Source organism: Anabaena cylindrica UHCC 0172, from assembly GCF_034931625.1.
Classification (GTDB): domain Bacteria; phylum Cyanobacteriota; class Cyanobacteriia; order Cyanobacteriales; family Nostocaceae; genus Anabaena; species Anabaena cylindrica_A.
The window spans coordinates 1-57,039 of record NZ_JAYGGY010000085.1; the positions used below are offsets into that span (position 1 = coordinate 1).

At 39.6% G+C, this 57,039-nt stretch carries 33 protein-coding genes; 19 read left to right on the forward strand and 14 right to left on the reverse strand.

Annotated elements, in window-relative coordinates:
- The first annotated feature begins 189 nt into the window (after nt 1–189).
- The 8 genes from rpsP (at nt 190) to VB713_RS17730 (ending at nt 8,761) form a co-directional block, all read left to right on the forward strand.
- A complete protein-coding gene (rpsP, locus tag VB713_RS17695; protein WP_015214383.1) occupies nt 190–450 on the forward strand; it encodes a 30S ribosomal protein S16 in 261 nt (86 codons plus the stop codon).
- A 7-nt stretch (nt 451–457) separates the two neighbouring features.
- A complete protein-coding gene (locus VB713_RS17700; RefSeq protein WP_323312830.1) occupies nt 458–844 on the forward strand; it encodes a KH domain-containing protein in 387 nt (128 codons plus the stop codon).
- Between the two features lie 320 nt (nt 845–1,164).
- Nucleotides 1,165–2,118 carry a PhoH family protein gene (locus tag VB713_RS17705; protein WP_323312831.1) on the forward strand — a complete coding sequence of 318 codons (954 nt, stop codon included), beginning with the start codon at nt 1,165–1,167 and terminating at the stop codon, nt 2,116–2,118.
- A 39-nt stretch (nt 2,119–2,157) separates the two neighbouring features.
- On the forward strand, nt 2,158–2,565 hold the full coding sequence (locus VB713_RS17710; RefSeq protein WP_323312832.1) for a ChuX/HutX family heme-like substrate-binding protein: 408 nt from the start codon (nt 2,158–2,160) through the stop codon (nt 2,563–2,565).
- A gap of 172 nt (nt 2,566–2,737) precedes the next feature.
- Nucleotides 2,738–3,997 carry an FAD-dependent hydroxylase gene (locus VB713_RS17715; protein ID WP_323312833.1) on the forward strand — a complete coding sequence of 420 codons (1,260 nt, stop codon included), beginning with the start codon at nt 2,738–2,740 and terminating at the stop codon, nt 3,995–3,997.
- A gap of 239 nt (nt 3,998–4,236) precedes the next feature.
- Nucleotides 4,237–4,824: a hypothetical protein gene (locus VB713_RS17720; RefSeq protein ID WP_323312834.1), complete on the forward strand. Its 588-nt coding sequence runs from the start codon at nt 4,237–4,239 to the stop codon at nt 4,822–4,824.
- Between the two features lie 225 nt (nt 4,825–5,049).
- Nucleotides 5,050–7,248, forward strand: coding sequence for a transglycosylase SLT domain-containing protein (locus tag VB713_RS17725; protein ID WP_323312835.1), 2,199 nt, complete (start codon nt 5,050–5,052; stop codon nt 7,246–7,248).
- A 283-nt stretch (nt 7,249–7,531) separates the two neighbouring features.
- Complete coding sequence (locus tag VB713_RS17730) at nt 7,532–8,761, forward strand: damage-control phosphatase ARMT1 family protein (RefSeq protein WP_323312836.1); 1,230 nt, start codon at nt 7,532–7,534, stop codon at nt 8,759–8,761.
- Between the two features lie 13 nt (nt 8,762–8,774).
- Here the strand turns inward: VB713_RS17730 and VB713_RS17735 are convergent, their stop codons facing one another.
- Together VB713_RS17735 and VB713_RS17740 are read right to left on the reverse strand one after the other, a co-directional pair.
- Nucleotides 8,775–9,908, reverse strand: coding sequence for a mechanosensitive ion channel family protein (locus VB713_RS17735; RefSeq protein ID WP_323312837.1), 1,134 nt, complete (start codon nt 9,906–9,908; stop codon nt 8,775–8,777).
- A gap of 147 nt (nt 9,909–10,055) precedes the next feature.
- On the reverse strand, nt 10,056–11,039 hold the full coding sequence (locus tag VB713_RS17740; protein WP_323312838.1) for a mechanosensitive ion channel family protein: 984 nt from the start codon (nt 11,037–11,039) through the stop codon (nt 10,056–10,058).
- A gap of 433 nt (nt 11,040–11,472) precedes the next feature.
- On the opposite strand from VB713_RS17740, the gene VB713_RS17745 reads away from it, so the two are divergent.
- Complete coding sequence (locus tag VB713_RS17745; protein ID WP_323312839.1) at nt 11,473–13,041, forward strand: metallophosphoesterase family protein; 1,569 nt, start codon at nt 11,473–11,475, stop codon at nt 13,039–13,041.
- A gap of 126 nt (nt 13,042–13,167) precedes the next feature.
- Here VB713_RS17745 and VB713_RS17750 read toward each other — a convergent pair whose 3' ends face one another.
- The 4 genes from VB713_RS17750 to VB713_RS17765 all read right to left on the reverse strand — a co-directional run bounded on the left by VB713_RS17750 (nt 13,168) and on the right by VB713_RS17765 (nt 16,827).
- Entirely contained in the window at nt 13,168–13,359 is a 192-nt protein-coding gene (locus VB713_RS17750; RefSeq protein ID WP_323312840.1) for a YqaE/Pmp3 family membrane protein, read from the reverse strand.
- A gap of 99 nt (nt 13,360–13,458) precedes the next feature.
- Nucleotides 13,459–13,836: a phage holin family protein gene (locus VB713_RS17755; RefSeq protein ID WP_323312891.1), complete on the reverse strand. Its 378-nt coding sequence runs from the start codon at nt 13,834–13,836 to the stop codon at nt 13,459–13,461.
- A 124-nt stretch (nt 13,837–13,960) separates the two neighbouring features.
- Nucleotides 13,961–14,287: a 2Fe-2S iron-sulfur cluster-binding protein gene (locus VB713_RS17760; protein ID WP_323312841.1), complete on the reverse strand. Its 327-nt coding sequence runs from the start codon at nt 14,285–14,287 to the stop codon at nt 13,961–13,963.
- Nucleotides 14,288–14,667: 380 nt separating this feature from the next.
- The gene (locus VB713_RS17765; protein WP_323312842.1) at nt 14,668–16,827 is read right to left on the reverse strand and encodes a Tex family protein; all 2,160 of its coding nucleotides are present in this window, start codon (nt 16,825–16,827) and stop codon (nt 14,668–14,670) included.
- 257 nt (nt 16,828–17,084) lie between these two features.
- On the opposite strand from VB713_RS17765, the gene VB713_RS17770 reads away from it, so the two are divergent.
- Nucleotides 17,085–17,291: a hypothetical protein gene (locus tag VB713_RS17770; RefSeq protein WP_323312843.1), complete on the forward strand. Its 207-nt coding sequence runs from the start codon at nt 17,085–17,087 to the stop codon at nt 17,289–17,291.
- A gap of 460 nt (nt 17,292–17,751) precedes the next feature.
- Here VB713_RS17770 and VB713_RS17775 read toward each other — a convergent pair whose 3' ends face one another.
- Both VB713_RS17775 and VB713_RS17780 read right to left on the reverse strand, forming a co-directional pair.
- Complete coding sequence (locus VB713_RS17775; RefSeq protein ID WP_323312844.1) at nt 17,752–20,373, reverse strand: chloride channel protein; 2,622 nt, start codon at nt 20,371–20,373, stop codon at nt 17,752–17,754.
- Nucleotides 20,374–20,443: 70 nt separating this feature from the next.
- Entirely contained in the window at nt 20,444–23,065 is a 2,622-nt protein-coding gene (locus VB713_RS17780) for a chloride channel protein (RefSeq protein ID WP_323312845.1), read from the reverse strand.
- A gap of 445 nt (nt 23,066–23,510) precedes the next feature.
- On the opposite strand from VB713_RS17780, the gene VB713_RS17785 reads away from it, so the two are divergent.
- The 8 genes from VB713_RS17785 to VB713_RS17820 all read left to right on the forward strand — a co-directional run bounded on the left by VB713_RS17785 (nt 23,511) and on the right by VB713_RS17820 (nt 33,870).
- Nucleotides 23,511–24,245, forward strand: coding sequence for a response regulator transcription factor (locus VB713_RS17785; protein WP_323312846.1), 735 nt, complete (start codon nt 23,511–23,513; stop codon nt 24,243–24,245).
- A gap of 818 nt (nt 24,246–25,063) precedes the next feature.
- A complete protein-coding gene (locus tag VB713_RS17790) occupies nt 25,064–26,116 on the forward strand; it encodes a hypothetical protein (RefSeq protein WP_323312847.1) in 1,053 nt (350 codons plus the stop codon).
- Nucleotides 26,117–26,188: 72 nt separating this feature from the next.
- Nucleotides 26,189–27,577 (forward strand): hypothetical protein, encoded by a 1,389-nt coding sequence (locus tag VB713_RS17795; RefSeq protein WP_323312848.1) that lies wholly within the window; start codon nt 26,189–26,191, stop codon nt 27,575–27,577.
- Nucleotides 27,578–27,580: 3 nt separating this feature from the next.
- Entirely contained in the window at nt 27,581–28,243 is a 663-nt protein-coding gene (locus VB713_RS17800; RefSeq protein WP_323312849.1) for a hypothetical protein, read from the forward strand.
- A gap of 43 nt (nt 28,244–28,286) precedes the next feature.
- Nucleotides 28,287–29,645 (forward strand): hypothetical protein, encoded by a 1,359-nt coding sequence (locus VB713_RS17805; protein WP_323312850.1) that lies wholly within the window; start codon nt 28,287–28,289, stop codon nt 29,643–29,645.
- 53 nt (nt 29,646–29,698) lie between these two features.
- Nucleotides 29,699–30,859, forward strand: a complete 1,161-nt coding sequence (locus VB713_RS17810; RefSeq protein ID WP_323312851.1) for a hypothetical protein — start codon at nt 29,699–29,701, stop codon at nt 30,857–30,859.
- A gap of 47 nt (nt 30,860–30,906) precedes the next feature.
- Entirely contained in the window at nt 30,907–31,626 is a 720-nt protein-coding gene (locus VB713_RS17815; protein WP_323312852.1) for a peptidoglycan recognition family protein, read from the forward strand.
- A gap of 243 nt (nt 31,627–31,869) precedes the next feature.
- Complete coding sequence (locus VB713_RS17820) at nt 31,870–33,870, forward strand: phospholipase D-like domain-containing protein (RefSeq protein ID WP_323312853.1); 2,001 nt, start codon at nt 31,870–31,872, stop codon at nt 33,868–33,870.
- Nucleotides 33,871–33,908: 38 nt separating this feature from the next.
- On the opposite strand, the gene VB713_RS17825 is transcribed toward VB713_RS17820, so the two are convergent.
- The 5 genes from VB713_RS17825 to VB713_RS17845 form a co-directional block, all read right to left on the reverse strand.
- Nucleotides 33,909–35,225: a TldD/PmbA family protein gene (locus tag VB713_RS17825; protein WP_323312854.1), complete on the reverse strand. Its 1,317-nt coding sequence runs from the start codon at nt 35,223–35,225 to the stop codon at nt 33,909–33,911.
- Between the two features lie 141 nt (nt 35,226–35,366).
- Nucleotides 35,367–36,230: a Tab2/Atab2 family RNA-binding protein gene (locus tag VB713_RS17830; protein WP_323312855.1), complete on the reverse strand. Its 864-nt coding sequence runs from the start codon at nt 36,228–36,230 to the stop codon at nt 35,367–35,369.
- A 62-nt stretch (nt 36,231–36,292) separates the two neighbouring features.
- Nucleotides 36,293–46,141: a non-ribosomal peptide synthetase gene (locus VB713_RS17835; RefSeq protein WP_323312856.1), complete on the reverse strand. Its 9,849-nt coding sequence runs from the start codon at nt 46,139–46,141 to the stop codon at nt 36,293–36,295.
- Nucleotides 46,142–46,504: 363 nt separating this feature from the next.
- Entirely contained in the window at nt 46,505–52,231 is a 5,727-nt protein-coding gene (locus VB713_RS17840; RefSeq protein ID WP_323312857.1) for an SdrD B-like domain-containing protein, read from the reverse strand.
- 526 nt (nt 52,232–52,757) lie between these two features.
- Nucleotides 52,758–53,639, reverse strand: coding sequence for an alpha/beta hydrolase (locus VB713_RS17845; RefSeq protein ID WP_323312858.1), 882 nt, complete (start codon nt 53,637–53,639; stop codon nt 52,758–52,760).
- A gap of 226 nt (nt 53,640–53,865) precedes the next feature.
- Here VB713_RS17845 and VB713_RS17850 point away from each other — a divergent pair, with 226 nt between their 5' ends.
- Nucleotides 53,866–54,846 (forward strand): 1-acyl-sn-glycerol-3-phosphate acyltransferase, encoded by a 981-nt coding sequence (locus VB713_RS17850; RefSeq protein WP_323312859.1) that lies wholly within the window; start codon nt 53,866–53,868, stop codon nt 54,844–54,846.
- A gap of 63 nt (nt 54,847–54,909) precedes the next feature.
- Here the strand turns inward: VB713_RS17850 and VB713_RS17855 are convergent.
- Nucleotides 54,910–57,039, reverse strand: a 2,130-nt coding sequence (locus VB713_RS17855; protein WP_323312860.1) for a COR domain-containing protein, incomplete at its 5' end; no start/stop codon positions are given.

Sequence of the window (57,039 nt, forward strand, 5' to 3'; positions counted from 1 at the left end):
GACCAATGACCAATGACCAATGACCAATGACCAATGACCAATGACCAATGACCAAACCACCAATAATGCCTAGCAAGTGCTAAAATTGTCATTTCAGCGTCAGAAGTTTTGAATAGAGTCCGTCTAGGCTAGTCACTTCTTCCACAAGCAGTCAGAAAATAACTATAAACAGGAGACAAATTTCTCAACATGATCAAACTGCGCTTAAAGCGATTCGGTAAAAAGCGGGAAGCAAGTTACCGCATTATTGCTATTAATGACCTTTCTCGCCGTGATGGTCGTCCCCTAGAAGAACTAGGTTTTTACAACCCCAGAACAGATGAAGTCCGACTAGACGTTCCTGGTATTGTTAAGCGACTACAACAAGGGGCCCAACCCACCGACACCGTTCGTCGCATCCTCGTAAAAGCTAATGTTTTTGAACAGGTCCGTGCAACAGCCGCATCATAAGTTTGAGATGAAATCACAAATAGCCAGTCCTGACTATATTGGGCTGGTTCAATTCCTATTACAGCCGTTTTTAGAATCTCCAGAGTCTTTAAGCGTCGATTGTGAAATTTCTCCCACCCTCAAAAGGGCTTGGATTCGCATCGCCTTTGAAGCCACAGACAAAGGAAAAGTCTTTGGTCGGGGTGGACGCAATATTCAGGCGATTCGCACGGTAATTGCAGCAGCAGCAGAATTGGCGGGGCAATCAGTACACCTGGATATTTACGGCAGCAACTCCCAAAGTCGGGATGGTATGTCTTTTGATGAAGAACAGGAAGAAAAAATACCGCCACCAAAATCGAGAGAAAGAAGTGGAAATGTTCCCATGCCTGTTGCTAAACCTCGGTTTCGCTAGGTTTAAACTGGGAAATTTACACAGAGTCAGTCAGTGATCAATTCTGGGAAAAATTTAGACAGGTGGCAACAAGATTGTCAAATATTTTCGGGATCTCTCGTTACTATAACGGAGTTGTCAGTAAAGTATGGGCATCTGTTGCCAGCCTACTCTCAGAATTAAAATAATTCATAATTCGTCGTTCGTAATTCATATAGGCATATTTTTAAGTTAAGATACTGTGAATACTTATAAAGATTTAAAAAAATTATTTTGCTGCTTTTTTCAAGAAAATATCGTCATTTGTCAAGAACTGCTCCTCAACTAATTGTAAAAAAACTATGGCAGGTGCTTTAACAATTCAACTGCCTAACATTCCCAGTGCGATCGCTCTAGCGGGATATGGAGAAGCAAATCTCAAATTCCTCTCTCAACAAACAGGAGCCAGTTTAGTTTTACGGGGACAGGAACTACTGATTACTGGGACAGAAAAACAAGTTGAACTCACAGCGCAATTAGTGCGATCGCTCGAAAGTCTGTGGAGTAAAGGCAATAATATCTCAACTGCTGATATTTTAACAGCCCGTCAAGCCCTAGAGAGCGATCGGCAAGGTGAACTCCAAGACCTACAGCGAGACATCCTCTCCAAAACTCGCCGTGGTCAAGAAATTCGCGCCAAAACCTTTCGTCAAAGACAATACATCGAATCCATCCGCAAGCGTGACCTCACCTTTGGCATTGGCCCTGCGGGAACCGGTAAAACCTATCTCGCCGTTGTCGTAGCCGTTCAAGAACTTCTTTCCAATCAATTTGAGCGCATAATTTTAACTCGTCCAGCAGTTGAAGCTGGTGAAAGACTGGGATTTTTACCTGGAGACTTACAACAAAAAGTAGATCCCTATCTCCGTCCTCTTTATGATGCTATTCATGAATTCATTGACCCCGAAAAAGTCCCCAATTTGATAGAACGTGGTGTAATTGAAGTTGCACCACTCGCCTATATGCGAGGACGTACCTTGAGTAATGCCTTTGTAATTGTTGATGAAGCCCAAAATACCACACCCGCGCAGATGAAAATGGTTTTAACCCGCTTGGGTTTTGGTTCACGGATGGTCATTACAGGCGATATCACCCAAACCGATTTGCCAATTCATCAACAATCAGGATTAGCCATAGCTTTACAAATTTTGAAACAGGTTGAAGGCATCGCCTTTTGTGAATTTACTCAAAAAGATGTAGTTCGTCATCCTCTAGTTCAGCGTATTGTTGCCGCTTACGAACAACATGAAAAATAGTCAATTAGTCCAAAGTCCAGTAGCAATAAAAACCAGCTTATGAATACAACCTTGAAAGAATTTATTGAAGCTTGCCAAGACTTAGGAAATGTCAGGCTTATTGTCACCAGCAGCGCCACCGTTTTAGAAGCAAGATGTAAAATAGAAAAACTATTTTATGCCGAATTGCTCAAAGGTAAATATGCAAATATGCACACTGATGACTTTGAATTTCACTTGAATATGGACAAAATTACTCAAGTGAAATTTGAAACAGGTGAAGCGAAAAGAGGCAACTTTACAACTTACGCAATTCGGCTTTTAGATGAAAAACAAGAACCTGCTTTAAGCATATTTTTACAATGGGGTAAACCCGGAGAATATGAAGCAGGTCAAGTAGAAAATTGGCTGGCTTTACGGGAGAAATATGGAGAAGTTTGGCAACCTTTACCCATCGAAACTTTGTAAACCGCATTCCGCACTTTAATTAAAAATATCGTTTTTTTAAAGTAGTCAGGAAGAACTGTTATTTGGCTTTAGCTAAACTAAACTCATTCTTAGGGGAATTTTGCTACTGAACTTGCTCTCTTAGGGGATTTGCGTAAAAATAATAGGTAAAATACTGTCATCTATCTTAACAATGTCACTTACCCAACTTACTCAAACCCTTGCTCCTCCCCACACTCCCGCAGATAATCGGGGATATGATTATGATTTAGTGATTGTTGGTGGTGGGATTGTTGGCTTAACCACCGCTGCTGCTTTAAAAGACTCTGGGTTAAGTGTACTGCTAATTGAGGCTAAGGTAACATCAGCCGCAGTCACTAAAGGTCAAGCTTATGCTGTACATATGCTTTCGGCGCAAATTTTCCAAGGAATTGGCATTTGGAACAAAATTCTGCCTAATATCGCTAGATACAGCCAGGTGCGTTTGTCTGACGCTGACTATCCTGATGTGGTGAAGTTCCAAACTTCTGATTTAGGGACACAAGAATTAGGTTATGTGGCTGAACATTATGCACTTTTACAACCATTACAGGAATTTGTGCAGAGTTGTGCAAATGTAACTTATTTGTGTCCAGCGGAAGTGGTAAATACGCAAAATGAGCAAGATATAGTTACTATTAATCTTAAAGTTGATGGTGAGAATCGGATAATTCGCAGTAAATTATTGGTAGCGGCTGATGGTTCTCGTTCCCCAATTCGTCAAGCGGCGGGAATTAAAACTAAGGGCTGGAAATATTGGCAATCATGTATTGTGGCTTTTGTCAAGCCTGAAAAATGCCATAATTATACAGCTTATGAGAAATTTTGGTCTAGCGGTCCTTTTGCAATTTTACCCTTACCTGGAAACCGATGTCGGATTGTTTGGACTGCACCTCATGAAGAAGCAAAGGCTTTGTGTGCTTTAAATGATGAGGAATTTTTAGCTGAACTCACCAAACGGTATGGTGATCAGATGGGTAAATTGGAATTATTGGGCGATCGCTTTATTTTTCAGGTACAGTTGATGCAGAGCGATCGCTATGTTCTCCCTCGTTTGGCTTTAGTCGGTGACGCAGCACACAACTGTCACCCCGTCGGTGGACAAGGTTTAAATTTAGGTATTCGTGACGCAGCAGCTTTAGCAGAAGTCATCCAAACAGCACACCAAAACGGTGAAGATATTGGAAATATCCAGATTCTCAAAAAATATGAACACTGGAGAAAAAAAGAAAATCTCGCAATTTTAGGTTTCACCGATTTATTAGATCGAGTATTTTCTAATAACTTCTTACCAGTGGTAATCATCCGACGTTTGGGTTTATGGTTAATGCAGCGAGTCCCAATGCTGAAAATATTTGCACTTAAATTAATGATTGGATTAAAAGGGAAAACTCCAGAATTAGCAAAACGGTGAATATTACTAATTCAAATTGACAAATATATCAACTCGGTTTTAATATCACCCGAATTTTTGTCATTCTAAAATAGAGATTAACCAATGATTTATCTGTGGAATCAATCCAAAATCCTGAGACTGTAGTAGTTTTAGTAAAAATGTCATCGAAATGTATATTTTTGTGAAAAGATCCTTCTATTGGTATAGAATTAAACTACAACAGCGTTACCATTCTCTAGGATCAATCATTGAGTCTTATGAAAGCCCGATTCTTACGTTGCTCTCTTGTAGGATTTGTTTTATTTAGCGGATACACAATTACACAAACTGTATCCGCTAATCAGCCTTTAATAATAGCTCAGTCCATATGGAAGATATTTTCTTCCCCAGAAGGTAATTTTAGTATTTTAATGCCTGGTAAACCCACAGAAACTAAACAAAAGATTAATACTAAAAATGGCATAATGGAAGTAAATGTATTTACTGTAGAGCGTCCACAAGACGATGTTAAATATACAGTTGCTTATATTGACTATCCAGATGATTATATCGAACTATTGAAGAAGAATAATCTTGTAGAAGAAGCTATAGATACTGGCAAAAAAACAGCTTTACAGAATTCAAAAGGTACTTTAATCAGTGAAGAAAAAATTAGTTTAGGTAGATATTCAGGCAAAGAAGTTAACTATACTAAACCTGGTGATTTGATTGTTAAACAAAGAATATTTTTAGTTGATAAGAGATTATATCAAGTCAGTGTAGAAACTAGTAAAAAGAAGCAAAAATATTTAGTTAAGAGTATTAGCGGTTTTTGCAATTCGTTTAATTTATTACCAAGGCAATAACTATTTTACTTCATTCAATATAGATATTCCCAGTACCATCTGCTAAATTCAGAACGAGTTAATTCCTGATTTTACAATTCTCCTGATTTCTGACTCCTGACGTTTTTCTTCAAAAAAGCTCAAATTTATAACTCAAAAGTGATAACATTTCGCGCTAGTAGTGTTAAAGTTGCAGAAAATTGATCGGAAAATTTCTCTTTGAGACGCTACGAACAGCGGGTATCCATGCTGAAGAAACTACAAAACAAGCAAATTTATCTGATTGCTGGTGCAGGATTATGTGCCTTTTTAGTCGGGGGTATGGTATCAGCCCCACAAGCTGGAAAAACCCTGAGTCAATGGTTGAAATTAAGTCAGAGTCAGCCTGAGAAACTATTTGAGGTTAATCAAACTAAGTCAGCCGTATTTAGTTTGGTGTCTCAATCTTTACCAGAACGGTTGGTTAAACTAGAGGAAATTGCTCAAACAGGGAGTTCACCAGATAGGGAACGGGCCCGTTATCTTTTGGCAAGTGATTATATTGAAACTGACCAAGGGAAAAAAGCTCTGATTTTACTGACAGGACTGGAAAAAGAATATCCTGCTTTAGCACCGTATATTTTGCTCAGACAAGCCCAGGCACAGGATATGCTGGGGGAGAAAGGCAAGGCTTCGGATCTGCGACAAAAAGTGCTGAAAGATTATCCCCAAGAAGCAGCCGCAGTTAAAGCTATTTATTTAATTGGACTGCCAAAACTTCATGATACAGCGATCGCACAATTTCCTTCCCATCCCCTCACCTGGGAAATCATCCGCAGACGCTTACAAGATAATCCCAATCAGCCCAAGTTACGATTAGTCTTGGCTAAATATGCCTCTGACACACCAGGAATTGTCGGTATTTTAGATCCGCTGCTTAAACAATCTCAACTTACACCCGCAGATTGGGAACTAATTGGTTCAGTCTACTGGGACAATAATCAATTTACCAAGGCGGCTACTGCTTATACTAAAGCACCCAAAACAGCCCGTAACCTCTATCGCACCGCCAGAGGTTTACAGTTAAATAAAGAGCGAGATAAAGCAGTTGCTCTCTATAAACAACAGTTACAACAATTTCCCACGGCTACAGAAACAGGAACCGCTCTACTCAGATTAGCAGAAATAGCCCCAGGGAAAGACGCAATCCCCTATCTTGACCAAATAATTAATAAATTTCCGCAACAAGCACCGACAGCACTGGTACAAAAAGCTAAATTACAGGAAACTCTGAAAGATAACCAGTCAGCGATCGCAACTTGGAAATTACTATTAGGTAAGCACAGCACTTCTAACGAAGCAGCAGAATATCGCTGGAAAATCGCCTTAAGTAAAGCTCAAGCCAAAGATTACGTAGGTGCATGGCAATGGGCGCAACCAATTACTACCGAAAATCCTACCAGTATTTTGGCTCCAAGAGCCGGTTTTTGGGTAGGCAAATGGGCAACTACCCTAGGGAAACAACAGGAAGCTCGCGCTGCTTATGAGTATGTACTCAGTCAATTTCCTCATTCTTATTATGCATGGCGTTCTGCAAGTATTTTGGGTTTGGATGTAGGTAATTTTAACGACCTAAGACTGCTGAAACCACAAATTGTCACCCCTCAGCGTCCTGTGCCGACAGCAGGTTCGGAAACCTTCAAAGAGTTGTATTTACTCGGACAAGATCGTGATGCTTGGTTACAGTGGGAGACAGAATTTCAGAATAAATCTGAACCTAGCGTCGCAGAAGATTTTACTGAAGGGTTGATGCTGTTGTCAAAGGGAGAAAATCTCAATGGTATTGCCAAAATTGCGAAGTTAGAAGACCGGGAAAAACCAGAAGAAAAAGCCGCATATCAGGCTTTAAGTAAGGAAATAATTTACTGGCAAGCCCGTTATCCTTTTCCCTATCTCCAGGAAATTGAAAAATGGTCAACTACCAGGCAACTTAATCCTCTGTTAGTTACAGCTTTAATGCGTCAGGAATCACGGTTTCAGCCGAAAATTAAGTCTGTAGTCGGTGCGACTGGTTTAATGCAGGTAATGCCCAGTACAGCCGCCTGGATAGCACCACAAATCAATATGGATATTAAAAAAATTGATTTGGAAAACCCCAACGATAACATTATGTTGGGTACGTGGTACTTGGATCATACCCATCAGCAATATAGCAATAACTCCATGTTAGCGATCGCAAGTTACAATGCAGGTCCCGGTAATGTGGCTAAATGGCTGCGAACCATACCCAAACAAGATCCAGATGAATTTGTTGAAGAAATTCCCTTTGACGAAACCAAAAATTACGTCCGACAAGTATTTGGTAATTACTGGAACTATCTACGACTTTATAACCCCTCAATTTCTGCTCTAGTAGGTAAACATTCAGCCACACATCCAAAATTACCAAAAGAAGGTGAAAGATGACATTTTAAAAGTTTTTAAGTAAGAATTCAGGATACAGAATATTTAATATAGCAGGGAACAGGGAACAGAAGAGAAAAATATTCTTCTTCCTTCTTCCTTCTTCCTTCATTCTTTCTCCTGACTCCTAACTCCTAACTCCTGAATTCTTTCGTTTTTCATGTATAAATAACCCTCTCCCCGACGCAAGGGTTTTTTTTGTATCTCACTCAACCGAGAACCGCTATAACAATTAATAAAATCAGGTTAGAATAACTAAAAATTAATGCGAGATAAGTAGTTTTTAGTGAATAAACCTCAAATTCCCAATTTACCACTACCAGCATCACTTGTAGGTGCAGATTCTGGCTCTTTTACTGAGTATACAGTTACTCAACGGATGCCGGATATTGCTCGTCGTGTGATTATAGAAAATAAATTCCCCTCAGAAATAAATCAAGGCTTGGAAAAACTAGCAGCAGAACTACCAAGCGGTTATTTACAATCTTTAATAGATGACACTGGTGTAGATTTCAACGATTGGAATAAATATCTAGAACCATATAAAGGTCAGCGTTGGGTAGATATTCCTTGGTTTGTTGCAGAAACTTATTTTTATCGTCTTATTCTCAATATAACTAATTATTTTCAGCCAGGAGAATGGCAAAATGTTGATCCATTTTGGTTACAAAAAACTCAAGGTTTAGAAACATCAATTGATTCTATTATTTCTTTATGTACTCAAACGCAAGAATGGTTGAACGCATCACAGCAAGAAGATAAACCTAGTAAATCTTCTCTGATTGCTTTGTTGTATTTTGCATTGTGGGGAAATCGTGTTGACTTAAGTTTATGGTCAGCTTTTGAAGATGATAGGAGTCGTTTTAATATTCAGACTCAATTAAGTAATATCTTGGTAGATGATACATTTGCTATTACTAAATTATTAACTAAATCAGAGAATAACTGCATTGATTTGGTTGTTGATAATGCTGGATTTGAGTTAATTTGTGATTTATGTTTGGTTGATTTTTTATTAGGGAGTGGTTTTGCAAATCAGGTTTATTTGCATTTAAAACCACATCCAACTTTTGTATCTGATGCGATGATTAAGGATGTGCATTATACTAAGGATTTTCTAGTACAAAGTAGCAATATTAAAGTTCAATCTTTGGGACAGAGATTAACAGAAAATCTGGCTTCAGGTAGATTGGTTTTAACTGAAGATTATTTTTGGACTTCACCATTAGCATTTTGGGAAATACCAAAATCACTCAAAAATGAGTTAGGGAAGTCAAATTTAATGATTGTCAAAGGTGATGCTAATTATCGACGCTTGTTGGGAGATTTAAATTGGGATTTTACGACAAATTTTGCAGATATAGTTTCTTATTTACCTGCACCAATGGTAGCTTTACGTACTCTCAAATCAGAAGTAGCAGCAGGTTTGAAAGCTGAAGTTTTGCAAGAATTAGCAACAGTTGATCCTAATTGGTTGACAAATGGACAATGGGGTGTGATTCAGTTGGTAAACTAAGGTATTGACAAAGTTAAATTGTCATAGGAGACTCGACATACAGTGTCGGTTCTTGCATGGTAAATTCTATACCATAAGTAAGCAATTTTTTAGAGATAGCTTCGTTTGCTAATTCCAGTAACCGCTTGCGGAAGTCGATAGAATTTTCATGTGAACCTAAAATAAAGAAACTGACTCTCGCACGAACTCCTGGTTGATTATCTTGGGGAAATAAGTTGATTTTGGTACTGTTGGGGTCAATTCCAAATAAAGTATTGGTACTTTCTTTAATGACTTTTTCTAATAGTGCTTCTTCAGGTTTTTCCAGTATGCGTGGAAAATCAAGATAAAGCAAAACCATTAACTTTTTACCTCTAGTGATATTCTCAATATCAACTTTTGCCATTACAGAATTAGGAACAATTACTAAGGTACTTTTGGCAGCTGTTCTGAGTTTGGTTGAACGCAAACCAATAGATTCTACACGAGCAAATAATGTACCTTGAGAACTTAAATTGACGCGAATGTATTCCCCAGGAATGAAAGGACGATCTAGATATAAAACTATTGTGCCGAAAATCTGTTCTAGGGTGCTTTGAGCCGCAAATGCAACTGCTATACCCCCAATACCTAAACCAGTAATTAGACCAATTAAATTAACATTCTGACTTTGAGCAAATGCTAAAGCTGCTATAAACCCAATTACGACATTGATAATTGTTTCCGCAACGAGTAGTAATTCATCAACTTTTAAACCTACTTTGCGAATTAAATCAATTCCGTAGACGCGCAATAGCTGACGGAATAAGCGAGATAATAAAGCTGCAAAACTGCAAATTACTGCTAAATCTAGGAAAAATCTAAAAAATTGATAAAATTCGTTATATTGTCTCAATAAATTCCAAGACACTGAAACAAGAACTACTGTTCCTGTAATTTTTAGGAGATTTTCTAGAGGATCAATTAAGCTTTCATAAATCTTGGAGATTGATAGGGGTGAAAATTTATGAATAATTATTGTTACAAGCTTAGGAGTATATTTACCAACTAGCAAAGATAGGAGAAAAAAGAAGCAAAACACTCCTAAATTGATACCCAATGACATCAGTGATTTTCTTACTTCTGTGTCAAATGGAAACCAATTTTGGATATCAACTAAAGTCTGCATTTTTCTAATTTATATTGTAATTGATGTATTACGGACTTATTCAACTGGCATATTAGTTTAGTAAGGTGCTTAAGAAGTTATATATCTGTTGATAATAATGCACCCTACAAGAGATGTTAAATGTGAGACAATCTACATTTTACTGGTTTAAATTGTGATTGGTGCATCAATATTAACTGGTTCATCTGCAACTTCAAAATCAATACCAAATTCTTGAAGTTGCGTGGTAATATTTTGTTTAGCGATATCTAGTAATTGATGCCGCATATCCATAGCTATGTCACCAGCACCGAGAATAAAAAAGCTAATTTGTGCCTGAGTAGTAATAGATTTTCCGTCTTGGAATATATCTTTAAAAGTAACTTCGGTATTACGAGAATCAATACCAAATAAATCTTTGCTACTTTCTAAAATAACTTGACGAATCAAAGCTCTTTCATTTTCATTAATTTTTTGAGAGAATTTCAAATAAATTAAGGAAACAACTTTTCTTCCTCCTGTGAAGTTTTCGATACTTAATTGAATTAGGGAATCATTAGGAACGATAGTTAAAGTTCCTTTGCCGGAATTGCGAATTTTGGTGGAACGTAAACCGATTGATTCTACTTTACCAAATGTACCGTCGGGTAAGCCGATATAGTCATCAACTACAAACGGTCTATCAATATAAATAACTACTCCACCTAATAATTGCTGTAAAGCTTGTTTGGCTGCAAAAGCAAAGGCTAATCCACCGATTCCTAAACTAGTTAATAAACCTAAGAGATTGATTTGATGGGTTTGAGCAAAAACGCAGAATATGATAATACTGATTAATCCCTTGGCTATAATATTAATTACTATTAATAATTCACCATTTAGTCTTTGCTTGGTAGCTAATTCTAGCAAATAAAAATTAAATGTTTGATCAAATAGCCGAGATGCTAACATCCCAAATATAATTGATATTGATATACCCAAGGGAATTTCTATATATTTCAGCCAACTTTGTTGGAAACCGATTAAGAATAATATATCAATTGCCATCAGTAAAGAAACAAATATTATCCATTTTTGATAAGGTATAATAATTTGTGTATAGACTTTCTGCACTTGGGGAGATAGAAATAGGTTAGTGATGATTTCGTTCATATTGTGCTATGAGAAAATGACAATATTTTAGAAGGTTATGTCAATATTTTACAACCATGTAAAATTTGCCAAAGTTGTTTTGGGTAATGTCATCTCAAATGACGCTACATAACATAGTATGCCCTATGACTTTCGGCGACAAGAGTTGCGGCTACAAGATTTTGGAAATATTTACTTATTTTCAGTAGATAAAGCTGAAAAACTGTCTCGTAGTTTCTATATATGTGGAGATTGTACCAAACGGATGGTAGGAAACTGGATATATTTCTTAAGAAAAGTATTTAAATACTTAAATATCATCCCTAAGGCATAGGTGGAATTAGTATTAAACCATTGTTTGTGTTACGCTACTAGGCGACATCACATAGGATGTGCGATGATCAAAAATTGATTAACTCGTTAGAATCAGCTTAGATGTTAGCTAATTTCAGCTATGAAATTGATTTCTGAACCATCGGTTCCTGTCAAAATTCAAAAGATGAAGCAAAGGGTGCGATGGATGCATCCTAGTATTAAAGAACGGGGAATTGACCAAACCTCCATGATTCTAGATGATGGCAGGGAGGAAAGTCCAGATTTTTCGTTTATGGTAATTGGTGATAGTGGCACTAAATCCGATTATGGACAACATCCACAACGCCAAGTTATGGAAATGCTGCTGAGTCATAACGATGATTGTCGTTTTGTTTTACATACTGGTGATGTAGTTTATTTGGTAGGTTCTCGTGAATATTATCCTGCTAATTTTATTGAACCTTACCGCGAATTTATTGTAGGTGGTGAAAATCCGAAAAGTATTGCTTATGACAAAATGGTATTTAAGTTACCCATTTTTCCAGTTTTGGGTAATCATGATTACTATGATGTGCCTTTGTTATATAGATTAGTAACTGGTTCTACCTTACCTCTGCGTCGGATGTTGCGTTACAAAGATATTGAGGTTGGTTGGCATAGTTCAAATCAAGGTGATGCTTATACAAAAGCATTTATTGATTATTTGGCAGGGATGTCTCCAACTGATTTAAAACGTCATTTGGATGAATATTATACGGCAAAAACTGATACAGGACGTTGTTTGCGTTACCAACCGGGAAATTTTACCCGTTTACCTAATCGGTATTATACGTTTCGTTATGGCGGAATTGATTTTTTTGCTCTCGATTCTAATACTTTTAATACACCCGCACCTTTACCGGGAAATGAAGCGGGGGATTTTTTCCGTCGGGAGTTGTTACAACGTCGTCAAGAATTAGAACGAGAAAAGTTGCTAATTTTGGTAGAGTGTGACAAATTAAATTCCGGAAATACGGTAGAAGCTGAACGACTGGCTGATTTGATTGCGAAGGTAGACCAACTTAATGAGGTCAAAATTGATATTGAGAAGCAATTAGAACCTCACACGATTGCTGATGTGGATTTTGAACAACTTGATTGGTTGCGAAGTCGGTTGATTGAATCTTGGCATAGTTCAGATGTGCGGGGAAGGGTAATATTTTTTCATCATCCACCTTATGTTACAGAAGCGACTAAGTGGCATCAAGGACAAACTTTAGCTGTACGTCATCGTTTGCGATCGCTCTTTGAACAAGTGGCGGCAACTTTGGGTAAGATGACTCAAGGTAGACCTGTTGTAGATGTGATTTTTAATGGTCACGCGCACTGTTTGGAACATCTGCGGACTGTGGACACAGGATATGCTGATTCTTACATTAATTATATTGTTTGTGGTGGAAGTGGTCGTCGTCCCCGTCGTCAACGTCAGGAGGGGACTCAGTTGATGGAAACTTTTAATGATGCTGCTGGTGTTTCGACTCGTAAAGTTGCAGATTCGTTGCTTTATGTGGGAAGGAGTGGTCACGGTTCCCAAAGGAAAAAACCCTATTCCTGTGTGCGGGTGGATGTAAAAGCGGGTTTCCCTGCTAAGTTTGTTGTTACACCACTAGTGACGGAACGGATTGAGGGAGAATGGTGCGATCGCTCTTTAGAACCATTTATAATCTAATCATCATGGTCTTTGAAAAACAGGCTGACAATAATTTGTAATTTTAGTACCATTATTCAGCTTTTGGTGCGTTACAGACTTTTGTCATAACGCACTCTACAAATACTGCAACTTAAGTGATTACACTTAGTAATTACCTTCTTCTCTATTCAGTCTTTCATCATGCTTGGTAATTACCCAAAGTGCATGAATACTACCAGGAAGCCAACCGAGAAAAGTAAGCAAAATGTTAATTCCCAAAGTTGGACTAACACCAACTGTCATGAATACACCTACTGGAGGTAGAAATAAACCAAGAAGTAACCGAATTAGTTTCATGAGATTTCTGCTATTTTTTCAACTTTATTGACATTTTTTGTGGAGACAAAATCTAACAATAAACTCCATTGAGAGATTTATCTCCAGACTATTTCTAGATTAAGATTCAGTAATTTTGCTTTGTAATCCCACATTCCTTTCCGCAAAATATTTACTGAGAAATGTATTAGCCAAAGATAGGACTACTGGTGCGAGAATAAAAGCGATTAGTCCTTGAACTCTAAACCCAGGAACTAAAACTGATGCTAACCAAAAGCAAATTCCGTTGACGACTAATGAAAATCCACCTAGAGTTAAAAATGTCAATGGTAAAGATAGAGTGGAGATAATTGGTTTAACTGAACCATTAATCAACCCAATCACTAAACCCGCAATTAAAGCTGCGGGAAAATTAGCAAGATCCACTCCTGGGAAAATGATATCGACAATTAACAAACTTAACGCTGTAGCAAGTGTGGTTATGAATATTCCCCACATTATTTTCACCTCTGTAACTGCTATATAGTGCCATTTTAGATTGAAATTGAGGCTTTTAGCTCTGATGTTAGATAGAATTAGGCTATACCAAAAGGAGTATTTTTAAACGCAGAGGGTTTTTCATTTATTCAGGTTTGTAGTAGAGGGATGATTTATATAAAAGTTGTTCTTGATGGGTTTCTAATATGCAATCAGATAGGGGATATGTTACACAAGTAATGACATAACCCGCTTGGATTTCCTGGGGACGGAGAAATTTTTGCTCACTTTGATTAATTTCACCGCTAATGAGTTTAGCGACACAAGCGGAACATTCTCCTTGTTTACAGCCAGAGGGTATACGAATACCTTTCTCTTCTGCTATGTCAATTATATATTGATCTTCTGGTACTGGAATTGTCCGATCTAACCCTAGTTTTTCGTTGATTAATCTCACTTGATAGATATTCATATCAATTTTGGTGTTGTTAAGTGAAGATATGATTTTTTGCACGCAGAGACGCAGAGAGAGTTTTTTATATCTTTGCGTAAGATTTTATACAAGGGTTCAGGATACAGAATGTTTGATATATACTGCAAACGGGTGAAATTTGGACTTATGTCATACTGAGCGTAACGTAGTGCAGCGTTCGCGTAGCGTGCCGTAGGCTCTAGTATCTCGGAGATTCTTCACTTCGTACCCTACGGGAAGCAAGCTACAGAATGACACTTTTAACCCGTTTTTAGTATAGCAGGTGAAGAGGGAACAGAAGAGAAAAATATTCTTATCTTTCCTTCCTTCTAACTTCTGACTCCTGACTCCTAACTCCTAACTCCTGACTCCTGACGACTCTATTGTTTGACTGCTTTCATTGATAAGCCAATGCGTTTTAGTTTTTCATTGACTTCTAAGATTTGGACTTTGACAACTTGTCCGACTTTAACAATTTTTTGAGGATCATCTACGAATCTATCAGCAAGTTGGGAAATATGCACTAATCCATCTTGATGTACACCGATATCCACAAATGCACCGAAGTTAGCAACGTTGGTAATAATTCCTTCTAATTCCATTCCTACTTGTAAATCTCTTATTTCTTTAATTCCGGCTTTGAATGTGGCATACTTAAATTCTGCACGAGGATCTCTTCCTGGTTTTTCTAATTCGCTGAGGATGTCGCGCAGTGTTGGTTCGCCAATAGTTGCGGTGACGTATTTTTTGATGTTGGTTTTTTTGAGTTTTTCAGCTATTTCTGTCACTTGATTTAATGATACGCCTAAATCTTTAGCTATGGATTCTATAAGTGAGTAACTTTCTGGATGTACTGCGGTACTATCTAAGGGATTTTCACCACTGCGAATTCTTAAAAAACCGGCTGCTTGTTCATAGGCTTTTGGTCCTAGTTTGGCTACTTTTAACAGTTGCCGGCGATTTTTAAAGGCTCCATTTTGGTTGCGATAGGCGATAATATTGTTAGCGACTGCGGGTGTAATTCCAGAAACAAATGTAAGCAGTTCTTTGGAAGCGGTATTTAAGTCAACTCCAACATAGTTAACGCAGCTTTCGACGGTTTCATCTAATTTCTTTTTTAGCAATTTTTGGTCAACATCGTGTTGATATTGTCCGACACCAATTGATTTGGGATCGATTTTGACTAATTCTGCTAAAGGATCTTGTAATCTTCGTCCTATACTAATTGCACCGCGTACAGTAATATCTAAATCTGGAAATTCTTCTAATGCAACTTTGCTGGCAGAATATATAGATGCACCCGATTCATTTACCATGACTTTTACGGGTTTTCGTTCGCAGATTTCTAAGACTTCAGAAACAAATTCATCGGTTTCACGGGAAGCTGTGCCGTTACCAATAGCAATTAATTCAATTTTGTATTTTTCAATTAAGGTTTTGATGGTTTGCGCGGCTTTTTTTCGTTGTTCAGCCGCTTGGTGTGGAAACACTGCTTGATATTCTAAAAATTTGCCAGTTTGTTCGAGTACGGCAACTTTACACCCGGTTCTAAAACCAGGATCTATTGCTAGGGTTGGTTTCATTCCTGCTGGTGCAGATAGTAGCAATTCTCGTAAATTTGCTTCAAAGGTTTTGATGGATTCAATATCAGAATAGGTTTTCTTTTCAGAAATTACTTCCCCAATTAGAGAGGTTTTCATCAATCGGTTAAATGCATCTTTTAACATTGTTTGATAAAAATCTCTGACTGCGCGAACTTTGGCTTTAATTTCTTGTGATTCTAAATAAGACAGTACGAAATCTTCGTCAAAAGCAATTTCAAAGTTTAATATTTTTTCGGCTTCTCCCCGACACAAGGCCAGCATATTATGGGGGGCAATATTTTTTACTTTGATTTGATAGTTACGGTACATTTCAAATTTGGTTGTACCTTCGGGATGATCGTTTTTAATACGAGAGATAAATACCCCGGTTTCTAAGAGATAATCACGCACATATGATCGTAATTCGGCTTTTTCGGCAACTTCTTCGGCGAGAATATCAGCAGCACCTTTCAATGCTTCTGCTGCGGTTTTTACTCCCAGGGTTTCAGAAATATATTTCGCAGCTTCTGCTTCTAATGCGGCTGCTACACAATTTTTTACATTTAGAGATTTTATAAATGCAGCAAGGGTTTCGAGTCCTTTCTCTCTGGCGATGGTGGCGCGAGTGCGGCGTTTTGGTTTATATGGTAGGTATAAATCCTCAAGTTCTGTTTTCTGTAAACAGTTGGTGATTTTAGCTTTGAGTTCATCGCTGAGTTTATCTTGTTGTGCGATCGCATTTAAAATCACTTTCTTCCTTTCTGCCAGTTCTGTTAAGTATGTATACCTATCAGACAAATCTCGCAATTGTACTTCATTCATCTCATTCGTGCGTTCTTTGCGGTAACGCGCAATAAAAGGAATTGTCGCACCTTCGGCTAAAAGTTCCAGTGCATTTTGTACCTGATTGGGGTTAAGTTCTAGTTCAGTTGCTAGTAGTTGCGGAATGTTCAACATTTGGGTGTTTAAGAGGAAATATTACTTTTAAAGAGGGAACAGGAAATAGGAAAAACTGTTAAAAATTCTCTATTTTCTTTTTTTTTGCAATCTACCGGATAATTATATGATTTGATCAAAATTTAGATCTAAGTTTTTGTAAACTATTGTAAATAGCATATACTTAGGTGTATAATCAGAATTTATTCTCAAGAACTTTAAGTTGAATCTATAGAGATCAACTATTCTGTCTGTTGTCATTTCAGGATTTTAGTAAAATGCCTTTGTTTTTTCTAATTCCAATTTGTACTGGTTTAGTAACTGGCTATTTTTTAAACCAAAAAGATGAAATTGCTTACATAGCCGGTGTGTTTACATCTGTGAGTTTGATTTTGAGTCTTATTCTAGCACCTTGGCAAATTCAGTTAGGTTTGTTAATGATTGTCCTTGTCGGCAGTAAAAAACTTTTACAAAAAATTTATTAATAACAACCCTAATAAAAGTAAGGGCGTATCGCAATACGTCCATGAGGACTTGTAGTCTGTATATTTTGACGGATAAAGAAGAAACGAACAGCGTTCACGATGTGTCCCGTAGGGATAGAAAGAATGTAAATATAGCAATTACCATTCAAGTGAGGTACAAGCTGTAATAATTAAACGCAGATGGACGCAGATAAACGCAGATAGGTGCAAGGAATAAACGTTGACACCATCAAAAACCTATCACTTAACCGACCAGATTCAAGACTATTCTTACCTCCTTCTTCCTCCTGACTCCTGACTTCTTCCTCCTGACTCCTGACTCCTGACTCCTGAACTCCTGAACTCCTGACTCCTGACTCCTGAACTCCTGAACTCCTGAACTCCTGAACTCCTGAACTCCTGACTCCTGAACTCCTGAACTCCTGACTCCTGACTCCTGACTCCTGACTCCTAGCCCTAATTACAAATTATTTGCACCTCTCACCAAAATCACCGTACTTTCTACACCAGAAGCAATAGTTTCAGGGATGTTACCTTGAATTGCTTGTTGTAATAATCCCTCACGAGAAGCGCCCAAAACTACAACATCGTAACCTTCCGTTTTCACTAAATCAATTACCCCTTCAGCAACGGAATCTGCTTGTATTGGTGAAGCCACAACAGTACTTTGTAAATTGCGGTGACGCATTAGCTGACGAGTTGATGCTTCTAAAACTGTCATATCTGGCTTTAATTCTGATGATTTAAATACTTGCATGAGGCGAATTTGAGGATTATTTCCCAATGTCACCAAAGCCGGTAATAATTTAATCGCAGCCCGTGCATTTGGACCTCCAGCCATGGGAACTAACCAACGATTGAAATGAGAACAGTCGGAAATATTGCCTAATTTTACCAAGACAACATCACAGGAAGCTTGGCGAATTACAGTATCGACAACAGTACCAAAAATGCGGCCGGGGGTTGAAGTGTTACCTTTCCAACCCATAAAAATCAGGTCTATATGTCGTTCCTTAATTGTCTCTAAAACGGCTTGGGCGACATCATGGGCGACTCGAATTTGAGTATGTATGGGAATGTGCCATTTTTTCGTTAAGGTTTCTGCTTGTCTGAGTAAGCGACGACTTTTTGTGGTGCTGACTTGTGTTTCAGAGGGGGAACTGTGACGGGAGACGAGGATGATTTGTAAACACTCTATTTCATAATGGCGATCGCTGGCAATAGTTGCGGCCATTTGTAATAGAGTCTCTGCTGTGTCTGGGTTAGCCAGGGTTACTAATAATCTCCCTCTACCAATACTAGGCGATCGCGTCTGGTAAACTACATAAGATGGTTCTGGTTGGGGGCCATCAACCCTGGTTTCCCCATTCAAATGGTCTGCTTCCGCCCGAATAATATCTGCACGGGTAATAATCCCAACCAATCTTTGTCCATCTACCACTGGTAAACGGCTGATTTGATAACGATCTAGTAAATATAAAACATTACTCAGTGTTTGTTTTGGTTTAATCGTCACCGGTTCGGGTGTCATGATTTCCCGAATAGGAGTGTGATTAGGTAAGTGGCGTTCCCGCACTTTCTGTAAATCTGATTGCGTAATAATCCCCAGTAATTTATTCTCTTCCACCACCGGAAAACCGCGATGATGGGAACGGGAAAAAGCCTGAATTAACTCCTCTACAGTCATGTCGGCTTCTAAAGTTTCCACCCGCTGCTGCATTACATTCTGGGCGGTTAACTTAGTTAATAAACCATCCACTGGTGCATCTTTTTCAATAAAAATGCCATTCCACTCTAAAAGCTTGTCATAGAGAGAACCAGGGGCTACTTTATTAGCAACTATGTAGGATGTCACCGAAACAATCATTAATGGCAATACCAAATTAAAATCCGTCGTCATTTCAAATACAATGACGATCGCAGTAATTGGTACTCTAGCAACAGCAGTGAAAAAAGCTCCCATTCCTGCCAAAGCATAGGTAATGGGTAATCCCGTAGCAATATGGAAGGGAGAGAGAAATATATGGCTACAAATACCGACTAAAGAGCCAAGAGCCGCCCCCAGTGTCAGTGCCGGTGCGAATAAACCTCCAGGAGCGCCAGAGCCATAGGCGACTAGGGTAAGGACAAACTGGGATAAAAAAGCGATCGCAGCTACTGACCAACTCACCTCACCTGTCATGATCATATCCCGCAGCCCTGTATTGTCCCGAAATGATAGGGGCAAAAGTGCCACAATCAAGCCAGAAACCAGTCCTGCTAAACCCACACGCGCAGGTAAACCTAATCTGAGGGTGTGTTTATAGAAAGTCATGCTGGACAAAATTCCCCGGTTAAATAATGCCCCCAGCAGACCGGCTAAAACTCCTAAAATTACATAAAAAGGAATATCTTGGATTAAAAAGCTAGTTGGTGCAGTTAACCCCAAATTTATATCTAAACTCCTACCACCTAAGAACCGGGAAACAACCGCACCGATAAAAGAAGCGAGGATAGCTGTCCCTAGTGTTAGGTCTGATACATCTTGCAGGAGTTCCTCCACCACAAACAACACACCCGCAATAGGTGCATTAAAAGCAGCAGCTAAACCAGCACCAGCACCCGCTGCAATTAACTGTCGTCGATGTTCTGGAGAAGTAGGAAACCAGCGACTTAGTTGAGATGCCAAACTTGCACCCACCTGCACAGTTGGCCCTTCACGTCCTAAAGCTAATCCCGAACCCAGTACTAAAATACCACCTATTAATTTAATTAAAGCTACCCGTAGATCAAGAGCAATTGGTATCCGTGCTAATGCTGCCTTGACTTGAGGAATACCACTACCAGAAGTTTCTGGTGCTACACGCTCAACTAACCAACCGGCAAGGAATCCACAGGCCAGTCCCACACTGGGCAATAAGAACCAAGCAGGTAATAATAGTGATTTTTGTACTCTCCATCCACCTAGCCATCCTACCCCAGCTTTCAATAAAACTGCTGCTAGTGCTGAGACTAAACCTATTAAACAAGCTTCAAAAATTGCTAAACGTCGTTCTTGCCGCAACATTTGCAGAAAGCGCCGCAGAATGGATGAATACCACATGATGCCCAAGGTGTTACCTGATGTTATCGGATATTTTTCTTAAATCTTCGCTGAATGCTAACTGCGATGCTCAAGGATTTAAACTACCTCTGACTAAAACTACTGTACTTTCAACACCAGAAGCAATAGTTTCAGGAATATTACCTTGAATAGCTTGTTGTAATAATCCCTCACGGGAAGCACCTAAAACCACAACATCATAACCTTCAGTTTTAACTAAATTAATTAATCCTTCAGCAATAGAATCAGCTTGTATAGGTGCAGCCACAACGGTACTGTGTAAATTACGATGACGCATTAATTGACGAGTTGATTCTTCTAAAACTGTCATATCTGGCTTTAATTCCGATGGTTTAAAGACTTGGGTGAGGCGAATTTGAGGATTATTTCCCAAGGTAACAAAAGCCGGTAATAATTTAATTGCTATCGGTGCATTTGGTCCTCCGGCCATTGGTACTAACCACCGATTAAAATGATTAGTATCAGCAATATTCCCTAACTTAACTAAGACAACATCACAGGAAGCTTGCCGAATTATAGTATCAACGACAGTACCGAAAATCCTACCGGGAGTGGAAGTGTTACCTTTCCAACCCATAAAAATCAAGTCTATGTGTCGTTCCTTAATAGTTTCTAAAACTGCTTGGGCAACATCATGGGCTACTCTAATCTGCGTATGGATGGGAATATCCCATTTTTTGGCTAAATTTTCGGCGTGTCTGAGTAAGCGGCGACTTTTGGCGGTTCTGACTTGTGTTTCAGATGGGGAACTATGACGAGATATGAGGATGATTTGTAAACACTCTATTTCATAATGGCGATCGCGGGCAATGGTAGCGGCCATTTGTAATAGAGTCTCTGCTGTGTCTGGGTTGGCGACTGTCACTAATAATCTGCCTCTACCAATACTAGGCGATCGCGTCTGGTAAACTACATAAGATGGTTCCGGTTGGGGACCGGAAACCCCAGTTTCACAATTAATATGATCTACTTCTGCCCGAATAATATCTGCACGGGTAATAATTCCAATCATTTTTTGCCCATCTACCACTGGTAAACGACTGATTTGATAACGATCCAGTAAATATAAAACATCACTTAATTTTTGCTTAGGTGTAACTGTAACTGGCTGGGGTGTCATGATTTCTTTTAAGGGAATATCTCGACTTTCACGTGTTTTCTGTAAATCTGATTGAGTGATAATTCCCACTAATTTACTTTTTTCTACTACGGGAAAACCCCGATGATGAGAATTAGAAAATGCTTGGATAACTTCATCTACAGACATCTCTATATCTAGAGTTTCCACCCGTTGCTGCATTACATTTTCGGCTGTTAACTGGGTTAATATTCCTTCAATGGGAGCATCTTTTTGAATTTTGATGCCATTTAATTCTAAAAGTTTGTCATAGAGTGACCCAGGAACTACCTTATCTGCAACTAAATAGGATGTTACCGAAACAATCATTAAAGGTAATACTAAATTGAAATCTGTAGTCATCTCAAATACAATCACAATTGCCGTCATGGGGACTTTAGAAACAGCACTAAAAAATCCCCCCATTCCCGCTAAAGCGTAGGTAGTAGGAGAACCTAAACCCCAAAGTTGAGACTCAAACACCCCTACTATATGTCCTAAACAAGAACCTAAAATTAGACTTGGTGCAAACAAACCTCCCGGTGCGCCAGAACCAAAAGCAATTAAGGTTAAAATAAATTGGGAAATGAAAGTAATTGCTGCTAATAAAAGATTAGGTTGACTAGCAATCATATAATCCCGTAAACCAGCATTATCACGATAATATTCTGGGAGTAAGGACACAATTAAACCCGAAAGTAACCCAGCTAAAGCTATTTTTATTGGTAAGCTAATGTGTAATCTATTATAAATTTTAAGACTTAAAAGTAATCCCTGATTAAATGCTACGCCTAGCAGCCCAGCGACAACACCTAATAGTAAGAAAACAGGAATTTCTAAGAGGGAGAACTTACTATAATAATGCATCAATTCCAGGTTTAGTTGCAAACTTCCACCGCCTAATAATCTGGAAATTACCCCACCGATAAAACAGGCGATAATAGCAGTTCCTAAAGTTAGTCCTGATAAATCTTGCAATAACTCTTCAATAATAAATAATACTCCCGCAATGGGGGCATTAAAAGCAGCAGCTAACCCCGCCCCCGCCCCTGCGGCAATCATTTGTCGCCGATGTTCTGGGGAGGTAGGAACCCAACGACTCATTCCCGCAGCTAACCCCGCCCCAACTTGGACTGTGGGGCCTTGTCTACCTAAAGTGATACCCGAACCCAAGGAAATGATTGTGCTGAGTAACTTAATCAATGCTACCCGCCAGGATAGCTTCATGGGTATATTTGCCAGGGTAGCCTTGACTTGAGGAATACCACTACCAGCAGCTTCTGGTGCTAACCTTTGCACTAACCAACCAGCCAAAAATCCGAAAACCATACCTATAATTGGCAAAGTCAGCCAAGCTGGTAAAAATTGGGTGCTATGAACGCGCCAAGTTCCCAACCATCCTGAACCCTGTTTGAGTAACACAGCAGATAAAGCTGCGACAAGACCAATAATACAAGCTTCGGCGTTGGCGTAGCCCATAGAAGATATCGCGAAACCTCTTCTCGGCTGCCACAAGTTGCGAAAGCGTTGAGTCAGCATCTGAGGCAAAAACATAAATTTTAATTTTAATATTCAATTGACATAGCAATCCTAAATGATATTGGCAAAACTTTAAGCTTTTGAAGATTGCTGCCAAGTTATAGTTCTAAATTGGTGATATTAAATTTAATTAACTACTGACTCTATTCCCAATAAATTAGGACTTACGCACTACGCACGTGATACAAAAAATATAGGTTTAAGATTGCTTCTCAACCGTGGCAATGATGCCAATAAGTTAATCTTGCGTAAGTCCTATAAATAAGCAAGATAGTGAAAAAAACACAAAAATTGTCCAAATTTCATGGCGAAATTCAATATTGCTGGAGCATTAACTATTTTAGGTGTATTCCAAAAATTAAACTGTGTGAAATTTCGATATGCGGAATGTAGATGCGAATGATTGACTGATTATATAGGCCTAAGTTCTTTAGTCTGAAGTTCTCTTGGAGAAGAAATCATGGAAAATCTAGATTTACTGGCATCTCTGAGTTCTCAAAACCCTGCATACCATGCCAAAAAATCTATCCTAGCTAATTCTTACGTAAGTATTGTTAGCAACAGTCATTTACTGAGGGAAGCAATCACACTATTACTGCAACCTTACGAATTTATTGATGTTGACAATAATTACACTGATAGTATAAGTATTGTTCCAACTATTACAACTGCTGCCAAGCATTTAGTTTTAATTGATAACGGTATTGGGCAAAATGCAACCAGAACCAAGATTCAGGAATGGCGATCGCTTGAACCATCACCCTATGTAGTTGTAGTGGAACTAAAAAATGAGATTGATTTAATTTTGGATTGTATTGAAGCCGGCGCACATGGTTACACTTTACAGGGAGCATCTAGTCTAGAAATTATCCAGTTGATTGAGCAAGTTTATCAAGGAACTACTCAGTGTTCACCAGAAGTCACTACCAAACTTTTTGAGCGACTAGCACAGCCGATACCTGTGGAGAAATCCCCCGCCAAGCCCTCGTTAACTCGCCGTGAACAAGAAGTGTTGCATTGCTTAACTAAAAATTATAGCGATCGCGAAATAGCAATGGAATTATTTGTCGAAGTACGTACAGTCAAGCATCATGTTCATAATATTTTACGAAAATTCAAAGTTAAACATCGCTGGGATGCAGCTAAATTAGCACTCCAAAACAGTTGGTTAGATATTTCTTCTGCAAGCAACTGATAACAAAGATATATACACTCAGGATAAATAGGTTAACGTTAAAAATTATTGTTGAGATCACTTAGGGAGCAAGGGAAAAAGGGTTTTATTCTGCTTACCTACTTAAATTAGCAAAAACAGTTGCATAAATTGCCAATGTAGCAATCTTATTTGATTTATGTTCACGTAGTGTGCTGGAGGCATCATGGATTTTTGAAACCGTATCTCTGACGAGAGGTATAAGCCATACCGCAGAGGTGGAGAAAAAGACGTGTTCATATCTTAATTTAGGATTGCTATATCGATCTTGGATCGATCAAAAATATGGATCTTTTTTTAGATAAAAGCTGTTTCTAGATCCATACCCTCTGTAGGTTTACTTATGACATAATGATAGAGAAATACAAGGAGAGATAATCTTTAACTTTTCAGATTGATGTAGTAATTGTCAATCTCCTGATTGTCTAATGATTAGCATCAGTATAAAGGAGTTATTCACTAAAATAATCTTCATTCTTTTTCCTCTTAAACGCAGGTCTTGTTGCGGAGAAAATCAATGAATAATAGATATGTCAATGGTAGTGGTATTCCTCCAAAGTGTAAGAAAACAATACCAAAGCTGCCTATGAAGCAGCATCCAAAATATTAGCAGCAGAAGTAAGTTATCTAAATTGTGTGAGCTGATAGCCGTTCACTGAATGCTTACTCAATATTGATAGCAAATTATATGTCTCTCGTCTTTGGTAATTCACAAATAGTAGCGAGATGTATAGTCCGCAATGCATTTTGCAAAAGCGAATCATTTATTAATCAATTCACCTTGAAGGAGAATATTCAACATGGCAACTCAACATCAAGCAATGTTTGAAACACCCGCGTCCCATTACAATCATTCCCAGACAAATCCAGAGTTTGAAAATGAGTGGGAAGATAATTCTGAATTTGAAAATGAGTGGGAAACCAATACTTATAATAACTCCGGATTTCCAAATCAAATGGAAGCTTCCCAGATGGAATTTGAAAACGAATGGGAAGGTAATCCTGAATTTGAAAATGAATGGGAAACAAATGATTACGGCAATCCCGAATTCGAGGATGAATGGGAAACAAATGATTATAGCAACCTTGGTATGACCGAAGAAGGTGAGTACTTTTGGAAAGGGTTACGTAAATTCGGTAAGAGGTTAGGCAAAGGGTTTCGTAAATTCGGAAAACTAGCCCTTCCCTTAGCAAAGAAACTAGCTGCACCTGCTGCTAAAGCCTTGGTAGGGATGATTCCGGGAGTTGGAGCAGTAGCAGCTCCCCTAGCAGGAAAACTCGTAGGTAGCCTGGTACGGGAAGCAGAGATGGAAGTTGCTCAAATGGAAGCAAATATGTTTGGCACCAATGAAGCCGAAGCAGAAGTAGCTAATAATGAAATAGCCTATGAAGCGGCTTTAACAGAATTTTTAGCGGATCAGGCGGCTGAATCGCCAACAGAAGCAGAAGCAGAAGCAGCGATCGCAGCTACATTGCCCATTACTGTCAGCATGATGGGTGGCAAACGCGCTCTCCGTCCGGTTATTCCTGTCATGGCTCAAGCTACGGGAAGACTGACGAAAATCATGAGTCAACAAGGTCCGGCTGGTAAACAATTGCTACGAACTATCCCTAGTATTCAACGTCAGGCAGTCGCTACCCTCAAAGCCGCAGCACGTTCAGGTCAACCGATTAATAGTGCTACCGCCGTCCAAGCTATGGCATCTGCTACCAATCGAGTTCTCAGTAATCCCCAAAAGGTACAACGGGCAGTGGTACGTAATGCTGTGATCCGCCAACGGACTGCACCTCCCCATCCTGGTCATGTAGCCAATAGCAAGAAATGTCCAACTTGTGCGACAACAGTGCGGTAAAAACCCACAAAAATACGAGGAGGTAGGGTGAATCTGTGCATTTACCCTGACCATGAATAAAGGAAAGAAAGCATGGCAAGTTCAGCATCACCAGTGGCTAGTCAAAACGGAAAATCTTCAGGAGCGATCTGGCAAGGAGCATCTGGGCAGCACATCGGAGCAGAAACACCAAGCCATCGGCAAGAAGCACAGACGCTGAGTGAACAAAAATTATTAGACAACTGGTTGAATATCCAATCTATTAATTTGTGTCGCCATGCCAAAGCTTTGCGCCCTTTTATTAAAGATGAGTTTGGGACTGGGGTGGCTGCTCCCAGTGAAGGACATATCGAAGCAGTAAATCGGTTAATTGATAGATTTCGGACTCAGTTAATTGAAAAAGCGCGTTGGGTAGATGCATCTGCCCAGTTTGCCAGAAGGGAACCAACTAGCGATCGCTTGCAAATCTTGCTAGAACGTAAAGAAAGAGTTAGTAATCAAGTCCTCTATTTAGAAGGAATTTGGGACTTTTACTTCGATATGTTTGTGCAACGATTGTCTACCTTTGGGGAACGTTTGCGAGCGATCGACCGCATTGCAGTGGGATGTTATGAAAAAGTCTATGTCGGTTTAGGTACGGCCAAACCAGTTCCCAGTTTACTGCCATTCAGCTATGCCGATAGTGGTTTTAGTCCCTACACCATCCGTCGGAATGTGCCAATGCAAAAGTTGCGGCATAATCCCAACCTGTTTCCGTTGATTGTCATTCCCCAACATCGACTAGACAACGTATGGGCATTATCGAGTGTGCTGCACGAGGTATCTCATAACCTCCAGGCAGATTTAGGACTGTGGGAAATTATCCCCGTTCAAATCTATCAAAGACTGACAACTCAAGGAAATATTCCCCCAGAAGTCGCACAAGTTTGGTCGCAGTGGCATAAAGAAATGATGGCAGATATGTTTGCACTGCTATTGGGTGGGCCAGGGGCAATTGAATCTTTGATGGATGTCGTTGGGCGATCGCTTGCCAGCACAGTCCAGTTTAGTTCCATGTCTGTTCATCCTACCCCTTATCTCCGCACCCTGATTAACCTGATTTTGCTGAAACGATTGGGACTTAAAAAGATGGCATCGGATTTAGAGCGCATTTGGCAACGACTTTATCCGCGTGTTACGGCTGAAGATATTCCCGCCATGTTTATGAAAACCTTTTACCCAGCGGCTGAACTGGCTGTAGATACGATGGTTTTCCAACCTTATCCACAGTTTGGCAATAAATCAATGGCACAGGTGGTCAATTTTGGCCCCGCTCAGTTGGACTTAATCCAGCAAGCAGGACAACGGCTGGCTAAAGGAGAAGACCCCGGTACGATTCCAGTCCGGCTGATGATTAGCGCCGCTAGGTTTGCACTAGATCGTCAGTTAGCCAAACCTCAAGCAATTACCGACAACTTTTACCGCATTATCGGGAGACGATAACCCATGCCACAACTAACTCCACAGGATAGAGAGAGTTATCAGCATCTGTATGATGCAGCCCAGAAATTAGACACTGAAATTGGTTCCTCTAGTTTGGCGAGTTTAGAAATTTTAAAGGGATTGACCAGTACATTTTTTGACAAATTAATTACACCAGAAGACCTTTCTGGTTTTGAGGAATTGCAATCACAGGTCGCACTGACGGGTGGCTATTTGACGATGGTTCAGCTTTTTGCAGAAGCGATTGAAGAGTCCCAAAATAAACTTTACATCAACATCAACCAAGCCAGTCAAAAGCTATTGAGGGAGTATACCCAACTCAAGGTGTCTTTAGAGGCAGTAGATGAAGACTTTCTTGATGATGTGACAACAATCTGTTCAGATCCCTTATTTCTGGGGTTATTGACAGACACAACCGGCTTAAAAGTAAAAACTTGGACTAACCAGATTTTAAGCGATCGCACTCCAATACTTGATGATAGTCAAGTTCAAGGGTTAATTAATGCCTGGGGAACGGCAGTTGGGGCATTTGCTGAAGATGCGAGGAAACAAGATGCCAGTGTTTATCCTGGTGAAACAGAAACGATCGCTCATTTCTTTTGTATTCATGATCAGCTAGAAGGGCTTTACAGTGAACTTTCCACTGCTGTGGCATTGAATAGCTAAAAGCGAATACCTCATTTATCAAATATGGAAGAGATACTCGGCTATGAAAATAACTAGCACATTTTTAAATCGCAAACGAGCGCAGCAGTTTAAAGTATTACGTACAGGATTAATCGGACAACTTTACCCAACTCAACTGACATCAACGATTGAGTTACAGAATAATCAAGTATTGCTGTTGAGTGACTTGGTGAGTAGTTTTAAGCGATTTGCTGGTAATCAACAAACAACTTACGATAACCGACCTATTAGCGATCAACAAATTACTTACGACGGCTCAGGACAACCTAGTGCCACAACTACTGCAAATCGGTTAGCGCGGCAAGTGGATAATGCGATCGCTCTGGCATTTCGCAAAGCCCCTGGACGTGTGGCTACCAATTTCATTGATGCTCTAGATGCTGCCTTTCCTAGTCCCAATAATGGACAATTGGTTGCCCTTCCTACCCGCAGTCAAAATTTGCTACTTAATCCCAATAACGACAATCGTAAAAGTCTGGAAGAACTCTCAACTCGGCAATTAGGACTTTACCGCCAAACCAGTGTCATTGCTACTGATGCTCTGAAAATCTTAGATGAGTTGCAGACTTTTGTCTCAGAAGCAGACATTGAGCGATTTGAGGCATTGCGATCGCTAATTCAATCTCAGATAGTCTCTTTAGTGGAGGAATTTGGACGAGCCGATGAACCACGTTCAGTCAGAGTTGTAGCCACACTGCGATCGCTTCAGGAATACGTGATTGAGTTGGGTGAACAAGGTCATTTCAATGACCCTTTATTGGCAGCCACAATTAGTGACGACGATCAAATCGCTAAGTTTGATGTCTTAATTAACTACGTCAAACTAATTAGTCGCAGTTGGTCAGAGTACTACAACGCAGAAAAATCAGGTCGAGTTTACTCAATTAGTGAACGGGCAGATCGTGCCAGAGTTATCTTACCCATTGTTTCACAGGCAAATCAAGACTTGAGCAATGCCTTGGAATCTGTGGGATTGACCCCTAGCGAACGCCGTTCTCGAGCTTATTTATTCACAACTCTGCAATCCCCTTTGATTGAGCTTCCTGAGAATAATGAGGGAAGAACTGTAGTTATAGAAAATCAAATTTCTGCATGGCTACCAGATATTACTGTCAGCGACTTACAGGACTGGTTGGCTCGATTCGCAAATATGGAAGCACCGAATGCTCTAAATAGCGTTTATGGCATTGATTTCGTTACCGATCAAGCCGATCGCTTGTTTTGGACGATCGCTCCCATTGTTGCACATATCAAAACCACACGCTCCCTCAACCCAGGAGGACAGTCAACCCTAGCTCAGATTCTCTCCAATGAACGAGTCAGTTTGGCATTCGACAATCTCTTAAGCCAGCTTAATGCCCTCGCAGATCTGGCTGTCTGATGGTTGTAAAGACTCGATATCGCCAGTAATAGCAAGACAATTGGGAGTTTTTTATGACTAAGACCAAAGAGTATGACAAGCGCAACGATCAGATTGCCGAATTGTTGCAAGAATCAATTAAAAATTTAGGGCCAGAACTGATTGCAAATCCAGAACTGGCAGAAATTCTCAATCGCAAGATTGATGAACAAGTTAACGAATTCTATGCCACCCAAAATGGTAAAGATGCACCTGTTGATGGTGGATTAGCTGACCTGATTGGATTGGGCAAAGATGCGCCGGCAGAGTTGGGTGAAACCCATATATCGCGGGGTGTGGTGGATTACGATGATACTGTCACCAGCGATCGCATTCTCGCCACCGCTGACCTTTACTACCTCTACATCCACGAACGGTTAGGTGTGTTCCGCGTTATCAACAAGTTGCAAGAACTGTTTAAAGCCGGAACTTTGCGGATTTCCAGTGGTGAGGGTGCTTACGGACTGTATCGCTTCGATAAACACAATATTTTGCGTTATCATCAACGCGATCGAATGCAAGCATACCGCCGTGTCTTCGGCTATACCAGAGCTAATCCTAGTAATGGAGCGCGTCCAAATACCCAATTTCATGGATTATTTACCCACTTTATTGGGGAATCTGCCAAATACTGGCGCGATAAGCGCGTTAGCGAGGTGATTAGGGAACGGGCAAATGATCCGACCTTTGGCTCAGTAGCGATCGTGCGTCGGGCTGGACTCGACCTCCGCAATAACATGAAAAATGCCTCCTACGGCTACATCAATGTGCTGCGGGTTGAAACTAGTCAGGCACTTGCCGAAGCCTTCAAGGTATTAAATTCTCCCGACTTGAAAGCTCAGTTTGGTGCAGATAACGCCTGGGACATGATCGAGCTAGTTCTGTGGCAATACTTCCACGAATCAGTCCACGCCAGCACTATGAACAGAATGGCAGTTAGTGGCAGGGAAATCATTCGCTGGTTAGCAGAACCCTTCGTATTGCAAAAGAACCGTACTGACTTTGAAACCCTACTCTATCGTATTGCTGAATACTCAGAAGAGTGGCTCTCCAGTATGGAAGGAATGCAAATGACCCGCCCAAGTCCCCCACCCCGCCAGGTTTATATGCAAGGATCACCACGTAGTAGTGCCAGACCAGATCCAGTCTTTGGGCGATCAAATGGGTTGATGCCTGGGTCGAAAGTCATGGGTTAAGTAGCGATCGCATCAGTTCAGATTACATCTTTTGAGGAGATTGTCTGATGAAACAACAAAACCAATGGTTGTTTGAGGTTCCCCCTATTCGGGAAATGCCGGAAATAACTGCACCAAATCTGGAAATAAACAGAGATTTTGGTGGAATAATCAACACGATATCTAGTATTGCGCGTGGCGCGTCGAACTTGTTCAGCACTCGGATTGAGGATCGCACAGCGTTTTCCCCCAAAGATAAACGTAAAAATCTGAGGCGTGGCAATGTTTACGCCCTTGTTCTTCATCAAATGGCTTTCAGTCGCGGTGACGATATCAAAAAATACGATCGCGTTACTGCCCATTTTATCATCACGCCAAACGGTGCGATCGCTCAACTCCATCCCATTTCTGCCTACCTCTATACCTCCAATGGATTCAATAAGCATAGTGTGGCGGTTGAATTTGCGGGAAACTTTCCCAGCATCAGGGGCAAGTGTTGGCAGCCCAAACCTCCAGCCAAATCCCACGGTTGCCACACACTAACCTCTGCTCAAATTACAGCAGGTCGCTTTTTAATTCAGTATTTAATCTCGAAGACTGGACTGACGCACGTTCTCGCCCATTGTCAATCCTCTGCCACTCGCGCCAATGATCCAGGCCCAGATATCTGGTATCACGTTGGTCAATGGGCTGTAGAAAATCTGGGGATGAAGGATGGAGGAGCAGGATTCAAAGTTGGCAATGGTAGTCCCATTCCCGACTCTTGGCGAACCTGGGGGAGACGATAAAACACAGCTAATCAACAAGAGATTACTAATTCGATCTTGCGATCGCTAAGTAGGTAGGCGCAAAAAAACAGAAGTATGTAACGAAACGTAAAGTTGCCTCAAAACCTCTTCCCTCCTGCCTTCTGCCTTCTGCCTCCTGCCTTGTCTCAACGATAAATATTTATGCCCACCTACTTAGACTCATCCCAAATTAATCTATCACTCACTTATTTGGCAAAAATCGTCACTCCCAAGGAATGAGCTATGAACCAACAAAGCCAATGGTTATTTGAATCTGCGCCACTTTTAGAAATACCTCACCGCACCTATTCTTCTCCTGATCAAAACTACGACAATAATCCAGAGTTGATGGAGTGGGAAACACAGGCAGGTATCCTCCAATCAGCCCAATTTAGGGGAGATCAGCGTCTACAAGCTGCCGCCAATAACAATCCACCATTAAAAAAAGGTCAGCGCGGCAGTGCTGTACGTAAGTTACAACAAGTATTGATTGATTTAGGCTACCCGATGGCAATCACGACAAAACAAAGGACTCAGCCCGCAGATGGTATATATGGCAATGAAACCGTAGCAATAGTCAGAAAATTTCAACAACGATATGGCTTGCAACCTGATGGTATTGCCGGACGACAAACGCTGACAACCCTTGATCGATTGTTGATTAAAACGCCTTCCCGTATTCCCCCTCGTGTCCCTCCTCATGTGCCTCCCCAAATTCCCGATCAATGGAAAACAGCAATGGGTGGAACAAAAGTGCGATCGGGTAATCAAACTGAATTTTTGATTGACGGACGGCGAACGTTTGAAGCAATGGTCAAAGCTATCCGCACAGCGACGAATCAAAATCACTATATCTACTTGTTAGGGTGGTGGTTAACCGATAACTTTCTACTGATTCCTGGTTTTAATCCCCGCGATCCGAACTCACCACCACTAACTCCTGGTGATCCGTCATTTTTGCCCCGTGATCCCAATTCAGCGATCGCTAAACTCTTCGCAGATGCAGCTAGTCGTGGTGTCCAAATTCGAGTCATGTTATGGGATCAATTTGGTACTCAAAATACGGCTGAAGTCAAGCGAATTAACAAACTCAGAACAGGCGGTGCCATCTTAGATAACGAAACGCTCAATTATGGTAGTCATCATCAAAAGGTGTTGATTATTAAAGGCAGTGAAGGCTTAATTAGTTTTTGTGGCGGAGTAGATATTAATCCTGATCGTCTGCATATTACCCCCAGTAGTGGTAGCTCTAGCCCTAGTAGTGGTGGACAAGGTGCGCCTCTCCATGATGTTCATTGCCAGATTATCGGGCCTGCGGCTCATGATTTGTTAGCGACATTTATTCAACGCTGGATGGCTCATCCTGAACACAAAGATATTGATAAAAATAAAGGAGGATTATTAGGTTTAAGGGAACCTGTTCCGTCTGCAAAAGGAACGCATTTTGTGCGAATTGCCAGGACGTTTAATCAGATTGGTTCTCGAAAATGTCAGAAGGCCAGATCAATCCGCACTGTTATGACGGGATTAATTCGAGCCGCCCGTAAGTTTATCTACATCGAAGATCAATATCTAGTCAGCATGAAAGCAGCGGCTGAGTTACGCAACGCACTACCGCGAATTCAACATCTCACAATTGTGATTCCCCATTCTAGTATTTCCGATTTGCCACAGGTATGGGCAAGACGCAAGGCGTTTATTGATTTACTAAAAAGTAGTCCTCATGGGCATAAAGTTCGCGTTTTCTATTTAGTGAATCCGGCTTCTGGAACATTTGCAGCCTTTACCTATGTCCATGCCAAAACGTGGATCTTTGATGATGAAGTTGCTGTGATTGGTTCTGCCAACTGTAACCGCCGGGGTTGGAGTTATGATAGTGAAGTTATCGCAGCAATCTACGATGGCTCACCTGCTGCTAATGGTCACATTCCCTTTGCCCAAAAACTGCGAATGGCTCTATGGTCAAGACATCTCAATGTTTCGTCTTCAAAAGTTCAAGATGGGTTAGTGAGTGCGGCTTTGTGGTTAAGACCAGTTGTTGGAAGTTGGATTCGTCCCTATAACGAAAATGCTGGCACTGATCCTGGATGGCATAAAAGATTGTCTTGGGATTCTAAGATTGATCCATCGGCTGATTCGCTTCCATCCTGCACAGGAGGTGTAGAAACGGAAGTAGCTATTCCTTATGCAATGGTGAGTGAGTTTCATCCCTATCAATTAGAAAAAACTCCTATTTTGCGGTAGCACCTGATGATGATTGATTACCATTCTCTGAGAGAAGATTAACTATTCCTGCCTGTAATTGAAAGCCCTTCTAATATTAAAGAAGGAGTGTAACAAGAACCATTCCAATCAGCATCTCCACCGAGTTTAACTAGTTGTTTGAGGGCTGTGTAGACATTACCAGCCACCATCGTATCTTTAACGCGCCCAATTACCTGGCCTTTTTTTACCCAATATCCCAAATCAATATTGATAGAAAAATCACCAGAAATGCTGTCTCCCCCTCCGAGTATTTGATCAACAATTAAACCCTCATCCATTTCTTGAATCAATTCTGGCAGGGATGCAGTGCCGGGTTGAATGAGGAAGTTAAATAAACCGGGGGTGGGATAGCTACCCAAGCCAGGACGAAAACCATTTCCGGTACTACCTGTCTTTAATTGTCGCCCTGTGGTGCGATCGCTATAAAAATTTTGTAAAATTCCATTTTCGATAAATATTAAGGACTTTGTAGGCTGACCTTCATCATCAAAAGGGCAACTATAGGGGCCAGCGTCTGGGTCTTGGTAAATGGTCAGACTTGGTGAAATGACTGGTTTACTGAGTTTTTCTGCCCAAGGTGAAGACTTTTCGAGGATGCGCTTACCATTCAAAGCAGCTTGTACAGTTCCCCATAACATATCAGCAGCTTTGGAAGTGAACAAAATCGGCACTCGACCGCTAGGGGTAGCAACATTATCCTCTTCTGACCAAGCTAATCGCTGTAAAATTTGTTGAGCTACTTTATCTGGGTTGAGTTCACCCCGTTGGGTTTGTCCATCCCCAACACTCAAAAAATCATCACCTCTCACCCATTCTGCGGAGATATAACAGCTGAGGGTGGTGTCGGTATAGTGACAATCTAAACCCTTGCTATTGATTAATCTGGTGTTTTCAATATCGCATTCCCAGTCACTGTGACAGAGAACATCTGGATAAACATCACGAATGAGTGCGATCGCTTCTTGTCCCCATTTAATCAGCTTTTCTACTGGTACAGCTTCCCCAACATCAGAGTAGGATGTCAGCGAATTACCTGCTAATTCCAATAATTCCGGTTGATTGAGTTGGCTCAAAGCCAGCGATCGCTCTACCATGACTTGTGGATCTACAGAACCGTAAGCCACCGTTAGTCCGGGACGACCATTGAGCCACAGCCGCAGTGCTGTACCTTCCGATTGACTGGTTTCTAGTTGTTTCAGGCGGTTAGCCTCAAAAAACACAGGACGAGAAAGCGATCGCGACTGATACACCTCCGCAGCCTCTGCGCCAGATTTTAAGGCAAGTTCTAGCAGCTGTTCCGCTAGTGTATCTTGTGACAAATTTGCAGAAGCCATTTCCCTTGATTAATTGTGGACTTTGGATTGTAAACCCCAGATAGACGCAGTTTATTATCCCATCAGCGTGTCATAACTGTTGTAATTCTTAATTGGTAATTGGTAATTGGTAATTCTCCCCAGTCCCCCAATCCCCAGTTTCTATGGCAAATTCACCTCTTGTAATAGCCAAAATCCAGCAAAAGACTGAGCTTGGGGATCTGACTGCACACCAATGAAGTGAACTCCATTAGCTTTTGCCTTCGCTTGTGCAAAACCTTGAGCCTCAGCTAGAAGTTGGGGAGTTTTGATATTTGCGACAATCCAGCTTTCAGTTGCACCGGTTTCTAAAATTAATCTATCTCCTTGCTTAGTATCAAAGTGCAAGTAAGCCATTTCCAAACCAGACATCCAACCAGCTAAGGGTAAAGCTCTCGGTGAGAAAATCAAAATTCCTGGAATCCGATCTTCCGGTGACAATTTCGCCAATTCTAGGGGGAAAGATTCACCAAAGCCAATTTCCCACTCTGGCATTTCTGCAAAATCCCCAGCCTCTAAAGTCACAAATGCCCACTGTTTTCCTTCCAAAGCATCAGGTAAACGTTGAGGTAAAGGTTTATCTAAACGTACTGACGGATTTGCGTTCCCTTGGTACCCTGGTTCCTGGGGATAAACATCCTCCATGCGCTGCTGTAGCCATTGATTAAGAACCAAAGTGCGGCGGCTAGATATAGCGGGAATACCCACACCTTCACAAGCTTTAGTAATCATATTATTCATTTGGCGGCGGAAAAAGCGAATTTTGATTGGTGCTTCTCCCGCTTTCTCAATAGCTTCCTGTAACGCAGTCCGCAACCAACCCGAATTTACCTGGGTACTAGGGCAATATTGAGCATAGCGAAATAAAGAATCTGTTTTCGTGCGGACATCCAAGGGACTTTCGCAAACTAAGACTTCCCAAACTTTTTTTTGATTTTCGTCCAAAATCGGACGGGAGTAAAAATCGAGTTCCCAAATACTGCCCATGTTTTGCGGTGAAATCTGGCGAGTTTATATTTTGCTATGTTTTTACTCTACCAGTTCACTGCTTAAGTGTGAAAACAGCGCCTTAATTTTTCAGCCAAAACCGAAACATGAGGTTCAGCCATGATACTATCGTGATTACCAGGAATATCATGAATTTCTAAGCCACCAGCAGCTAATTCTTCCCACCTTTTGAGATAGCGAGCATATTCTTGAGATTGGTCAACCGCTCTAAAAAATATCACTTGACCTGGATAAACCGTGGGACAATAATTTTTGTAAGCTTGAGCGATCGCATCTCTAACTACTAAATGCCGGAGTCTATGCGGTAAAGGTAGATTCCTCTGCACATAAAATTGATAGACAATTTCCTTAATTTTATCCTCAATCCGTCGATTAATATTTCCCCAAATCGCAATTATTTGCTGTTGCAGTGTCAAATTAGCAAAATAGCTGCGATTACGCTTAATCATATCCATTACATACGATATAGATTCATAAATACGAGAGTTTGCTTTTCTTATAGATAAAGAATTCACAACTTGATCAGATGGCGGTATCATTTTGGGAGGATAAGCATCAAAAATAGTTAATAATTCAACAGTCTCTCCTTGTGCATAAAGTTGTTGCCCTATTTCATAAGCTATCATCCCTCCAGCACACCACCCACCCAATATATAAGGCCCATGAGGTTGAATGGTTTGTATTTCTTTAATGTAATGAGATGCCATATCCTCAATACAAGTATGATGAGGATTTTTACCATCTAAACCCTGTGCTTGTAAACCATAAACTGGTTGATCTGCATCCAGCTTAGATAACAAATTCAGGCTGTAGATCAAACCTCCATAAATAGTATGAATATAAAAAAATGGTCGTTTGGAACCATGAGGTTGAATCGGCACTAACGAAGACCAAGAACTTGAATATCCTTCATCTCGCAGCACATTAGCTAATTGTTTAATTGTCGGAGTTTGAAAAAGAGTAGTCAGCGCAATATTTTTACCAAATATCTTTTCAATTTGAGCAAATAGTTTTACAGCTAGTAGTGAATGTCCCCCCACATCGAAAAAGTTATCGTTTAAACCAATAGGACGGACACCTAAAACATTCTCCCAAATCTTTGTAAGTTGCAGTTCCAAATTATCAGATGAAGTTACATACTTTTCTGTTGCCAAACTCGTCAAATCAGGCGCAGGAAGAGCAAGACGATTAATTTTTCCATTAGGAGTCAAAGGCATAACATCAAGCATGACAAAAGCCGCAGGAACCATATAATCAGGCAACTGTTCTTGCAGGTAATGTTTTATTTCATTGATAATTGAAGACTGATGAGAAATAAATACATCAATATTTGTACTAGGAATAATATAAGCAACTAATCGCTTTTCTCCAGGTATATCTTCTCTAGCAACCACAACAGTTTCCTTCACATCAGGATGTTGTTTTAAAACAGCTTCAACTTCCCCTAATTCAATCCGAAAACCACGAATTTTTACTTGAAAATCCTTCCTGCCTAAACATTCTATAGCACCATTAGCTGTTAATCGGCCTAAATCTCCCGTGCGGTAAATCCTCTTATTTCCATGCGTATCATCTAAAAACACAGCTTTTGTTAATTCTGGTTTCTGCCAATAACCTAGTGCAACATGAGGACTTCTAATCGCAATTTCTCCATAAATATCAGTTTGTTTACCCTCATCATCAAGCAAAAGAATTTCAGTATCTTCAAAGGCATAACCGACAGGAACATACTGCTGAGTAATCTGGGTGTTTTTATCAATTAAATATTGAAGATTAAAAGAAGATTCTGTAGAACCAAGACCATTAACAAAAATACATTCATCATCAAAGTACTTTTGATACAATTCCACATCACTTTTAATAGCCTGTTCTCCTCCCAACACTACTAAACGTACTTGAGAAAGCTGTATTTTTTCCCTTGATTGTTTTTCAGATAAAATCTGTATAAAGCTTCTATAAACAGTGGGAGTAGAATGATAAATAGTAATTTTCTCTATCTCTAACCATGTAGCTAAATCAGCTAAACCTTCTGCTTTGATATCAAAGGGGTAGAGAGTAGCACCATTCAAGATAGCAGAAAAAATATCTATCACCGCTGCATCAAAACTATAAGATGCAAATAAACTTAAATTATCATTTTGTGAAATATGGAGATTATTGGTATAGTTTCTGATGAAATGTAGAACATTCCGGTGATTTTGGATAACCCCTTTCGGCTTTCCTGTCGAACCAGAAGTATAAAGAATATAAGCAAGAGTATCTGGTGATATTGGTTGATTAATTTCTATAGCAGAACCACTAATATTAATTTCATCAATATTAATAATTGGCAGTTTTCCCTGAATTAATTCTTGAGCTAGAAGCAAATTTTTATGATTAGTTAAAACCACTTGAACAAGAGAATCTTCTAAAATATAAACAACCCTATCTTGAGGATATTTGGGGTCGAGAGGAACATAAGTTTTACCCGCTTTCAGCACTCCCAAAATTGCCGCTATCATTGGTGCATCATGGTCAAATAACAAAGCAATATTAGCCTGTGTATTTAAACTTTCTTCAAGAATAATTTTAGCAATTTTATTGGCTTGGAAATTTAATTCTTGATAAGTCCATTGATAATTTTTGGTTTTGATAGCAATATTATCGGGATATTTTTTAACTTGCTCTTCAAATCGTGCCGGGATAGATTGTTCAATTTCTAGTTTTGAAAACTCAATAAATGAATTAATAGGACGATGAGAATTACGGAAATGAGATAATTCATAACGTTCTCTTTCAGTTATAAGAGAGAAAGTCGAAATAGGTTTTTCTGGATGAACAGAAAGTCCTGTCAACAATCGCTGGAAATGTTTTGCCATCCATTCAATTGTATCTGCATTAAAGAGAATATTGTTATAAACAAATTGCAGATGAATCTCATTATTCTTTTCTTCTATATAGAGATTCAAATCAAACTTAGAAGTAGTTTCAATAATCGTTATAGGCTCGATTTTTAAATCATTAAGTTCAAGAGCATTTATATTCAAATTGATCATATTAAACCAAACTTGAAATATCGGAGTATGGCTTAAATGTCTTTGAGGTTGGAGTTCTTCGACTAACTTTTCAAAAGGTAAATCTTGGTGAGCATAAGCATCTAAAGTAACTTGCCGCACACGATTTAGTAATTCTCGAAAACTAGGATTGCCACTCAAGTCAGTCCGCAAAGCTAAAGTATTGACAAAAAACCCAATTAAGTCTTCAATTTCTCTGCGGTTACGTCCCGCAATAGGAGTTCCCACAATTACATCATTTTGTCCAGTATAGCGACAAAGTAATATCTTGAATGCTGCGAGTAAAGTCATGAACAAAGTTACATTCTCTGTTTGTGAAAGTAATTTGATACTTGCAGTTAATTCTGAAGATAAAATCAGAGAATGAGTTGCTCCTTGATAAGTTTGCATTTTTGGACGGGGATGGTCTGTAGGCAATTCTAATATAGGTAAATCACCACTTAATTGTTGTTTCCAGTAAACAAGTTGAGACTCTAAAATTTCACCTGTCACCCAGTCACTCTGCCACAGAGAAAAGTCAGCATATTGGATGGTAAGTGGTGATAATGGTGAGGAATTTCCTCTAGAAAATGCTTGATAAAGTGCTGCCATTTCCCTTCGCAATACATCATCAGACCAGCCATCAAAAATAATATGATGAATATTAAATAACAGCAGATATTCTTCTGGACTCAATCGCAATAGTTTGACACGAAATAGTGAATCTTTAACTAAATCGACAGGTTTTCCTGCTTCTTGATTGGCTATTTTTTTAACTTCTATTTCTCGGTTATCATCCGATAAAAGTTGTAAATCAATGATAGGTAAATTAAAAGTCATATGATCAGTGACTACTTGAATTGGTTGTCCGTCTAATGAGATAAAATTCGTGCGGAGAATTTCATGACGTTGGATGATTTCACTAATGGTTTTTTCTAATGCTGTGATATTGAGTGAACCCTGGAGTCGTAATATCAACGGCATATTATAAGCAATATTGTTGGGTTCTAATTGTGCTAAAAACCAAAGACGCTGTTGAGCGAAGGAAAGTGGTATATTTCCCTTTTGTTTTCTAGGTTCAATTGCTGGTAATGATAAAGAATCAGAGATTTTTTCAGTATTGTAGATATGCTCAGAAAGTTGGGAGATGGTAGGAAATTCAAATAATAAACGTAGCGGTATTTCTATGTTAAAGGTTTTTCTGATTCGGGAAATGAGCATTGTGGCCAGTAATGAATGTCCACCTAAATTGAAGAAGTTATCATCAATGCCAATGGTTTCTACTTTAAGTAACTGACTCCAAATATTAGCCAGGATTTTTTGTGTAGGAGTTATAGGAGCAATATAATGATTTTGAGGAGTAGAAAAATCGGGAATAGGAAAAGCATGATAGTCAATTTTGCCGTTGGGAGTCAAAGGAAAAGATTCTAAAACCACAAAGGCAGAAGGAATCATGTAATCAGGTAGTTGCTGTTTGAGATATTCACGTATTTGATCAGAAATTTCTGATTGTAAGGGGATGAAATCTGCATTTCCAGATTTAGGAATAATATAGGCAACTAATTTTTTATCACCAGGAATATCTTCTCTCGTGATCACTTTAGCATCCCGAATAGTTAGATGTTTATTTAATAGAGCTTCTATTTCTCCTAATTCTATCCGAAAACCACGAATTTTTACTTGGTTGTCAATGCGACCTAAAAATTGAATATTACCATCTGGGAGGTAACGAACTAAATCACCAGTTTTATATAATTTTGCATCTTCAAAGGGATTGGTAAGGAATTTCTGTTCTGTTAATTCTGGTCGATTTAAATAACCTAGTCCTAAACCTTCTCCACCAATATATAATTCTCCAGTAACACCAATGGGAACGGGATTTTTTTGTTGATCAAGAATATATACCTTGCGGTTTGGTAATGGTCGTCCAATGGGAATATTGTTGTAAGATTCTATTGGTGTAATTTCTGGAGGTACTGTAAAAGTGATTGCTGTTATTGTTGTTTCAGTTGGTCCGTAAGCATTAATTAAACATATTCCTTTGAGGGAACTATTTTTCCAAATTTTTAGGGTTTCTGGTGGAAGTGCTTCACCACCACAAATGACTAATCTGAGGTGATTTATGGGATTAGCATCAGCAGTTTCAGCCAAAAATTGCAACCATTGATTCAGGTAAATTGGAGGAATATTCACAACCGTTAAATCGTAATCAATCAATTTTTGGTGAAATTCCCAGGGAGTTAATAATTTTGCATTGACTAAGATGAGGGTTGCTCCAACTGCCAAAGTGGGTAAAATTTGCTCTAAGGATACATCGAAACTCAGGGATGCAAATTGTAAAATGCGGTCATTGCTTGCCTTTAACTCATAATGCTCTATGATATTCTGAGAGTGATGTGCGATCGCTTGATGAGATATCAAAACCCCTTTGGGAATACCTGTCGAACCAGAAGTATAAATCACATAAGCTAGATTTTCTCCAGTGACGCAACTCTGAAGATTATTTACCGATTCGTTGGAAATCTTTTGCCAATCTGCATCTAAATTCACGACTTGCAGCGAATTTACTGATAACTTAGCAGCTAAAAATTCCTGAGTCAAAAGAATAGAAACTTGTGAATCCTCCATCATAAATCTCAGACGTTCTTGAGGATAAACCGGATCTAGAGGTAAATAAACACCTCCTGCTTTGAGAATTCCCAACAACCCGACAATTCTTGCCAAAGATGTTTCTAAACACAATCCTACTAATTTATCGGCTCTAACTCCCAATCTTCGCAAATAATTTGCTAATTGATTCGCACGTTGATTCAGTTCTTGATATGTTAGTTGTTCATTCTCAAACACCACCGCGACTGCATCAGGTGTTTTCCTTACTTGTTCTTCAAACAACTGATAAATCAATTGATTCTGAGAAGAATTTACCTCAGTCTGATTCCATGCAATTAATAATTGATGTTTTTCCTCTGTTGTAAGTAAAGGCAATTTCCAAATATTTTGCTCAGGATTGGCCAATATCCCAGATAATAAAATCTGAAAATTTCTAATCATTCGCTCCATTGTCGAATCATCAAACAAATCCGTATTATATTCCCACTCACCTATTAGTTGTCCATTTCGTTCTTCCATTGACAGAGTGAGGTCAAATTTTGCAGTTTGTGTTGCTGATTTTAAAGCTGTCACCGTCAAATTTGATAGCTGTAATTCTCCCATTGGTGCATTTTGCAAAGCAAACATCACCTGAAATATAGGAGTATGATTTAAATGACGTTCTGGTTGCAAAACCTCAACTAACTGTTCAAATGGGACATCTTGATGAGTATATGCTTCTAAACATACCCGTCGGACTCGACTTAGTAATTCTCTAAAACTAGGATTATTACCTAAGTCAGTCCGCAATACTAAAGTATTCACAAAAAATCCCATCAAACCTTCAATTTCTCTGCGGTTACGTCCTGCAATGGGAGTTCCCACAATCACATCTTCTTGACTACTGTAACGGCAAAGTAATACTTTAAATGCTGTTAGTAAAGTCATGAACAAAGTCACACCCTCTTTTTGAGCCAGAGATGTAATGCTTGTAGTTAATTCAGGTGATAAAATAAAGGATTGTGTTGCTCCTGTATAGGTTTGCAGTCTGGGACGAAGACGATCTGTAGGTAATTCTAATAGAGGTAAATCTCCACTTAATTGCTGTTGCCAGTAATTTAATTGCGATTCTAAAATAGCACCACTCAGCCACTGTTGCTGCCACAATGTAAAGTCTGGATATTGAATAGGTAGTTGTGGTAAAGAAGAATTTAAACCTTCACAATAAGCTGTGTAAAGTGTTTTTAATTCATCAAAAAAGATTCCAAAAGACCAACCATCAAAAATAATGTGGTGAATATTCATTAATAGCAGATGTTTCTCTGCATTCAATCGTATCAAGGTGATGCGAAATAGAAAATCTTGAGCTAAATTAACAGTTTTTTCTGCTTCTTGATTAACGATTTTCTTAACTTCTGCTTCCCACTGTACATCAATGATGGGTAAATGGAAGTCAATATTATTAATAATCTGAGTTGCTTCTCCATCTATAATTACAAAATTAGTGCGGAGAATTTCATGGCGCTGGATAATTTGATCAATACTTTGTTCTAATGCACTGATATTGAGTAAACCCTGAATCTCAAAAGTGTAGGCTAGATTATAAGCAGTGCTATTTGGTTGTAATTGATCTAAAAACCAAAGACGTTGTTGAGCAAAAGATAGTGGCAGATTTTCTTGGTATTGTCTAGGTGCAATTGCTGGCATTGATAACTTATGATCAGTTACTTTGGTAATGCCAATTTGTGCAGATAATTGAGCAATAGTCGGAAATTCAAATAATAAACGTATAGGTATTTCTTGTCTTAATACTTGTCTAATTCTGGAGGTTACTTGCGTACCTAATAGAGAATGTCCTCCTAATTCAAAGAAGTTATCATGAATGCCAATATTTTCTATTTTCAGAACCTGACTCCAAATTTGCACGAGGATTTCTTCTGTGGGATTACGGGGAGCAAGATAATTATTTGCAGAAGCTGAAAAATCGGGAACAGGAAAAGCTCGATGGTCAATTTTGCCGTTGGGAGTTAAAGGAAAAGTTTCTAACACCACAAAAGCAGCAGGAATCATATAATCAGGTAAATTTTCTTTGAGGTATGCACGAATTTGATGAGATATTTCTGATGTGGAATTTTCACTGTTAGTAGGGATAATATAAGCAACTAATCTTTTATCTCCAGGAATATCTTCTCTAGTGATAACTTTAGCTGCTCTCAGATTTGGATGTTGATTTAATACGGCTTCGATTTCTCCTAATTCAATTCTGAAACCGCGAATTTTTACTTGATTATCAATGCGTCCTAGATATTCAATATCACCATTAGGTAAATAACGTCCTAAATCCCCCGTTTTATAAAGACGAGCATCTGGTTGATGATTAAATGGGTGCGAAATAAACCTTTCAGTTGTTAATTCTGGTCGTTTTAAATAACCACGCGCTAAACCTGCACCTCCAACATATATTTCCCCAGCAACACCAATCGGTACAGGTTGCAGTTGAGAATTTAAGATATAAAGTTGTAAATCGGGAATTGCACAACCGATTACTTTTGATGGAGAACTGAGATCAGCTATATTGATGGGACGATAGGTAACATGAACGGTGGTTTCCGTAATCCCATACATATTCACTAATTGAGGAGACTTGTCTCCATGTGTGTCAAACCAAGGTTTTAAGCTTTGAATATTCAGTGCTTCTCCACCAAAAATCACAAAGCGTAAGTTCAAATTATGCTCATTTTTTAAAGATGCTTCTATTTGCATCAGTTGCTGAAAAGCTGAAGGTGTTTGATTTAAAACTGTAATTTTTTCGTGAGCTAATAATTGATAAAATAATTCTGGTGAGCGACTGACATAATAAGGAATAATTACCAAACGACCACCATATAAAAGCGCACCCCAAATTTCCCAGACGGAAAAGTCGAAAGCATAGGAATGAAAAAGACTCCAAACATCATTGTGATTAAATTGAAACCAAGATTGAGTAGCTGCAAATAAACGCACGACATTAGAGTGAGGAATGAGAACACCTTTAGGTTGACCGGTTGACCCAGATGTATAAATAATATAGGCTATGTTATTGGTTTTAACAGTTTTTTCTATCTTGTCTGAGGGTGTTTTGGTGATATGTTCCCAATCGTGATCTAAACAAACTATTTTCGCTTGATGTTCTGGTATTTTTGCAATTAAATGCTGTTGTGTTAATAGTATTGATACCTGGGAATCTGATAACATGAAAGCTAACCGCTCTCTGGGATAGGTAATATCTAAAGGTACATAAGCTCCACCTGCTTTCAGAATACCTAATATACCAACAATCATTTCTAGAGATCGCTCTGTGCAAATACCAACTAAAACCTCTGGTTGTACTCCTAATGTTTGCAGATAATTGGCTAATTGATTCGCACGTTGATTGAGTTCTTGATAAGTTAGTTGTTCATTCTCAAATGCTACTGCAACTGCATCAGGTGTTCTCTCTACTTGTTCTTGAAATAGTTGATGAATGCACTTATTTTGAGGATAATCTGTCTGAGTTTGATTCCACTCAACTAATAATTGATATCTTTCTTTTTCTGTAAGTAAAGGTATATGAGCAAGAGTTTGTTCGGGAAGATTAATTATATTTGTTAATAGAGTTTCTAGATGTTCTAACATTCTCATTATGACATCGTCTGCAAATTGAGTTTGCTGATAGTGACTTTTTATTAATAAATCTGACTCTGTATCAATAGATAAAATTAGAGGATAGTCAGTCAATTTAAGGCATTCTAATTTTTCATAATTTCCAAATATCACCAAGATTTCAAATAATGGTAATTCTGGGTAAATTTCACTCCATTCTCGGATTTGTTTTAGGGGAGTAGATTCGCAATTGATCAAAATTGACCATTGTCTTTCTAGTTCTTCTAACCATGCTAATAATGAAGCATTGGCATCAACGGAAACTTGCACAGGTAGAATGTCGAAATCAAGTTTTTCTTTGATTACACCAAAGAGAATATCTGTTTCTCTAGTGTAATGACTTAAAAGTAGAGCTAATGCCCCATTAATTAAGGTATTAATGCTTAGTTTATGGTTTTGAATAAAAGTTTTCAAATCTGAATTTTTACAGCTTGAAATGCGAATTTCCTGGGTTTGATGGGATGAAGAACAAGGAGTGCTTGCAGGTAATGTGAGAGGATCTGTGAAATCTCGCAAAAAACTCTGCCAGAATCTTTCAGGATTGGAATAGGAATTTAAAGGAGTATTTTCTACATTTTGATTTTTCATAATTAATCTAATTTTTTGATTTTTTAGTATACAGCAAAAAGTTCATAATTTAACCAAATATAGAACCCCCTCTCTAAATCTCTCCTCGTGAACAGGGAAAGCCAGTTTTTTCATCAATAAAAAGTAAAATTCCTCACCATTTTGAGTATGCTTAATCGGCGAAAGTTAGCATAAAAAATCTCAGAAAGCCGACTATAATCCACAATCTAAAATTGTCTGAAATTCTATCTATATCATCCAAAGTATTTGACCCCCGCCAAACTCAGAGTTTAACGGAGGAATTAGATTAAGCAGGAAGAGCGAACTGCTTGCAGCAGCGCTTACGCTATCGCTAAAATTAGTACTTCTAACGATTTATGCGTTTCATCCGTGGAAAACATTGTCTGCAAGACCTAGACCGTTGTTGTAATTATCCAGTGCTGTATTAATGATACTACCAGCATCTAAGGGATAGAGAACATTGGTGTTGGATTTGTAAGGACTTGGTAAATCAGAAGCATTGGAAATACCTAAATTCCAGTAGCTATTAGCAAGCCGGGGGCTACTGGCAGTGCTACCAGTCATTTGGTATATCGCGCCATCACCTTTCTTATCGCCATTTTCGTCTGGAGTGAAGGCTTGCAACCAATTGATGCCTTCGTTGATATAGTATCGAGCATCTTTATCGTTTGGATTGGCTGTGTCAATGGGGTTGCCAGCAAGATAATTCAACCAACTAGCAACCAAAGAGCGACCAAGATCATACCGTTTATCTCCATTGGGATGCTCTGAAGAATCAACCATTTGGAGTGCTTGAGCGCGGGTATAGAAGATGGTATCTTCTCCTGCGTCTGTTTTGCCATTGCGGTTGTAGTCACCGATGAGTAGCCCTATGTCATACTGTCCTTTCACTGAATCAAGAACTTTTCCAGGCTGTGCAGAGTTGGTATAGGGTGCAAACAGAAGATCGCTGTTGGGGAAATTGGCTTCTTCTTTTTGTGATGGTTCGTTGCCTTGGACACCATCCCAGAATTTTTGCCAACTTGTATTTTGCCAGAATCCAGGAGTACGCACACCAGGAGCTGATGGAAGGTTTGAGCCAGCGATGACTGTATTTACATCAGTAGCGTTGTTGTTAGCCAGATTGGTGTCAGTGAAACCACTGGGTGCAGTTACTGTGGCAGTGTTAGTCAGAGAAATCGTTGTTGGCGGAACATATTTCTGAACATCTAAATACTCAATCTTAAATTGATCGTTTGCATCCCCTGTTTTACCGGCAATCACTAGAGTATTACCAACATTATTAGCTGCATTGATATCTGCCCAGCGATCGCTACTACCACCGAAGTTGACTTCAGTGAAGCCAAAGTTGTTGAGAACAGAATCACTTAAGGTGAGGTGATTATTGAATGGATTATTAAAGTTACCAATCCAAACGGAGATATCACTGTCATCAATTACATAATCGAGGAAGGCACGATCAACAACCACTGAATCAGAGAACTCAAACAGAACATAGTTATTCCGTCCCACATTATCCACACGATGCAGTCCGCCAGAACCATTACCTTCACTGCTGTCGGTAACACCTAAACCACCAGTGTAGCTACCGAGATAGGCAGTTTTCCAACTTCCAGAACTATCTCGACTAAATGCACTTGTTTTGACTGAGATACCGTCCTTGGTGAAAGTCCGAATATTACCATCTGTTCCATCTGTCCAACTATTACCACTGAAGTCAAATTTGCTAGTTGTAGTGTTGGTGTTGGCACCGGATGACCCAGCGCTGGCAGCTACTGTACCGTTCACCGTATAAGTGATGCTACTACCACCTGTCAGAGTCACATAATCGTTGATATCACCTGTGCCACTGGTTTCATTATCCGTAGCTCCTCCGGTTGCCACACTTGTCCAGGTGACGTTGGTTAGATCACTGGGCATGATATCGCTCACCAGGGCGTTGGTAGCAGTGATCAGACCATTGTTATTGACGACAATGGTATAGGTTATTTGCTGTCCAGGGGTAACAGTTGTCAAACCGTCGGTTTTGGTAATTGATAAGTCGCCGATATTTTTGATTAGTCCTGCGTCAATCGTCAAGTCATCGGTCGTTCCCACTGAGAATTGAGCCGTTGTTCCGTTCGTATTGACAACATCACTATCAGCCACATCGTTACCTACATTAGCAGTGGTGAATCCATCGAAGCCGGTGGGTTCAACAAATTGAATGCTGTAGGTGCTATTGGAGTTAACAGTGAATTGGTAGAGACCGTTGGCATCGGTGGTCGTTGTCCCGACTTGAGTACCCCCTTGGTTAAAGAGCTTAATAGCTACACCTGCAACGCCAGATTCGCCTGTATCTTGGACACCGTTACCGTTTGTGTCGTACCAAACGCGATCGCCAATTTTCACGTTGGAGACTGCAACCACAGTGTCAGTATCGGTAGCACTGTTGTTGTTGGGGTTGGTGTCGTTGAAACCAGTGGGAACAGTCACTGTAGCGGTGTTAGTCAGAGAAATCGTTGTTGGCGGAACATATTTCTGAACATCTAAATACTCAATCTTAAATTGATCGTTTGCATCCCCTGTTTTACCGGCAATCACTAGAGTATTACCAACATTATTAGCTGCATTGATATCTGCCCAGCGATCGCTACTACCACCGAAGTTGACTTCAGTGAAGCCAAAGTTGTTGAGAACAGAATCACTTAAGGTGAGGTGATTATTGAATGGATTATTAAAGTTACCAATCCAAACGGAGATATCACTGTCATCAATTACATAATCGAGGAAGGCACGATCAACAACCACTGAATCAGAGAACTCAAACAGAACATAGTTATTCCGTCCCACATTATCCACACGATGCAGTCCGCCAGAACCATTACCTTCACTGCTGTCGGTAACACCTAAACCACCAGTGTAGCTACCGAGATAGGCAGTTTTCCAACTTCCAGAACTATCTCGACTAAATGCACTTGTTTTGACTGAGATACCGTCCTTGGTGAAAGTCCGAATATTACCATCTGTTCCATCTGTCCAACTATTACCACTGAAGTCAAATTTGCTAGTTGTAGTGTTGGTGTTGGCACCGGATGACCCAGCGCTGGCAGCTACTGTACCGTTCACCGTATAAGTGATGCTACTACCACCTGTCAGAGTCACATAATCGTTGATATCACCTGTGCCACTGGTTTCATTATCCGTAGCTCCTCCGGTTGCCACACTTGTCCAGGTGACGTTGGTTAGATCACTGGGCATGATATCGCTCACCAGGGCGTTGGTAGCAGTGATCAGACCATTGTTATTGACGACAATGGTATAGGTTATTTGCTGTCCAGGGGTAACAGTTGTCAAACCGTCGGTTTTGGTAATTGACAGATCACCAACATTTTGATAAACACCTGCATCTAAAGTGAGGTTGTTTTCACCAGAAGCAAGAGTGACAATCTGAGTTTTGCCAGTGCTGGGATTAGCATCGGAGTCTATAGAATCATCAGTACCTGCATCAGCTTGAGTAAACTGATATCCCGCAGGTAAACCAGAGAATTCAACTTGATATTGTTCCCCTGGAGTCAGTCCTGCGAAGTTGTAATTGCCATTAGCATTTGTAGTAGTGGTGACGGTAGTATCACCAATACCATTGATAATGCCATCTGCACCCCCAGCAATCAGGGTAACGCTTATACCAGCTACACCTGCTTCTCCTACATCTTGAATGCCGTTGTTGTTGTTATCAGCAAAGACATAATCTCCTAATGATGCCAAGTTATAGAACCCTGCATCAATTGTGGGGTCATTTTCCCCTGGTGACAGGTTGATGACATCTGAAATTAAGCCATCAGAATCAACGCTATCATCCCCACCCACATTGCTTGGACTAATTTGGCTAAACCCATCAGGAGTGACAAACATCACCTTGTAATCCCCTGGAGTTAATCCTTCAAAGCTATATTTGCCATCACTATCTGTTGTCGTGGTGGCAATCACTGCACCTGTGTTGGGATTAATTAGCTTGACTGTAGCTTCTGCAATTCCGGGTTCGTTGGCATCTTGAATTCCATCTGCATTTAAGTCGTGCCAGACAAAATCTCCTAAGCTGGCAAGGAGAACTAACCCGGCATCTAATGTACCGTTGAATTCTCCACTTGTTAAGGTGACGGTTTGGGTTAATCCTGTGGCATCTGCATCACTATCCGTTCCATCATCTCCCACATTTGCTGTTGTGAAGATATAGCCATCAGGAGATGTGAATTTAACTTGATAGTCTCCAGGAGTTAAACCAGCAAACAGGTATGAACCATCTGCATTAGTTGTGCTTGAGTTAATTACTTGACCATTTTGGATGAGTTCTACTGTGACACCATTTAAGGCTGTGTCTCCTGCATCTTGAATGCCGTTGTTGTTGTTATCAGCAAAGACATAATCTCCTAATGATGCCAAGTTATAGAACCCTGCATCAATTGTGGGGTCATTTTCCCCTGGTGACAGGTTGATGACATCTGAAATTAAGCCATCAGAATCAACGCTATCATCCCCACCCACATTGCTTGGACTAATTTGGCTAAACCCATCAGGAGTGACAAACATCACCTTGTAATCCCCTGGAGTTAATCCTTCAAAGCTATATTTGCCATCACTATCTGTGGTGGTGGTGGCAATCACTGCACTTGTGTTGGGATTAATCAGCTTGACTGTAGCTGCTGCAATTCCGGGTTCGTTAGCATCTTGAATTCCATCTGCATTTAAGTCATGCCAGACAAAATCTCCTAAGCTGGCGAGGAGAACTAACCCGGCATCTAATGTACCGTTGAATTCTCCACTTGTTAAGTTGACTGTTTGGGTTAATCCTGTGGCATCTGCATCACTATCAGTTCCATCATCTCCCACATTTGCTGTTGTGAAGATATAGCCATCAGGAGATGTGAATTTAACTTGATAGTCTCCAGGAGTTAAACCAGCAAACAGGTATGAACCATCTGCATTAGTTGTGCTTGAGTTAATTACTTGACCATTTTGGATGAGTTCTACTGTGACACCATTTAAGGCTGTGTCTCCTGCATCTTGAATGCCGTTGTTGTTGTTATCAGCAAAGACATAATCTCCTAATGATGCCAATTTATAGAATCCTGCATCAATTGTGGTATTGATTTCTCCACCGACTAAGGTGACAAGATTAGAGGTGAGGTTATTGTTGGGGTTAGCATTAGAATCAAGGGCTGTATCGCTGGTTTGAAGATAGGGACTAACAGCATGAAAATCGGTCGGTAAGCTAAATTTCACCTGATAGCTACTAGGCAGCAAGGGACCAAACTGATAGTATCCTTTTTCTATTTCTGCTGTGTGGAGGTTGTCTCCAGTAATAGTTGTGCCAAGAACATTACCGTTTGTATCGAGTAATGTTACTGTTACACCATCTATTCCTTCTTCGTTGGCTTCTTGAATTCCATTAGCATTTAAGTCATGCCAAACAAAATCTCCAATACCCGCAGTTTTGACTTCCATCAAGATGGGCTGCTGTCCAGATCCTTTAATGATGACACCCAAATCTTGTCCTGCTACTGGTACAAAGCTAGTGCCATTAGTTATGGCCATATCCACTAGCCTATCTGCGTTGGCCTGACTATAGTCTTGTAATGTATTATAGTCACCGCTATTTAATATGTTCGTCTCACCAAGAAGTATCCAGATGGCTAACTGCACATCATACTGTGTGTAATCAAAGCCATTGTATTGATATTTATTGTTGACGATATTGGCTTCTTCAGTAACGTTATTTAAAAGCCAATTGATTTGCTGGAGTTTATCCAGGTAAGGGTCAGGCAATGAAGTGATTGTCTGTGAACCTGTATAAAGTATACCTGTAGGAATGTTTCCATAGCTGGAATATACACTAGCGTTGTTATAAGTACCTTTAGCAATGTTAAAGTTACTGTTAATACACCAAGCGTCATAAACTCCATTGAGTAAGCCGCCATTAGTAATGGTGACATTTATGTAACTGGGTAAAAGAGATACCGTTCCTGCTGTTGGTGTATCGTAATTGGTGATTATTTCAGTAGAGTTGGTTGGTAATGTTGAGTTGAAGATTAAGAGATTTTCATCTGCCATAACTTTATCCTTGTATATGTGTGAAGTAATTCAAAACCTAAGTAGAAAAATGCAAAAGACAAACTATGCCATGACAAGTAAGGTTGCCTAAAAACCTCTTTTTTCATGACTGATAATTTGTCATAACGATAGTTTTTAATGCCAACTTATTTATCAATTTGTATCTTTTAAATGAAAAATAAGTTAGCTTTCAATAACTAACTAATAGTAATATTACTGAAGTTCCAATTACTATGGCTTTTCGTGAAATTTCTACAAAGATGTAGGCATATTATGTAAAGATTAAGCATTTTGTGGTGAAATTCACCTAAAACTGTCTGAAGATAATTTGTCTAAGTAAGAATAATAAGTCTTGAATCTAACCGAGATTATACTGGTTTCCATACTGCCCGGTTAAGACTCTCAAATTTGTCAGTTGGTTTGGGTAAAGAGGGTAAAGGTTTTTTCTGCCTCCCATTCCCCCTGTTTTACCCTGAATTTTTCACAAAATCGCGTTGCTCTCCCTTCAAACGCAGTCTACGTATTTTCAATCATTGCTCATCGCCGGTTCTAATCGGCCTATTTCAGAGGGTAAATGTTGTTCCATCCAATTACTTAGATCGGTTAAGACTTGAGGATAATTAATGTCACAATGTAAATCGTGATAGGCTTCCGGATACTCTATGCGTAGTTTATCTGGGTAAGTTACTCGCTGGTAGAAAAGTTCACTGCCCTCAGGTAAAGCGACTCTGTCTGCACCACCATGTAAAATTAATAGGGGTACTTTCCATTCGGCAGCATGGGCATGAATCCAGGCAAGTGTAACGAAGAATTCTGTGGAGAAACGGGCTGTGGCGCGGGTATGCCGCAAATTATCTTGATTGTAGTTAGTTATAATTTTTGCATTTCGTGAACCAGCCGTTGTGTCTAGTCCCGTATTTAAGGAAAAACGCGGCCACACCTGGGAGAGCATTTTTCCTAACATTATGCGAATAGGTGATACTCCCACTTCTCCAATGCTTGGTGCAAAGGCAATCACACCTTGCAATGCAGATGTATCTTGGGGATAGTGCAGAGTGTAGTCTAAAACTATCATTCCGCCCATGCTATGACCAAATAGGAAAATTGGGCATCCTGGTTGCTGCTGCTGAATCATTTGTAAGAAGGCTCGCACGTCATCACGAAACTCAGCCCAAGTATTTATGTAGCCTCTTTGACCTGGTGAGCGCCCATGTCCACGTAAATCTAAGCCATAGATGGCATATTGCTGGGGTAGCAAATGCTCAATTACATTTTTGTAAAGTCCGCTGTGTCCTCCCAGTCCATGTACCAGTACTAATATTGCCCGTACTGCACCCCCTTTCCAGCTTTGGTAATACAGGTCAAGTCCCCCAACACCTTTAAATGTGCCTACGCTGTGGTAAATCATAGGGTTAATTTTTTACGTTCTTTCCCAGCAAGCTATGAGCTTATCAACGTACATTGTAGGGAAAATAGCTTCTAACTGTGGGAAGAATTACAGAAATTTTGAGTTTTTGTGACGGATTTGCTTAAATATTGTTATGTCTTGGATATGACAAAGGATAACTTTGATATATATAGACTTCTGACAGGGGAGTATTTTAGAGTAGACAATCAACCATTATGATTGGTTCATGAATAGTTCTTCGAGCGAATCTTCTCCTGAAGTCCAAGCTGATGGGGAATTGAGATCAAGTCATCAGCCAGAATTAGAAACTTTACCGCCTTTGACTGATGCAACTATCAAGCGGGTAAGGGAAGGTGTGGCTGCGGCGTGTCATCGCTCTATTCGTCATACTATAGAAACTACTCTCAATCAGTTATCTGCTATTAGTCAGGAATATAGGGAACCACGAGTTAATGCTCATATCAGACGTTGGGTAGTGCGATCGCTCATTCATGCTCTTTTTTCTATCAGAGTCCAAAACATCGAAAATATCCCGCCCATACCAGCCATCTTAGCTGCTAACCATCTTCACCACTTCGACCCTTTAGTATTACTCTCAGAAATTCCCACCCAACCCCACTATTACATTCTCGGTGATGCCCGCACTCTCTACAACAAATTCTGGAAACGCTTTATTTTAGGTTTTGCAGGTGGTGTAATTCCCTTAGAGCGAATTTGGGGTGAAGAACTCGCTGTTATAGCTGCTGCGAAAGCTGGACAGGAGGAGGTGAAGGAATTAGCTACAGCCATTCAAGAAAATGTCAACCCCGGTGGAGATATCCAGACGTTACGCCGCATAGATCGGATTGTTGCGGCCATTTTTAATCATGGAGATGGGTTGATTCTCTTTCCTGAAGGGAGATTGGGAACTGCTGAGGGTCATTTGCATCCTTTCAAACGCGGGACGGTAATTTATGCTTTGCGGGCTGGATTACCAATCATACCAATTGCATTAATTGGCACTCATGACTTGTTTTTGAGAAAAAAGTTAACGATTCGTGTGGGTGAACCTTTATACTTTCCCCCAACTAAAAGGCCGAAGCGTCAGGAAATAGATACTGCTTTAGCAGCATTGGAAAAGGCGATTCAGGCTTTGTTACCTACAGATTATCAAGAACCAAGGGGGATAAAATTGTTACGGCATTTTCTCAATCGGATGTTGTGGTGAAAGGAAGTAACAAGATTTTTTCTCACGCAGAGGCGCAGAGGCACGGAGAGGAAATAAGAGGATTTATTCTGCTTCTAAAAATCCTTTGATGGTTTCCGCTGGAATACTAAAAACAGGATGATTAAATATCGCTTTTAATGCTTCTAATCCACCAGCTTTAAGTGCAGATATTAATCTGGATTTTAGGGTTGGGTTGCGTTTAATTTCTTGATGAATGGCGTTGGTTATTCCTTCGTTTGTCGCTGTTTGATTGTTTTTAGATAATTGATGAAGCAGTTGTTGGATTTCTGCTGCGGCTTCGGCTAAATTCTGTTTTTGTTCTGCTGTGTAATTATTTTGATTAAATGTGACATTACTACCAGATTGGGCTGTATCTACAAATTGGTTATTTGCATTTCTTTGGTCATATTTAGATTGATAAGCTTCTGACATGGAATTACTCTCTGTTGTTACGTGATTATGAATATTAATTACATTAAATGATTCTTTTTTCTGGTTGTCAAGTTCAGTTTGTAACGGTGTAACTTGGGTTTGCAATTCTTGATTTAATTCTTGGATTAGTAGACTCACATCATCAATTAACCTGCGAACATTAACCATTTCAAAACTATTTTCGCACTCGATTTGATAACGATTAGCATATAAACGTTTACGTAATGATTCTAGAGGATAAGCATGAGGTGTTTGACTTCCTTCACATTCTTTGCAGTTACAAGGAACAAGAGTATCATATTTCAAACGCTCAAAAGAACGATGTATTTTATCGAGTTCGTGTGTGATGACAGTCAACAATTCTTTTTTACGACTTCCGACTACACGGATTTTAATTTCCTTTTGATTATAGTTTTCAATTACTTCAGCACGAGTTTGATCTTTATTGAGAATAACGCCACTTCTCCAAACTTGTTTTTGCTCTTCAATCCAAGGATGTGTTTCTACAATGAAGCGAGTGATAATTCCTTTGGGCATGAATTCATATTTGTAGCGTAAAATTAAATTATGGGATTTATCCCAGGTGTATTCAGGTTGGTTGATGTCGAGTAGTTGGGGTGAAATATATTTCCCGTCATAATTAGGAATTGGGTAACAAAGTTTAAACCGCATCATCAATTGCAGCAGTTCATCTCTCATGTCAGTATATTCGACATCTTTCCAAATTTCTGCAAGATTCTCTTGGGTAAAACATCCTAAATTTTTAATAACGTTTTTATTGTCTAGCACTTTGTAAACTGCTGTAGTACCCCATTCTGGTTTGAGGATGACATAGTGTTTAAGTGTAGGATCATCTTGAAAATGCAAGCAAACGCCGAGGTCATGCAAATAGCGACCTAGCAGCAGCATATCCTCACGTTTAGTTAAACTATTGAGTTTACAAAGGTTGTAGTATTCTTCAAGACTGATATAGTTGCGAGATTCGGTTTCTAAATCAGAACGAACTTTCACCCAAATTTTTGGTAGAGGTGTACCAACATGAGGAAGTTTATTTATGTATTGCTGAATAGCATTTTTAATTTCTATTAAACCACGATTAGTCGCTAAGTTAGCTGGTAAAACTTCTTTGAGATTTAGAAATTCTCCTCGCAATTGGCGTTCGTTGACTTCACATTGACGTTCTTGTTTTTCGTTTTTAATAATGATAACTGGGCTATTATCACTCAACAGTTCTACAACTTTTAGCCAATAATAAAAATCAGTATTTTCTTTACGATCATCCGCAACTAAGGCATAGAAAGAACGTGAAGTTAGAAAAAATTGGTGGGTTTGATGATAAATTTCTTGTCCACCAAAGTCCCAAATGTTAACACGAAATTCTTGACCATTATCTAGGTTGAATTTCCATTGAATGACATCAATACCTTCAGTTAATTTTTCATCTGATCGAAGTTCGTATTTTTCATTTTCAATCTTCTTTACCAAAGAGGTTTTACCTGCACCTCCTTCACCGACAACCAAAAATTTAGCCTCATATAAAAGATCAGATTCTTGTTCTAACTGTTGCCGATAAAAATTAAGAATTGCTTGTAATCCCTGCGCTTTTATTTCTGGTGGAAGATTGATTATTTTTTTCTCATCAAGTTCAAGTTGCTTCAAGTTAGTGAGTTGTCCTATTTCCGGTGGCAGACTGCTGAGTTGATTGTTACTGAGGTAGAGGGATTGGAGGTTGGTGAGTTGTCCTATTTCTGGTGGCAGACT

Bases quoted from the DNA above. Each gene is read 5' to 3' on its own strand.
- VB713_RS17800 (WP_323312849.1), top strand. From the start codon at position 27,581: ATGCCACAACTAACTCCACAGGATAGAGAGAGTTATCAGCATCTGTAT.
- VB713_RS17825 (WP_323312854.1), bottom strand. From the start codon at position 35,225: ATGGCTTCTGCAAATTTGTCACAAGATACACTAGCGGAACAGCTGCTA.
- VB713_RS17735 (WP_323312837.1), bottom strand. From the start codon at position 9,908: ATGCAGACTTTAGTTGATATCCAAAATTGGTTTCCATTTGACACAGAA.
- VB713_RS17815 (WP_323312852.1), top strand. From the start codon at position 30,907: ATGAAACAACAAAACCAATGGTTGTTTGAGGTTCCCCCTATTCGGGAA.
- VB713_RS17740 (WP_323312838.1), bottom strand. From the start codon at position 11,039: ATGAACGAAATCATCACTAACCTATTTCTATCTCCCCAAGTGCAGAAA.
- rpsP (WP_015214383.1), top strand. From the start codon at position 190: ATGATCAAACTGCGCTTAAAGCGATTCGGTAAAAAGCGGGAAGCAAGT.
- VB713_RS17750 (WP_323312840.1), bottom strand. From the start codon at position 13,359: ATGAAACTAATTCGGTTACTTCTTGGTTTATTTCTACCTCCAGTAGGT.
- VB713_RS17830 (WP_323312855.1), bottom strand. From the start codon at position 36,230: ATGGGCAGTATTTGGGAACTCGATTTTTACTCCCGTCCGATTTTGGAC.
- VB713_RS17845 (WP_323312858.1), bottom strand. From the start codon at position 53,639: ATGATTTACCACAGCGTAGGCACATTTAAAGGTGTTGGGGGACTTGAC.
- VB713_RS17790 (WP_323312847.1), top strand. From the start codon at position 25,064: ATGGCAACTCAACATCAAGCAATGTTTGAAACACCCGCGTCCCATTAC.
- VB713_RS17765 (WP_323312842.1), bottom strand. From the start codon at position 16,827: ATGTTGAACATTCCGCAACTACTAGCAACTGAACTAGAACTTAACCCC.
- VB713_RS17775 (WP_323312844.1), bottom strand. From the start codon at position 20,373: ATGTGGTATTCATCCATTCTGCGGCGCTTTCTGCAAATGTTGCGGCAA.
- VB713_RS17715 (WP_323312833.1), top strand. From the start codon at position 2,738: ATGTCACTTACCCAACTTACTCAAACCCTTGCTCCTCCCCACACTCCC.
- VB713_RS17725 (WP_323312835.1), top strand. From the start codon at position 5,050: ATGCTGAAGAAACTACAAAACAAGCAAATTTATCTGATTGCTGGTGCA.
- VB713_RS17700 (WP_323312830.1), top strand. From the start codon at position 458: ATGAAATCACAAATAGCCAGTCCTGACTATATTGGGCTGGTTCAATTC.
- VB713_RS17705 (WP_323312831.1), top strand. From the start codon at position 1,165: ATGGCAGGTGCTTTAACAATTCAACTGCCTAACATTCCCAGTGCGATC.
- VB713_RS17710 (WP_323312832.1), top strand. From the start codon at position 2,158: ATGAATACAACCTTGAAAGAATTTATTGAAGCTTGCCAAGACTTAGGA.
- VB713_RS17770 (WP_323312843.1), top strand. From the start codon at position 17,085: ATGCCTTTGTTTTTTCTAATTCCAATTTGTACTGGTTTAGTAACTGGC.
- VB713_RS17850 (WP_323312859.1), top strand. From the start codon at position 53,866: ATGAATAGTTCTTCGAGCGAATCTTCTCCTGAAGTCCAAGCTGATGGG.
- VB713_RS17835 (WP_323312856.1), bottom strand. From the start codon at position 46,141: ATGAAAAATCAAAATGTAGAAAATACTCCTTTAAATTCCTATTCCAAT.
- VB713_RS17785 (WP_323312846.1), top strand. From the start codon at position 23,511: ATGGAAAATCTAGATTTACTGGCATCTCTGAGTTCTCAAAACCCTGCA.
- VB713_RS17820 (WP_323312853.1), top strand. From the start codon at position 31,870: ATGAACCAACAAAGCCAATGGTTATTTGAATCTGCGCCACTTTTAGAA.
- VB713_RS17810 (WP_323312851.1), top strand. From the start codon at position 29,699: ATGACTAAGACCAAAGAGTATGACAAGCGCAACGATCAGATTGCCGAA.
- VB713_RS17795 (WP_323312848.1), top strand. From the start codon at position 26,189: ATGGCAAGTTCAGCATCACCAGTGGCTAGTCAAAACGGAAAATCTTCA.
- VB713_RS17720 (WP_323312834.1), top strand. From the start codon at position 4,237: ATGAAAGCCCGATTCTTACGTTGCTCTCTTGTAGGATTTGTTTTATTT.
- VB713_RS17745 (WP_323312839.1), top strand. From the start codon at position 11,473: ATGAAATTGATTTCTGAACCATCGGTTCCTGTCAAAATTCAAAAGATG.
- VB713_RS17760 (WP_323312841.1), bottom strand. From the start codon at position 14,287: ATGAATATCTATCAAGTGAGATTAATCAACGAAAAACTAGGGTTAGAT.
- VB713_RS17840 (WP_323312857.1), bottom strand. From the start codon at position 52,231: ATGGCAGATGAAAATCTCTTAATCTTCAACTCAACATTACCAACCAAC.
- VB713_RS17805 (WP_323312850.1), top strand. From the start codon at position 28,287: ATGAAAATAACTAGCACATTTTTAAATCGCAAACGAGCGCAGCAGTTT.
- VB713_RS17780 (WP_323312845.1), bottom strand. From the start codon at position 23,065: ATGTTTTTGCCTCAGATGCTGACTCAACGCTTTCGCAACTTGTGGCAG.
- VB713_RS17755 (WP_323312891.1), bottom strand. From the start codon at position 13,836: ATGTGGGGAATATTCATAACCACACTTGCTACAGCGTTAAGTTTGTTA.